The organism is Mucilaginibacter sp. (genome assembly GCF_039925265.1).
In the GTDB taxonomy this organism is placed as follows: Bacteria; Bacteroidota; Bacteroidia; order Sphingobacteriales; family Sphingobacteriaceae; genus Mucilaginibacter.
Map to the genome: position 1 here is coordinate 55,150 of NZ_JBDSZG010000026.1, position 57,671 is coordinate 112,820.

At 45.8% G+C, this 57,671-nt stretch carries 52 protein-coding genes (1 of these 52 running past the window's edge); 28 read left to right on the forward strand and 24 right to left on the reverse strand.

The genetic code is table 11. The features are described 5' to 3' along the window. The 3 genes from ABIX36_RS12350 to ABIX36_RS12360 form a co-directional block, all read left to right on the forward strand. Nucleotides 1-323: the 3' portion of a hypothetical protein gene (locus tag ABIX36_RS12350; RefSeq protein WP_348082470.1), read on the forward strand. Its footprint begins 178 nt before the window's first position; only the last 323 of its 501 coding nucleotides appear in the window; its start codon lies beyond the left edge, outside the window; its stop codon occupies nt 321-323. Between the two features lie 18 nt (nt 324-341). Continuing rightward, entirely contained in the window at nt 342-848 is a 507-nt protein-coding gene (locus tag ABIX36_RS12355) for a hypothetical protein (RefSeq protein WP_348082471.1), read from the forward strand. A 64-nt stretch (nt 849-912) separates the two neighbouring features. After that, nucleotides 913-2,526: an amidase gene (locus ABIX36_RS12360; protein ID WP_348082472.1), complete on the forward strand. Its 1,614-nt coding sequence runs from the start codon at nt 913-915 to the stop codon at nt 2,524-2,526. Between the two features lie 424 nt (nt 2,527-2,950). On the opposite strand, the gene ABIX36_RS12365 is transcribed toward ABIX36_RS12360, so the two are convergent. Further along, nucleotides 2,951-4,084 carry a DUF5009 domain-containing protein gene (locus ABIX36_RS12365; RefSeq protein WP_348082473.1) on the reverse strand — a complete coding sequence of 378 codons (1,134 nt, stop codon included), beginning with the start codon at nt 4,082-4,084 and terminating at the stop codon, nt 2,951-2,953. A 210-nt stretch (nt 4,085-4,294) separates the two neighbouring features. Here ABIX36_RS12365 and ABIX36_RS12370 point away from each other — a divergent pair, with 210 nt between their 5' ends. Further along, complete coding sequence (locus ABIX36_RS12370; protein WP_191191708.1) at nt 4,295-4,567, forward strand: hypothetical protein; 273 nt, start codon at nt 4,295-4,297, stop codon at nt 4,565-4,567. Then, nucleotides 4,564-5,325 carry an MBL fold metallo-hydrolase gene (locus ABIX36_RS12375; RefSeq protein ID WP_348082474.1) on the forward strand — a complete coding sequence of 254 codons (762 nt, stop codon included), beginning with the start codon at nt 4,564-4,566 and terminating at the stop codon, nt 5,323-5,325. The genes ABIX36_RS12370 and ABIX36_RS12375 overlap by 4 nt, the downstream gene beginning before the upstream one ends. 53 nt (nt 5,326-5,378) lie before the next feature. On the opposite strand, the gene ABIX36_RS12380 is transcribed toward ABIX36_RS12375, so the two are convergent. Both ABIX36_RS12380 and ABIX36_RS12385 read right to left on the reverse strand, forming a co-directional pair. Then, entirely contained in the window at nt 5,379-5,837 is a 459-nt protein-coding gene (locus ABIX36_RS12380) for a hypothetical protein (RefSeq protein ID WP_348082475.1), read from the reverse strand. A gap of 84 nt (nt 5,838-5,921) precedes the next feature. Continuing rightward, a complete protein-coding gene (locus ABIX36_RS12385; RefSeq protein WP_348082476.1) occupies nt 5,922-6,905 on the reverse strand; it encodes a glycoside hydrolase family 5 protein in 984 nt (327 codons plus the stop codon). 158 nt (nt 6,906-7,063) lie between these two features. On the opposite strand from ABIX36_RS12385, the gene ABIX36_RS12390 reads away from it, so the two are divergent. Both ABIX36_RS12390 and ABIX36_RS12395 read left to right on the forward strand, forming a co-directional pair. After that, nucleotides 7,064-8,350, forward strand: a complete 1,287-nt coding sequence (locus ABIX36_RS12390) for a DUF2851 family protein (RefSeq protein WP_348082477.1) — start codon at nt 7,064-7,066, stop codon at nt 8,348-8,350. Nucleotide 8,351: 1 nt separating this feature from the next. Then, on the forward strand, nt 8,352-8,573 hold the full coding sequence (locus ABIX36_RS12395; protein WP_191191704.1) for a PspC domain-containing protein: 222 nt from the start codon (nt 8,352-8,354) through the stop codon (nt 8,571-8,573). 37 nt (nt 8,574-8,610) lie between these two features. On the opposite strand, the gene ABIX36_RS12400 is transcribed toward ABIX36_RS12395, so the two are convergent. The 8 genes from ABIX36_RS12400 to ABIX36_RS12435 all read right to left on the reverse strand — a co-directional run bounded on the left by ABIX36_RS12400 (nt 8,611) and on the right by ABIX36_RS12435 (nt 17,108). After that, on the reverse strand, nt 8,611-9,444 hold the full coding sequence (locus ABIX36_RS12400) for a hypothetical protein (protein WP_348082478.1): 834 nt from the start codon (nt 9,442-9,444) through the stop codon (nt 8,611-8,613). Between the two features lie 51 nt (nt 9,445-9,495). After that, nucleotides 9,496-10,434 carry a DUF72 domain-containing protein gene (locus tag ABIX36_RS12405; protein ID WP_348082479.1) on the reverse strand — a complete coding sequence of 313 codons (939 nt, stop codon included), beginning with the start codon at nt 10,432-10,434 and terminating at the stop codon, nt 9,496-9,498. 86 nt (nt 10,435-10,520) lie between these two features. After that, complete coding sequence (locus tag ABIX36_RS12410) at nt 10,521-11,285, reverse strand: SDR family oxidoreductase (protein ID WP_348082480.1); 765 nt, start codon at nt 11,283-11,285, stop codon at nt 10,521-10,523. Nucleotides 11,286-11,422: 137 nt separating this feature from the next. Next, on the reverse strand, nt 11,423-11,815 hold the full coding sequence (locus ABIX36_RS12415; protein WP_348082481.1) for an AraC family transcriptional regulator: 393 nt from the start codon (nt 11,813-11,815) through the stop codon (nt 11,423-11,425). An 88-nt stretch (nt 11,816-11,903) separates the two neighbouring features. Next, nucleotides 11,904-12,782 (reverse strand): diiron oxygenase, encoded by an 879-nt coding sequence (locus ABIX36_RS12420; protein ID WP_348082482.1) that lies wholly within the window; start codon nt 12,780-12,782, stop codon nt 11,904-11,906. Between the two features lie 79 nt (nt 12,783-12,861). After that, entirely contained in the window at nt 12,862-13,530 is a 669-nt protein-coding gene (locus tag ABIX36_RS12425; RefSeq protein ID WP_348082483.1) for an outer membrane lipoprotein carrier protein LolA, read from the reverse strand. A gap of 77 nt (nt 13,531-13,607) precedes the next feature. Continuing rightward, entirely contained in the window at nt 13,608-16,181 is a 2,574-nt protein-coding gene (locus ABIX36_RS12430; protein ID WP_348082484.1) for a DNA translocase FtsK 4TM domain-containing protein, read from the reverse strand. Nucleotides 16,182-16,556: 375 nt separating this feature from the next. Next, entirely contained in the window at nt 16,557-17,108 is a 552-nt protein-coding gene (locus ABIX36_RS12435) for a hypothetical protein (protein ID WP_348082485.1), read from the reverse strand. A gap of 245 nt (nt 17,109-17,353) precedes the next feature. On the opposite strand from ABIX36_RS12435, the gene ABIX36_RS12440 reads away from it, so the two are divergent. Further along, complete coding sequence (locus tag ABIX36_RS12440; protein WP_348082486.1) at nt 17,354-18,676, forward strand: serine hydrolase domain-containing protein; 1,323 nt, start codon at nt 17,354-17,356, stop codon at nt 18,674-18,676. Between the two features lie 87 nt (nt 18,677-18,763). Here the strand turns inward: ABIX36_RS12440 and ABIX36_RS12445 are convergent, their stop codons facing one another. Together ABIX36_RS12445 and ABIX36_RS12450 are read right to left on the reverse strand one after the other, a co-directional pair. Then, on the reverse strand, nt 18,764-18,949 hold the full coding sequence (locus tag ABIX36_RS12445) for a hypothetical protein (RefSeq protein WP_348082487.1): 186 nt from the start codon (nt 18,947-18,949) through the stop codon (nt 18,764-18,766). 96 nt (nt 18,950-19,045) lie between these two features. Beyond that, on the reverse strand, nt 19,046-19,783 hold the full coding sequence (locus tag ABIX36_RS12450) for a DNA-formamidopyrimidine glycosylase family protein (RefSeq protein WP_348082488.1): 738 nt from the start codon (nt 19,781-19,783) through the stop codon (nt 19,046-19,048). Nucleotides 19,784-20,184: 401 nt separating this feature from the next. On the opposite strand from ABIX36_RS12450, the gene ABIX36_RS12455 reads away from it, so the two are divergent. Beyond that, nucleotides 20,185-20,523, forward strand: coding sequence for a hypothetical protein (locus ABIX36_RS12455; protein WP_348082489.1), 339 nt, complete (start codon nt 20,185-20,187; stop codon nt 20,521-20,523). Between the two features lie 48 nt (nt 20,524-20,571). On the opposite strand, the gene ABIX36_RS12460 is transcribed toward ABIX36_RS12455, so the two are convergent. The 3 genes from ABIX36_RS12460 to ABIX36_RS12470 all read right to left on the reverse strand — a co-directional run bounded on the left by ABIX36_RS12460 (nt 20,572) and on the right by ABIX36_RS12470 (nt 22,547). Continuing rightward, nucleotides 20,572-20,745 (reverse strand): hypothetical protein, encoded by a 174-nt coding sequence (locus tag ABIX36_RS12460; RefSeq protein ID WP_348082490.1) that lies wholly within the window; start codon nt 20,743-20,745, stop codon nt 20,572-20,574. A 66-nt stretch (nt 20,746-20,811) separates the two neighbouring features. Beyond that, nucleotides 20,812-21,669 (reverse strand): YitT family protein, encoded by an 858-nt coding sequence (locus ABIX36_RS12465; RefSeq protein WP_348082491.1) that lies wholly within the window; start codon nt 21,667-21,669, stop codon nt 20,812-20,814. Nucleotides 21,670-21,785: 116 nt separating this feature from the next. Then, nucleotides 21,786-22,547, reverse strand: coding sequence for an NUDIX domain-containing protein (locus tag ABIX36_RS12470; protein WP_348082492.1), 762 nt, complete (start codon nt 22,545-22,547; stop codon nt 21,786-21,788). Nucleotides 22,548-22,733: 186 nt separating this feature from the next. Between ABIX36_RS12470 and bglX the strand changes: the two genes are divergently transcribed. The 9 genes from bglX (at nt 22,734) to ABIX36_RS12515 (ending at nt 42,875) form a co-directional block, all read left to right on the forward strand. Continuing rightward, a complete protein-coding gene (bglX, locus tag ABIX36_RS12475) occupies nt 22,734-25,040 on the forward strand; it encodes a beta-glucosidase BglX (protein ID WP_348082493.1) in 2,307 nt (768 codons plus the stop codon). A 796-nt stretch (nt 25,041-25,836) separates the two neighbouring features. Then, nucleotides 25,837-29,031, forward strand: a complete 3,195-nt coding sequence (locus ABIX36_RS12480; RefSeq protein ID WP_348082494.1) for a TonB-dependent receptor — start codon at nt 25,837-25,839, stop codon at nt 29,029-29,031. 26 nt (nt 29,032-29,057) lie between these two features. Continuing rightward, nucleotides 29,058-30,875 (forward strand): RagB/SusD family nutrient uptake outer membrane protein, encoded by a 1,818-nt coding sequence (locus ABIX36_RS12485; protein ID WP_348082495.1) that lies wholly within the window; start codon nt 29,058-29,060, stop codon nt 30,873-30,875. A gap of 84 nt (nt 30,876-30,959) precedes the next feature. After that, a complete protein-coding gene (locus ABIX36_RS12490; RefSeq protein ID WP_348082496.1) occupies nt 30,960-34,532 on the forward strand; it encodes a VCBS repeat-containing protein in 3,573 nt (1,190 codons plus the stop codon). A gap of 18 nt (nt 34,533-34,550) precedes the next feature. After that, the gene (locus ABIX36_RS12495; protein WP_348082497.1) at nt 34,551-35,870 is read left to right on the forward strand and encodes a vanadium-dependent haloperoxidase; all 1,320 of its coding nucleotides are present in this window, start codon (nt 34,551-34,553) and stop codon (nt 35,868-35,870) included. Between the two features lie 30 nt (nt 35,871-35,900). Beyond that, nucleotides 35,901-37,445 (forward strand): VCBS repeat-containing protein, encoded by a 1,545-nt coding sequence (locus ABIX36_RS12500; RefSeq protein WP_348082498.1) that lies wholly within the window; start codon nt 35,901-35,903, stop codon nt 37,443-37,445. A 35-nt stretch (nt 37,446-37,480) separates the two neighbouring features. After that, nucleotides 37,481-39,028: a VCBS repeat-containing protein gene (locus tag ABIX36_RS12505; RefSeq protein WP_348082499.1), complete on the forward strand. Its 1,548-nt coding sequence runs from the start codon at nt 37,481-37,483 to the stop codon at nt 39,026-39,028. 484 nt (nt 39,029-39,512) lie between these two features. After that, nucleotides 39,513-42,302: a sugar-binding domain-containing protein gene (locus tag ABIX36_RS12510; protein WP_348082500.1), complete on the forward strand. Its 2,790-nt coding sequence runs from the start codon at nt 39,513-39,515 to the stop codon at nt 42,300-42,302. Between the two features lie 192 nt (nt 42,303-42,494). Beyond that, entirely contained in the window at nt 42,495-42,875 is a 381-nt protein-coding gene (locus ABIX36_RS12515; protein ID WP_348082501.1) for a hypothetical protein, read from the forward strand. Nucleotides 42,876-42,967: 92 nt separating this feature from the next. Here the strand turns inward: ABIX36_RS12515 and bla are convergent, their stop codons facing one another. Both bla and pgmB read right to left on the reverse strand, forming a co-directional pair. Further along, on the reverse strand, nt 42,968-43,693 hold the full coding sequence (gene bla, locus ABIX36_RS12520) for a subclass B1 metallo-beta-lactamase (RefSeq protein ID WP_348082502.1): 726 nt from the start codon (nt 43,691-43,693) through the stop codon (nt 42,968-42,970). Between the two features lie 56 nt (nt 43,694-43,749). Continuing rightward, a complete protein-coding gene (gene pgmB / locus ABIX36_RS12525; RefSeq protein ID WP_348082503.1) occupies nt 43,750-44,400 on the reverse strand; it encodes a beta-phosphoglucomutase in 651 nt (216 codons plus the stop codon). A gap of 112 nt (nt 44,401-44,512) precedes the next feature. On the opposite strand from pgmB, the gene ABIX36_RS12530 reads away from it, so the two are divergent. Then, a complete protein-coding gene (locus ABIX36_RS12530; protein ID WP_348082504.1) occupies nt 44,513-44,881 on the forward strand; it encodes a hypothetical protein in 369 nt (122 codons plus the stop codon). 122 nt (nt 44,882-45,003) lie between these two features. After that, nucleotides 45,004-45,534, forward strand: coding sequence for a ferritin (locus tag ABIX36_RS12535; protein ID WP_348082505.1), 531 nt, complete (start codon nt 45,004-45,006; stop codon nt 45,532-45,534). A 61-nt stretch (nt 45,535-45,595) separates the two neighbouring features. Here the strand turns inward: ABIX36_RS12535 and ABIX36_RS12540 are convergent, their stop codons facing one another. After that, nucleotides 45,596-45,844, reverse strand: a complete 249-nt coding sequence (locus ABIX36_RS12540) for a (2Fe-2S) ferredoxin domain-containing protein (protein WP_348082506.1) — start codon at nt 45,842-45,844, stop codon at nt 45,596-45,598. Nucleotides 45,845-45,940: 96 nt separating this feature from the next. Between ABIX36_RS12540 and ABIX36_RS12545 the strand changes: the two genes are divergently transcribed. From ABIX36_RS12545 to ABIX36_RS12570, 6 genes are all read left to right on the forward strand, one after another. Then, nucleotides 45,941-46,291 carry a VOC family protein gene (locus ABIX36_RS12545; RefSeq protein WP_348082507.1) on the forward strand — a complete coding sequence of 117 codons (351 nt, stop codon included), beginning with the start codon at nt 45,941-45,943 and terminating at the stop codon, nt 46,289-46,291. Between the two features lie 348 nt (nt 46,292-46,639). Further along, complete coding sequence (locus ABIX36_RS12550; protein ID WP_348082508.1) at nt 46,640-47,233, forward strand: thermonuclease family protein; 594 nt, start codon at nt 46,640-46,642, stop codon at nt 47,231-47,233. 253 nt (nt 47,234-47,486) lie between these two features. Then, nucleotides 47,487-49,913 (forward strand): penicillin acylase family protein, encoded by a 2,427-nt coding sequence (locus ABIX36_RS12555; RefSeq protein ID WP_348082509.1) that lies wholly within the window; start codon nt 47,487-47,489, stop codon nt 49,911-49,913. Nucleotides 49,914-49,916: 3 nt separating this feature from the next. After that, nucleotides 49,917-50,252: a hypothetical protein gene (locus ABIX36_RS12560; protein ID WP_348082510.1), complete on the forward strand. Its 336-nt coding sequence runs from the start codon at nt 49,917-49,919 to the stop codon at nt 50,250-50,252. A gap of 11 nt (nt 50,253-50,263) precedes the next feature. Then, nucleotides 50,264-50,485, forward strand: a complete 222-nt coding sequence (locus ABIX36_RS12565) for a hypothetical protein (RefSeq protein WP_348082511.1) — start codon at nt 50,264-50,266, stop codon at nt 50,483-50,485. Next, the gene (locus ABIX36_RS12570) at nt 50,478-51,356 is read left to right on the forward strand and encodes an adenylate/guanylate cyclase domain-containing protein (protein WP_348082512.1); all 879 of its coding nucleotides are present in this window, start codon (nt 50,478-50,480) and stop codon (nt 51,354-51,356) included. Before ABIX36_RS12565 ends, ABIX36_RS12570 begins: the two co-directional genes overlap by 8 nt. Before the next feature lie 77 nt (nt 51,357-51,433). On the opposite strand, the gene ABIX36_RS12575 is transcribed toward ABIX36_RS12570, so the two are convergent. Next, the gene (locus ABIX36_RS12575; RefSeq protein ID WP_348082513.1) at nt 51,434-52,108 is read right to left on the reverse strand and encodes a lipid-binding SYLF domain-containing protein; all 675 of its coding nucleotides are present in this window, start codon (nt 52,106-52,108) and stop codon (nt 51,434-51,436) included. 183 nt (nt 52,109-52,291) lie between these two features. Between ABIX36_RS12575 and ABIX36_RS12580 the strand changes: the two genes are divergently transcribed. Then, nucleotides 52,292-53,278: an acyl transferase gene (locus tag ABIX36_RS12580; protein WP_348082514.1), complete on the forward strand. Its 987-nt coding sequence runs from the start codon at nt 52,292-52,294 to the stop codon at nt 53,276-53,278. 60 nt (nt 53,279-53,338) lie between these two features. Beyond that, nucleotides 53,339-54,022 carry a PH domain-containing protein gene (locus ABIX36_RS12585; protein WP_348082515.1) on the forward strand — a complete coding sequence of 228 codons (684 nt, stop codon included), beginning with the start codon at nt 53,339-53,341 and terminating at the stop codon, nt 54,020-54,022. A 36-nt stretch (nt 54,023-54,058) separates the two neighbouring features. On the opposite strand, the gene ABIX36_RS12590 is transcribed toward ABIX36_RS12585, so the two are convergent. The 4 genes from ABIX36_RS12590 to ABIX36_RS12605 all read right to left on the reverse strand — a co-directional run bounded on the left by ABIX36_RS12590 (nt 54,059) and on the right by ABIX36_RS12605 (nt 57,575). Further along, on the reverse strand, nt 54,059-54,514 hold the full coding sequence (locus ABIX36_RS12590; protein WP_348082516.1) for an RES family NAD+ phosphorylase: 456 nt from the start codon (nt 54,512-54,514) through the stop codon (nt 54,059-54,061). Continuing rightward, a complete protein-coding gene (locus ABIX36_RS12595; RefSeq protein ID WP_348082517.1) occupies nt 54,515-55,024 on the reverse strand; it encodes an antitoxin Xre-like helix-turn-helix domain-containing protein in 510 nt (169 codons plus the stop codon). It abuts the gene before it with no gap. A 16-nt stretch (nt 55,025-55,040) separates the two neighbouring features. Beyond that, the gene (tyrS, locus tag ABIX36_RS12600; RefSeq protein WP_348082518.1) at nt 55,041-56,324 is read right to left on the reverse strand and encodes a tyrosine--tRNA ligase; all 1,284 of its coding nucleotides are present in this window, start codon (nt 56,322-56,324) and stop codon (nt 55,041-55,043) included. A gap of 102 nt (nt 56,325-56,426) precedes the next feature. Further along, nucleotides 56,427-57,575: an acyltransferase gene (locus ABIX36_RS12605; RefSeq protein ID WP_348082519.1), complete on the reverse strand. Its 1,149-nt coding sequence runs from the start codon at nt 57,573-57,575 to the stop codon at nt 56,427-56,429. Nucleotides 57,576-57,671: the final 96 nt, after the last annotated feature.

Consider the following 57,671-nt stretch of genomic DNA (forward strand, 5'->3'; position numbering starts at 1 on the left):
ATAAATTACTGCAATTGATGACAAACGGCATGAAGCAGATGAAAGCCCAGGGGATAACATTCCAGAGCGCGACTATTGGCTCGCCTGGTAAATTTTACAAGGCCGGTACAGAGATCCATTGCCTTGTGCCAGAAAATGTTACCATGAAGGTTGGTGCAAACACTCTCCATTCGCAGAGTAACCTGCTGGCTGTAAGCAGTGATAAAGGCAAAAATTGGACATTTATAGATCTGAACAAAAACACTATAGCGCAGATACCAAAAATGTTCCCCAACTTTAATAAGGATCTGAAGATCCCCGAGCCTAAGCAAATGGGCATGTAGTCCAGGTATTTGATGATCATGAAATTTGTTCGCGTCCTTTTTTTGCTTCTTCTTCCGTTTGGCCTCCATGCGCAGGATATCGCTACGATAAAACGCCAGGCGGGCTTGTTCGCGCACGCTACATTTAAGGGCGATGTTGCTGTAATTATAGCAGGCACTTATCCCAAACTCATCGAACTTTCGGGCGGTAAAGAGCAAATGCAGCAGCTGATAACCGAAAGGATGGAAGAGCTGAAAAAGCAGGGCATTACCAGTTTTGAAGGTACGGTAGGTACGCCCGGTGAAATTTACAAAGCCGGTACGCAGCTGCATTGCCTTATCCCCGAGGAGATCATCCTTAAAACTGCTGTGGGGCGTTATCGTGCCCGTTCGTACCTGCTTGGCGTGAGCGATGATAAGGGCGAAAGCTGGACGTTCTTAGACGTGGGCAATATGCCTGCCGATGTGCTGCGCCGTTTACTGCCCAATTTTAACGAGGAATTGAAGATTCCCGCGCCGGTAAAACCCGAATTTCTGGCGAATTAATTATGCTTGCTTAAACGCTTATTATTTTTCTTAAATTGGGATGCATTTCACAACATCCCTCAACATGCAACGAAGAAACTTTTTAAAAACAGGCACCTTAGCCGGCTTAACCTTAACCACCCTGAGCGCTGTTTCCTGCTCGCAACCATCTGCAGATCCAAAAACGGATAGCACAACCTCGTCCGCAGATGATTTTGAGCTAAACGAAGTAACCATAGATGAACTGCAAAAGAAAATGCAGGATGGTACCTACACCTCCCGCTCCATTACCGAATTGTATTTAAAAAGAATTGAAGCAATAGACAAAGGCGGCCCCAAGCTAAATTCCATTATAGAATTGAATAAAAGTGCCCTGGACATGGCCGACGCGCTGGATAAAGAGCGAAAAGCAGGCGTGATCCATGGGCCGCTGCATGGCATTCCTGTTTTAATAAAGGATAACATCGATACGGGCGATACCATGCACACTACAGCGGGTTCGCTGGCACTGGCCGACCATTTTGCCAAACAGGATGCTTTCATCGTACACAAACTGCGCCAGGCAGGCGCCGTAATATTAGGCAAAACCAACTTGAGTGAATGGGCTAACTTCCGCTCATCGCGCTCCACCAGTGGCTGGAGTTGCCGTGGCTTGCAAACAAAAAACCCCTACGTATTGGATAGGGGCCCAAGCGGTTCAAGCGCAGGCTCGGGCTCTGCTGCGTCGGCTAATTTATGTGCAGTTGCCATTGGTACCGAAACAGATGGTTCGGTGGTATCACCTTCTTCAGTTGCAGGCCTCGTGGGTATTAAGCCAACAGTAGGCCTGTTAAGCCGGAGCGGGATTATCCCCATCTCGATAACCCAGGACACCGCAGGACCCATGGCGCGTACCGTGCGAGATGCCGCAATCTTATTAGGTGCATTAACCGGTGCCGACCCTAACGACAGCTATACCCTAAAAGCCAAACCCGAAAAAGATTATACCAAATTTCTGGATGCGAACGGCTTAAAAGGCAAGCGCATCGGTTTCGAAAAAATAGAGCACGCCAACGATGGTACGCTTAATTTAATAAAAGAGGCTATCGAAACCCTCAAAAAACAGGGTGCGGAAGTGATTGAAGTAGAGGTATCCAAAGCGCTGAAACCAGCCGATGGCGCGGAGTTCCAGGTATTGCTGTACGAGTTTAAGGATGGATTGAATAAATATCTCAGCACCGCTGGTGCCGGCGTAAAAAACCTGGCCGATGTAATTGCTTTCAACAAAACCAACGAGGGTAAAGCAATGCCTTTTTTTAAACAGGAAACCCTGATAGAAGCGCAGGGGAAAGGCGATCTGACATCCAAAGAATATACCGATGCGCTGGCTAAATCAACCGGTGTAAGCCGTAAAGCGATTGATACCATCATGGCAGAAAATAAGCTGGATGCCATTTGCGGCCCTACCAACGGTTTCGCCAGCTGCATAGATCTGATCAACGGTGATTATGATAACGGTTTCTCCTTCTCTACCCCGGCGGCTATGGCGGGTTACCCCCATATTACCGTACCCATGGGGGCCTGGCACGATCTGCCGATGGGGCTATCCTTCTTCAGCACCGCCTGGAAAGAAGGAGAACTGTTAACGCTGGCCTATGCTTACGAACAGGCCTCCAAAAAGCGTAAAAAGCCGGAGTTTAAAGAGAATTTGTTTGGGTAATCTCTCTTGTCCCTGTTTTAAGCAGTAATAGCCCAAGATTGAAAAGACGGGTAATTCATAAAACGTTCCGCTGGAACGTAAAAGGTTTTTCGGCACTTTCTACCCATAAAACATCCCGAAGGGATGAAGAAAAATAAAATCGTTCCGGAGGAACGGCTTATCGGTAGAAAAAGAAACGGCAATTTTTACGTTCCAGCGGAACGTTTTATGGAATCTGCCCATTGATGGGCTATCATTTTCAAAAAGGGGTTACTGTGCTCCTTCTTTCTTTCTCCGTCCATCAATTCCCGCCAGGTGGTTAAAATAAAGCCTTTTCCTTTTAAATGGGCTTTAAGCTTTGGGTGGCACCGCTTTTTCACCCCCTCTGCTCCGCAAAGAAGTGAAAAGTAGCGTCATTGGTTGAGTCAAATCGACGAATCCCGTCCTAAACCCTGATATATATCTTCCTGCTATCCAAAATCTTCCCAACGACCCAGCAAATAAGCATGTAGCTAATGGCAAACAATAGCGAGCCTATGGCACCGGGCGCTATTGTTTGGTAAACCGAGTGATTTATCCAGTCGAAAAAGCTTACTTTCCCTACCGGGATTATCCAAAAAGCAATGATGAGGATCTCCGAGAGGATGTAAATAGCCAACGGATTTTTACCCACGGTGGTGAAAAAGGAGGTCCAGTTAAGGGCGTTCCATTTAAGCACTTCAACAAGGTAGATGAGCGAGGAGATGATCACCATATCCAGCCCAACGGTAAGCAGCGTGAACGGGCTCGACCATAATTTTTTGCCTATCGGGAAGTTCATGTTCCACGCAAGGGCGATGAAAAGGAAGAGGCAGCCAACCAGCAGCAGCTTAGCGATGGATTCGTAGCTTTTGCCCTTCTCCTGTATAAATTTACCGGCGTAATAACCGCATATCACGTTTACAATAGCAGGCAGGGTGCTCAGGATCCCCTCCGGGTCGAAGGCCACACGTTCGCCGTGGTAAAGGTGCCCATCACCTAAAATAAATTTATCAAGGTAGGTGCCCGCGTTGGTCAGCATACTGTAAGGGGCAACCGGGTCGCCAAACAGCAACAGCAAAACCTGGTAGCCCACCAGCAGCAATACGCTGATGATAATAACCGCCCTTTTTGATTTGATGAAGTAAACGATAAGCGAGGCAAACAGATAGCAGAGCGCGATGCGTTGCAGTACACCCATCACGCGTGTTCCGCTGAAAGGCCTGAATGTCCATACGCCATCAATCCGGTCGAAAAAGGGGAACCAGTACATGAGGTAACCCAGCAGGAAAATGATGAATGCGCGTTTAAAGATCTTACCCAAAACAGAGCTGGTGCTCATTTGTGCGAATTTGGCCGAGGTAAAGCTCATGGCGTTGCCCACCGCGAACAGGAAGGATGGGAAAACCAGGTCTGTAGGGGTAAAACCGAACCAGGCGGCGTGCTCCAGCGGGGCAAAGGGTGCCGCGCCGCTGCCGGGTGTATTTACAATGATCATAAAACAAATGGTCATTCCGCGAAACACGTCCAGCGAAAGAAACCTGTCGGGCTTTTGGCTCATAATTCAATAAAAGGTTTAAAACTTGTCAGGGGAAACAATGGTACAATATATAAATAATTCGATACTAAAAATAGTACTGCTTATTTCGTTTCTAAAACTATATAAAAGTTTTTAAAATATTTTAAGAAGATGGTTTTTATCTTGCACAATAGTGAAAAAACATGCCGGTAATTATTCATCTAACCGGTAATTATTCTATTTTTGAATGCCATGCTTACGATGACCAACCACACGCTGGAGAAACTGGAACTGCTGTTAAAAACAGCCGGTTACCGCGTGCGTTACGAGAAAGGCAACTTTAAAACCGGGGCCTGCCTGCTGCTAAGCAGCCGTATGGTAATGGTGAACAAGTTTGCCAACCTGGAGAGTAAGATAGCGGCCATTGCCGACCTGGCTCGCACCCTCGAAATAGACCAACACCTGCTCGATGAGAAACAGGCTGCATTTTTGCATCAACTAAAACAAACAACACTGCAGCTGTGACCATAACATTTTTAGGAACCGGAACATCGCAGGGCGTGCCTGTAATAGCCTGCGATTGCGAAGTATGCACCTCTGCCGACGCGCGCGATAAGCGCCTGCGCACCTCCATTTTAATTGAAAGCCCGGGTAAAACCGTAGTGATAGATTCGGGGCCCGATTTTAGGTACCAGATGCTGCGCGCCGGTGTAAAGCACCTGGATGCTATTGTTTTTACGCACGAGCATAAAGATCATGTGGCCGGGATGGATGATATCCGCGCGTTTAATTACAAACAGCAGGGCGCTGTAGATATTTATGCCGATGCCCGCGTACAACTGGCCCTTCGCCGTGAGTTCCCCTATATTTTTGATGATAAAGGATACCCCGGTATCCCGCAGATAGACCTGCATAGTATCGATCTGAATCCTTTTGATATCGGCAGTATCCATTTTACCCCCATTGAGGTGATGCATTACAAACTACCTGTACTGGGTTTCCGGATAAATGATTTTACCTATATCACCGATGCCAAAACGGTGACGGAAACCGAAAAGCAAAAGATCCGCGGCAGCAAAATATTAGTGATAAACGCCCTGCAAAAACAAACCCACATTTCGCACTTTACGCTGGAAGAGGCTATTGCTTTCGCGAAAGATATCGGTGCCGAAACCACCTATTTTACCCACATCAGCCACCGGCTGGGCAAACACGCGGTAATTGCCGAAGAATTGCCTGCAGGTATCAAGCTGGCCTACGATGGCCTGAAGTTGGAAATTTAAGTTCTCCCTCAAAATCGCATCTTTAAAACATAGCGACAAGCATTAGCGCCATTTTAATACAGCTCGATATAACTCACCTGGTTAATAGTGCCGCTATAAGCTTTTTGGTGGCCTTTAAGTAATACATCTACCTGGCCTCGAATAGTTACCATGCGGTTATTCATGTGGGCGGCACTGCCATCCTCTGATGCAAAAAAGCCTTGCTGGGTTCCTTTTAAATAAAGGGGACAATCCTGCGTAAAATTCACCCAAAGGGTCCGGCTGTTGCCATGGTCGGCAAACAGGCTGTCGTTTACCAGCGCCGACAGGTTTTTACCTTCAATGTATTTGCCATATACCTCTACGTACTGTTTATCGTAGTACTTAATACTATCAACCAGGTTGGTGTAGCTTACTTTTTTAAAGGTTATCCCCGCGCTGCAATCGCTGGTGTAAAGCTTTTTGCTATGTGCACAGCCGGAGTACAGCCACATAGCCGAAATTATTACCCATAAAGCATTTACTTTACCCATTTGCCGGCCTTCAAATCAATGGTCTACAAGTTAGGTAAACGGGTGATGACAAATGGTTTATTTAGTGTAATAAATTAGTGATGTTTATTTATTCAACTCCCGCAGTAACTTCCTGATGTAAAAGCCCGCATCCGTCAGTTGTTCATCCCTCCAGCCTCCGTTTGGAGGTGCGCCGGGCTCTAAAATAGCGGTGGTTTCGTCTTTATCGGTCAGGTTCCAGTTGGCCCAGCTTAGCTGGTTTGCCGCCATCCAGTTTACCCACAGCTTTGTTTTCGTTTTGCTGAACTGCCCGTTACCGTTGGCTTCGCCAACGCCCCATTCGGTTATCATCAATGGCAGGCCGAGTTTAATGGCTTTATCACCCTTTGCCCGTAGCCTGTCCTGGTGGCCTTTATCTGAAGCATAAAAATGGAAGGAATAGGCGATATTGCTGAAGCCGGTCACCGGGTTGGCAGCGGCGATATCTACGTCCTGGTCCCAATGCGGGCTGCCTACAATGATGAGGTTTTTAGCATCGTACTTCCTGATCTCGGAGATCACCTGCAGCGCGTAGTTTTTCACCGTGTCCCAGCCAATCCTTTCGGGCTCGTTCCATATTTCATAAATAACATTGGGTACGCCGCTGTATTTTTTGGCCATCTCTGCAAAAAAAGCCTTGGCTTCGGGGGTATGCAGGTGGCTGTTATGGTCGTGCCAGTCTATCAGTACATAAATGCCGTTTTTAATGGCCTGGTTTACAACGGTTATCATCAGCTGCTTTTGCAGGGCTGGTTCCTGCAGGTAACCGTGCCGGGGCTGCACACCCATTGCCGGGCGGATGATGGAAACCTTAAAATCCCTGGCCAGCCAATCAACCACCGCTGGGTTATAATACTTCTTACCCGCCCATAAGCTCCAGGAAAGGCTGATACCCCTTAGCTGCGGCGGAACACCATTTTTATTTACAATTTTACTACCCTTAACGCTTAAAGCACCGTTAACAGCAACTGGTGAACCGGCTGGTTGGCCGATGGCTACGGATAAAACGCTGAGCGTTATCAGAAGCAACAAAACAGATTTCTTCATCATCAGAACAATGTAGGGCAAATGCGCCGCGTAACCTCATGATTGTAATAAATTCATAAGAGTATGCTGAAAATTTAATACACGCTAAAATTAGTTTGCCAATTAATTTAGCAAAAATTGTATATTGAACCGTCTTTAAAAATAACCTGCAACCCGATACCATGCTTTTCACCGAAGACTTTTTGCATTACGTATGGAAGTTCCGCCTGTTCGACAGGCTGAACCTGCGCACAACCGATGGCGAAGAGCTGGAAATTTATTCGGTAGGCCTGCACAACACGCACGCGGGGCCCGACTTTCAGAACGCACGCATCCGCATTGGCGAAACTACCTGGGCGGGCAATGCCGAGCTGCATTTAAGCTCGGCCGACTGGCAGCGCCACGGACATACAGATGATAACGCTTACGACAATGTGATACTGCACGTGGTGTATAACGATGACGCGCCCGTAACGCTGCCGAGCGGCCGCCGTGTACCTACACTGGTGTTGAAGGATCGTATCAGCGCCGACCTGTACCAGCGCTATCACAACCTTGTTTTCGGTAACCAAACCATTATCCCCTGCGAGGCCGGTATTGGCAGGATAGACCCGCTAACGATGCAAAACTGGCTTACCCGCGTGCTGGTGGAGCGCCTGGAAAAACGCGCCGAAGCCGTGAACGCCGCTCTTGCTAATAACCGGGGCGATTGGGAGGAAACGTTTTATCAATATCTGGCCGCTAACTTTGGCTTTAAAACTAATGCGCTACCTTTCGAGTTGCTGGCGAAATCGCTTCCGCAGAATATCCTCGCGAAGCATAAAAATAACCCGTTGCAAATTGAAGCCCTGCTATTTGGGCAGGCCGGCTTTTTGGAAGGTGAATTGGTGGATGACTACCCGCGCAACTTAAAAAAGGAGTACCATTACCTGCGGAAAAAGCTCGGCCTTGTGCCGATAGAGAACCACCTTTGGAAATTCCTGCGGATGAGGCCACAAAACTTCCCTACTATCCGGCTGGCGCAATTTGCGGCGTTGGTGGTGCAAAGCAACCACCTGTTCTCGAAGATACTGGAGGTGAAGGAGGTGAAGCAGCTGCGGGCACTGTTTGCCGATATTAAGGTGAATGATTATTGGGAAAACCATTATCGGTTTGATAAGGACTCTCCGTCTTCAGCCAAACATTTCGGGCAGGCATCGGTAGATACTATACTGCTGAATACGGTAGCTTTATTCCTGTTTAGTTATGGCAAGCACATGCAAACAACCTACTTTACCAGCCGTGCTTTAAAACTTTTAGAAAATATACCTGCTGAAAATAACCATGTTACGGCAGATTTTGCTAACTTAGGGGTGAATATTTTTACAGCGTTCGAGTCGCAGGCATTGCTGGAACTAAAAAATAATTACTGCGATTATAAGAAATGCCTGCAATGCGGCGTTGGAATTAAAATACTAAAACCCGGCTGATATGCTACAACGGATCATCACCTTTTTTGAGCGCTACTCCTTCGGGGTGTGCACTTACCTGGGCGAGCGTTTCAACGTTTCCATCGCCAAAATAAGATTGTTCTTCATCTACTCGTCTTTCCTGGCGGTAGGTTTCCCGCTCATATTTTACTTCTTCGCAGGTATCGTACTGGATTTTCGCAACTATATCAAACGCAGCAGAACGCGCGCTGTGGATATGTGATGTTACAGCTATAGCCTGATATTTTCTTTCGGGTGATTTACTTTATAGCGTATTCGTAGGTAATTGTGTGTTTAAAACCGGTATCATCGGTATACCAGGCACTCTTAGGGAAATCTGCACCGTTATAAGTGAAATTCAATTGAACACCGCCGCTAAATTTTAGCGATAATCTATTGTTAATGGTGTTTGTGGGGAAATTGTTTATAAAGCAGGTATAGTGCGGATTTATGCCTATTACATTCTTGAACGGATTGTTTTTATTATCGTAAGAAACAGGGTAAGCATAAGCCGGATCAAAGAGGGTTGGTGCACCAAAATACACTGTTTGCCCAAGCGCGTTATAAGAACACATACCCAAGTCGCCTAAAAATATGATTTGATTGGTTGCCGTTAACGATACCGGCCACATATATGCGGCTTTTCCATCGTCTGTAGTAGCAGGATAACCCTTTGTCGGCGTTGTTATATCATTATTATAGGAATATAATTTCACCTCGCCGGCTGCGCCATTTACTGTAAAATAAGCTGATTTTACTACTCTGTTTTGATCATCATAAGTATATCTGTAACTTTCATAAACACCCTGTAACGAATCTCTGGACCGATACTCGGCTAAGCGTTTTTTGTCGTCATAAACAAACTCTTCAACATTGGTACGGCTGTAACCTATTTTGGTAGTTATGCGGCTGACAAAATAACGCTCGGGGGCAAAAGTTTCCTCGGGCGTTACTGGTATAACGGGAGTTACCGGCGTAATAGGTGTTACTGGGGTAACGGGCGTAACCGGAGTAACCGTGCCTCCTTTTGAGCAGGATTGTACAGTTAGAAATACAATAAAAAGCAGCTGTAATAAGGAATAGGTTTTTTTCATGAGAGGCGAATATACCTGTTGATAATCAATGTAAGGCTGCCGATATTTTTTTTATTTAAACAAACCCTCGTCCTTGCTAATAAAAGTTGGTCTCATTAAATTCGTGCCCAATCGCTGGTTCAGTTTATCTATCACGTAATCGCAAAGTTCGGGGCTGTAGCGTTCATCGTGCTGGTGCATAAAAAACCAAACGGACTGCAGGCCAAGTTCTTTCCACTGCATAATACGGTCCACCCATTCATCGCAACGCGCGTAATCGGTAGGGTGCAGGCTGTTGCCTACAAAGCGGATAAAAGCGTGTGGCGTGGGTAGCATCATGTGCAGGCAATCGCGGCGACCGCTGGCATCTGTCAATATACTGCCGATATTAAGGCGCTTAAACAGGCTGAAAACGGCTTCCTTATTGGCTGGTACGGAGAACCATTCCTTATGCCTTAATTCCACAAATACGGGTACGTCGGTAGGCAGGCTTTCTAAATAAGCGGTAAGCTCGGGCAGGCTTTTGGGTGTGTAATTATCGCTCAACTGCAAAAACAGCGGACCAAGCTTATCGCCGAAAGCCATAACACCTTCGTAGTAACTGGTGGTTATATCTTCGGCGTTTTTTAAGCGGCGGATGTGGCTGATGCTCTGCGAGAATTTGGGGCAGAACTTAAAATCGGGATTAGCGTCGGCTTTTTCTTTCCATTTGCTGATGGTGGCCGGGCCGTATGTTTGGTAGAAGGTGGCGTTAAGTTCGATGCAGTTAAAGTGCTTTACGTACTCGTCCAAAAAGTTAGCGTCCTTGGTTTTTGGCGGGTAAATTTTGCCTACCCATTCTTTACGCCCCCATTTGGCGCAACCGGCGCGTACCTGCAATGGCCCGGTAGTATTTGCCGACTGCAGGGTTTCCACCGTAAAATCCGGATCGGGCGGAAGGCTGAAATCTACAAAATTGAGTTCTTCGTCGGTTACGCGGCCAAATTCCATATTGCTATAAATTTTTGGCAAGATAAGGCTTACCGGCAGGTTTAAAAAATAAAAGAGGAACGATTATCTCGTTCCTCTTGCCAAATTCAATGGTATTTAAGCATCCGTTACAAAAACATACCGCCCGAAGCTTCTATCCTTTGCGCGTTTATCCAGCGGGCATCTTCCGAGCACAGGAAGGCGATCACGCCGCCAATATCGTCCGGCTGACCGGGGCGACCCAATGCCGTGATGGAGGATATAAAATCGTGCATGCCAGGGTGGCTGTCGAATGCTTTTTTGGTGAAATCAGTTTCGATAATGCCCGGCGCTACCAAATTGGCGGCAATGCCGCGGCTGCCCAGTTCTTTAGCCAGATATTTGGTAAATACCTCTATGGCGCCCTTCATGGATGCATAAGCCGCGTAACCCGGCGTAGCAAAGCGGGTAAGCCCGGTAGAAAGGTTGATGATGCGCCCGCCATTGGCTATGGTGTTGAGCAAGGTTTGGGTTAAAAAGTATACCCCTTTAAAGTGCACGTTGAACAGGTTGTCAAAATCTTCTTCCGTAGTTTTGGCGAACGGCGCGGCAGCATCAATACCAGCATTGTTGATCAGGAAATCGAAAGTGTCGCGATTCCACTTCTCGGTTAAAATGGCGGTTAGCGCTGTTTTAAATCCTTCGAATGACGATACGATGCCCGTATCCAATTGCAGGGCCGCAGCTTTAAGGCCAAGCGATTCAATTTCTGCTACCACTTCGTCGGCTTCCTCTTTTTTGCTGCGGTAGGTTATTATCACATCGTTACCTTTCGACGCCAGTTTTAACGCGGCGTTTTTACCAAGGCCCCTGCTTCCGCCTGTTATGAGTGCAATTTTGTTTGTGGGTTCCATTTCCTTTTTTGTTTTTAGATGATGATACAAAGGTGCAGCAAAAACCGACGCAAAAAATGGTGACTACTTCAGATAAAATGGTGACAGTTTTAGTATTATTAGGGGATTACACCGATTAATGATGATTACACTGATTTTTAACTTGCAGTTGCTCCCTCAAACACCTGCTCTTTATATTCCTTTGGCGTAACACCTTCAAAGCGTTTAAAGAACTTGGTGAAGTTGGATGGATCGAAAGTGAGTTTGTAGGCTATTTCTTTGATGGCGACGTTTTCCTGCAACATGCCTTTGGCGATCTCCATTATCCTTTTTTCGAAAAAAAAGCAGGGCGCTTTGCCGGTAGTGAGTTTAATGGTATTGCTTAAATGGGTAGGGTGTATGTGCAGTATCTCCGCAAAATCGCGGATCTCGAACATATCGGTACGCTTGTCCTGCATAATATCATCCAGGTGCTTATCAATCTCCGCCAAAAAATCAGCGGTGATCTCGTGCCGGCGGGCTAGTATTTTTTTGGGAATAACAGGCGGCATATTGGTATACAGTTACTTTATCAAAGTTAATGATAAAGCGTTTCATTTTTGCAAGGGGAAGGAATGATGAGAATGACGGCGAATCTAACTACACGTCAGCCTTTAACAACCAGCGCCATGCCCAGCGGGTGGCGGTATTAAAGCCGCCCCAGCTGTTTACAAATGCCATAATATCGCCAAGGCAATTTTGTGTGAATTTTAATTTGAAGTTTTTGGATGCCTGTTTAAATACCGCATCAGGGTTTTGCAGGCCTATACGTTCATAAATTTCCTTACGCACATACATGGTACGCACAAAGCAAATATTCATCAATATCACAAAACTGTAAAGGCTTTTTTTGATATATCCTGCGTTAGCCGTGTATTTTTCTAATAAACCCTTTGTAAAGTGGATATGCCTGCCCTCCTCGATGTTGTGCAACTCGAAAACCTTACGCAGCACCACGTAAATTTCTGGTGCACGGCGAGCCGAATTACCGTACATGTCGGTGATCAACTCTACCGAAAGACTGCCCATGAAGAGGTAATCGGCAGGCAGATATTTGGTGCTTATTGTACCCGAAAGTTTGTGCAGCATATTTTGTTTAAGCGGAAGCCCGTTTACGCGTGTTATCGTTTGCGCAAACATCTCCTGGTGGCGGTATTCCTCAATAATTTCGCGTATCAGGAACCGATGTTCCGGACTATCTGGTGGAAGTTCTAATAAGAACTTTGCCATAAAAACACAAAAAAGTGCCTCGCCCCAACCGTAAGAATACAGCACTTGTACCACCTCGTGACGGCCTAAATCAATTTTTTGTTGCCGTGTAAGTTTATCATAAAGTGGTAAGCCCTGCAGAGATGTCAGGAATTCGGGCAGATAGAGGTCGGTCTCCTTTGGCTCCTCTTTCCAGGGCACATAAGTTTCGGGCATCAGCGGGTGCTCTCTGCTTATTTTTACCAGCCTTTCTATTTCCTCTGCCCGCATAGTACGAAGATAGAACAAAAAAAATAGCGATGAATTTCATTTTCATCACTATTAGTAAATTCTTTGAACTTGTGCTTAACTACCTCAAATCTACCAGTTCCGCGCCGGGGTGCGCTTTTTTATCGTAGCTGAAAGTAGCATCGGTTAGTTTGGTAACCGGGGCAAACGTTTTTAGCGTGTAGGTATAACGGCTGCCGTTTTTATCAAATATCATAGCGCTATATAGCTGGTTTTTAACTTTATCCACCATCAACCTCACTTTAAAAAAGCTGGCTTTGCTGTCTTCGGGGGTAAGGTCTATTGCCTGGTAGGTTTTACCGCCGGCTTTTTGCAGGCCTGTGTAAATGTATTTATACCCCTTTTCGTACATGGTGAAGATCTTGGCCGGGTTAAAGCCTTCTTCGCTGTTATCGGCATCGGCTAACTGTACTTCATTGGCATCTTTGAGATAGGTCCACTGGCTTTTGCCATCGCTGATGATCTCCTGCGAAACAGATTTTCCTGTTTCGTAGATAGTTACCTTGTATTTATTGGTTTTCGACCGCGCGATGAGCGTACCCGTTTGCGTTTGTTTGATATTGGCCTGGGCATTATCTACCAGCAAAGTAAAGTCGGTTTTTACGGCATCGTAACTGCGGTATTGTTTGCTCAGCTTGTTTAATATCAGCTTGGCATCGTTGTCTTTCTGGGCAAAGGCACCTGTAAAAGTAAATGCCGATGCCAGTATCAATAGTGCTAATTTTCTCATTTTTGGCGTGTTTGTAAACTTCACAGCATTAACCGCTGGGGTTAATAATAGTTTAGAGTGATGTTATACAATTTAGTTTAATCGCGTGGTTTTTGCAGGCTTTCCAGGTGGCGTTCGAGGCTGTATTCATCGGGGTAAAGCACGTCGCGGGCCTTGCTGCCTTCAAACGGACCAACTATGCCGGCTGCTTCCAGCTGATCGATTATACGGCCGGCGCGGTTGTAACCCAATTTCATTTTACGCTGGATAAGCGAGGTGGACCCCTGCTGGTGCAGAACGATCAATCGGGCTGCTTCTTCAAACATCGGGTCGCGGTCATCCGGGTCGTATTCTTTGGAACTGCTGCCTGCTTCGCCTTCACCTACATATTCGGGTAGCATCATGGCCGAGGCATAACCGCGCTGGTTGCCAATGTAATCAGATATACGCTCTACCTCGGGCGTATCTACAAAGGCGCACTGCAGGCGTATCAAATCGCTGCCGGTGCTGAGGAGCATATCCCCGCGACCGATCAGCTGATCGGCACCGCCGGCATCTAATATGGTGCGCGAATCTATCTTAGATAATACCCTGAAAGCTAAACGGGCCGGGAAGTTGGCCTTAATAGTACCCGTAATTACGTTTACAGATGGGCGCTGCGTGGCAATTACCAGGTGGATGCCCACCGCACGGGCCAGCTGGGCAATACGCGCTATCGGCTGCTCTACTTCTTTACCGGCGGTCATCATCAGGTCGGCAAACTCATCTATGATGAGCACAATGAAGGGCAGGTAACGGTGTTTCTCCGGATCGCTTATTTTGCGGTTTACGTATTTTGCGTTGTATTCTTTTAAGTTACGTACCTGTGCATCTTTCAGCAGGTCGTAGCGCTGGTCCATCTCAATACAAAGCGAATTGAGCGTATTCACCACCTTTTTTGTATCGGTGATAATAGCGTCCGCCTCATCGGGCAGTTTGGCCAAAAAGTGCCTTTCTATCTTGCGGAAGAGGGTGAGCTCTACTTTCTTTGGATCTACCAGTACAAACTTCAGTTCGGATGGGTGCTTTTTGTACAGCAGCGATACCAAAATAGCGTTGATACCTACCGATTTACCCTGTCCGGTAGCACCGGCAACCAGTAAGTGGGGCATCTTGGCCAAATCGGCAATAAACACTTCATTGCTAATGGTTTTACCCATGGCGATAGGCAGGTCCATGGTGTTCGTCTGCCACTTTTCGGTAGCCAAAACCGAGCGCATCGACACCATCTCCGGGTGCTGATTTGGCACCTCGATACCGATAGTACCCTTACCCGGCATCGGTGCGATGATACGGATCCCCAAAGCCGCGAGGCTCAGGGCGATATCATCCTCCAGATTCTTAATTTTAGAGATCCGCACACCCGGCGCGGGGATAATTTCGTACAGCGTAACCGTTGGGCCAATGGTGGCTTTTATCTTATCAATCTCAATATTATAGTGGTTCAGCGTTTCAACAATTTTGTTTTTGTTGGCCTCCAGTTCGTCGCTGTTTACGGGGATCTTGTTAGAACCATAGTTCTCCAGCAGGTCCAGCGTAGGATATTTGTAAGATGCAAGCTCCAGTTTATGGTCGTAGGTGCCAAACTGGTCTACCAATGATTGTGCTTTATCGTCGTCGCTTTTCTCAATGTTTAAAATAGGGGTAGGGCGCACCACGTCAATGGTCAGCGGGATTTCGTTATCCTCTTCCGGCTCGCTGGGCGTGTACGAGGTTGGCGTAAGCACCAAAGGCTCGTGTTTGGGTATATTTTGCTGCATCGGCTGCTGCCTTAGCGGCTCGGGCGCTACCGTGGTAACCACATCCTCATTTAATACATTATTCCTCGGGCGGTTACCTTTTGGCCATTCTACCGGCAGGGAAATATCTTCGTCTTCCATATCCACCGGCTCGGGCGAAACTTCATCAACCTCAACCGGGTTAGTCGTCCGGTTACGGGCGGGGAGTTTAAAATCGATATTATAGGCTATTACCAGCACGGTTAACCCGGCAAATGCCAGGATGCCGCCGGTGCCCGCATGGCCAACCTGCACACTTAATAGCCGGTTGCTCCAGTAACCAAACTCACCCTCCAAAAAGTGGGGGTAATCTATGATCATAGCGTGGATAAAACCAATGGTAACCGACAGGAATATCATAGTAAAAATGCTGTATGCCAGCATTTTAGTTATCGATAAAAGCTTTACCTTAAATACCAACCTAAAACCGATAACAAAGAAAATAAACACGAAAATAAACGATGCCACGCCAAACCATTGGTAAATAAACTGGTTGGCCAGCAGCGCGCCGAATATTCCCAGCCAGTTATCAACCGGGTTGGTAATGCCGCTTTCTATGAGTTCTTTGGAGGATTTGAACATGTTATGCCAGCCGCCGTTTGCTGCCGATACGTAACTTTGGTCCTGCTCCCAGGTGAACAGGTAGGAGGTGAACGCGATGAGGAAAAATACCGCGAGCACCAAAAAGAAAAGCCCCGCTATTTTTAAGATCCGGCCATCCTGCAGATCAAAAATGGGCAGGCGCTCTACCTGCTGTTTTATTGTTTTTGGCCTTTCGGCTTTAGCACCCGGCTTGCGCGGCACTTCTTCATCCTTAAAACTATTAGTCCTGAACTGGTTTCCTTTTACTGGCATCCTGCTTTCTCCGCACGTTTAATTGCAAATATAAAGTTATTAGAATTAATTCGTATTAACGGGATTGGGGAGATTTTTTTGATTGGGGAGATTTAGCGTGGAGTAGGGAGTGGTGAATGGTGAGCAGTGAGATGAAATAGCGAGCAGCCATGCTCCTCGTTGCCCTAAACAGGGTGTACCATTTTAAGTATGGTACAGAATGGTACAGCGTGGGACACTTTTGGTACATACCTCCTCTCATCCAGGCAAGTGTGGGCACTTGCCGCGGTGGTGTGTTTTTGTAACAGACGCAATATTGCGTCTCTACTGTGAATGGCATTAAAAAAGCCCCTCGCTATTAAGCAAAGGGCATGTCAATAAATTGCAGCTCAGGTTTTACAAACCAAATCCATAGGCTATGCGCAAGCCGAGTACGCCATAATTTTGGCCCTGGCCCGAAAAGCTTTCGTAACGCAAGCCAATATCCCATTTTTTGGAGGCGTAACCGATGGCCGGCGATGCGATCAGTTTAGAGTTCCCTCCGCCGTTATCAACTTCAAAGCCTGCACCAACCTCCGCACCCACATATAGGTTTGATGATACAAACGCCTTAATTCCGGCTTTAACCGGGATGATATCAAGGTCGTTTTGCATTCTTTCACCGGCACCCAAAACGCCCTGTGGCAGGTAAATTGGCTTGGTGAAAAAATGGTAAAATCCGGATGTAAAGGTTAGTGCCACGTTATCGGCAATGCCATACTGCAAGCGTGGTGTAAGGCCTATGCCAAAGTTTGCAGCATCGGTGAAACTGCCAACAGGTAAAAGCCCATCTACACCAATGCCGAAGCGTAATTTACTTTTTGAAATAGATTGGGCGCTGGCACTTGTGCCGATAAATAATGCTAACGCGACGAAGGTTGCCGCTACTAATTTTGTTACTGTTTTCATGAAAAGATTTAGCGTGTAAATATCGCATTAACGGCAAAAACAGCCATTCCCGTACAATGCCGGGGAGAAATTGTAAGTGTTATTTGTTATCTGCTTCATTTGCTTTAAGTTAAAATGTTATTGCGTTCGGGTTAATAAGGCTGCCTTGCCTGGCGGCGCTTTGCATTAAAGGGATATTTCTTAATTTTAGTAACATAACAAGGAATGCCTAATCCAACCAATATAATCCCCAAGTATTTAGCAAAATGATCAAAAAAATACCTACCTTTTTATTGCTGGCCTTAGCGCTTAGCCGTGCCGTTAACGCGCAAACCCTTAACAAACCCAAACTGGATAGCCTGCTGGATGTACTCGCCGCCAATAACAAAACCATGGGCAGCCTGGCCATATCAAAAGATGGTAAGCTGATTTACCAAAAATCGGTTGGCTACAGCTCGGTTGAGGCAAAAACGCCAGCTGATGCGCACACCAAATACCGTATCGGTTCCATTAGCAAAATATTTACCGGGGTGATTGTTTTTCAATTGATAGAGGAGGGTAAACTATCGCTTGATGCAACGCTGGATAAATTTTACCCGCAGATGCCCAACGCCGCTAAAATTACCGTTGCCCAAATGCTGAGCCACCACAGCGGCCTCTTCAATTTTACCAACGACCCGGGCGTGGTGGCTTACATGACCAGCCCGCAAACGCATGAGCAAATACTGGCCCGGATGGTTGCGCAAAAGCCATCTTTTGAGCCTGGTGCCAAATACCAGTACAGCAATACCAACTTTGTAATGCTGAGCTACATCATCGAAAAAATTACCGGCAAGACATACCTCGAAGAGGTGAAGAAACGCGTCATATCTAAAGCAGGTTTAAAGGATACATACTACGGCGGCAAGATTACGGTGGCTGATAACGAGGCGCAATCTTACAATTTTGCCGGCAGTTGGAAGCTGCTGCCCGAAACGGATATGAGCGTTCCATCGGGCGCGGGCGCCATGGTATCTACCCCGGCCGATCTGGATAAATTTATAGAGGCGCTGTTTGCCGGCAAGCTCATTAGCATGGCAAGTTTAGAGCAAATGAAACCGACTACCGAAAATTACGGCAAGGCCATGCATAAAACGCCTTTTAAAGATAAAACGGGCTATGGGCATGGTGGTGCTATAGATGGCTTCCTGTCTTCGCTGGAGTATTTTCCTGAAGACAAGCTCGCCATTTCGTACACCAAAAATGGTGGCAATTACTCCCCGGAAGAGGTAGTGACGGGTGCGCTCTCCATTTACTTTAATAAACCTTATACCATTCCAACTTTCGTAACTTTAAAGGCGGAAGGACTGGAAAAATATACCGGTGTATACGCCAGCCTGGCTTTGCCGCTTAAAATAACGGTAACTAAAGATGGGAACACACTTATTGCGCAGGCAACAGGGCAGGGCGCATTCCCGTTGGATGCAACAAGCACACCCGACAAGTTTGTTTTTGAACGCGCGGGCGTGGTGATGGAGTTTAAGCCAGCCGATGGCCAGTTCACCCTGAAACAGGGTGGAGGCGAGTTTGTATTTACTAAAGAGAAGTAGTGAGGGTGGGTAGTAAGTAGTGAGTAGTGAGTAGTGAGTGGTATATTGCGGCAAATGTACGCACTTGCCGCAATGATGCGCTGTACTTTACTCGAACTGTAGTTCCCATTTATCTTCGCCGGCGTCCACCACCCTGAAAATGGTTTTTTCTACCGATTTGTTACCATCTGCCGATTGCAGGGTAACGGTTTCGTGGTCGTGATACTCTTCGGATTTGGATACCATAATGGCGGTCATGCCTTCGGGGCTGCCTTGTATTGTTATCGTTCTCATATTGCTGGGGCTTTTAGTTGTTATGATAACAACGGGCCGGCAAATAAGTTTCTGTACAGCATTCCTATTAACTATTCACCATTCTCTATTCACCACTCACTCAAACTTCCGCATACACATCTCGCAATAATAACTGGTGCGGTGCGATCTCCCGGTATCTCGTTTAATGAATGGCACCTCGTCCCTCGGACAGATCTTTTTATCGTAAGCCTTCCAGTTTTTTTTAAGCTTACCGGTCTTCTTCTGCTCCAGAAATTCGAAGCTGTAATTAATAGACTCCGCTATCAGCTCTTTTACTTTTTTAACAGGGAGAGCGCTCACTAAACTTTCGGGATGGACACGAATACGGAACAGTACCTCGTTTTTGATGATGTTGCCCACGCCGGCAAAAAGGTTTTGGTCCATCAGCGCATCGCACACCAGCAGATGGGGGAGGGCTTTCATCTTTTTAACGGCGTTTTTGGCGTCCCAGTTGGTGCTCATTACGTCAGCGCTCCAATCGTAGATCTCGTCCAGCGGTTCGTCAATTAGCTTTAACTGGCTGGCGTAAAAATTCAGCTCGCCGCCGTTCTCAAATTGCAGGTGCAAGCGGGCGGGCTTTTCGGTATGTGAGTTGATGCGGTAGGAGCCAAACATCATCATGTGTACCCTCACCGTTAAATTTGGGAAGCATATTAAAAAGTGCTTGCCCCAGCTTTTAATATCGGTTACGGTTTGGTTTACCAGCAGCGCCGCATCTATAGCGCGGTTGTTGCAGCTTGCGGCAACAATTTTTTGCCCTTTAAACTGCATTGCTGCTTCTTTTAAAATAACAATAATTGGCCCTTCAGGCATAATATCATCAAGCTCCCTAATAGGGGAGTGTTTAAAGAAACAATTACGCGGCGGAAAGTTTTTTGCGGTTGTTACGTTTATAAAGGCTTTGCGGATTTTTGGTGGGGACACCAAAAATAGGGGAAGGGAGGGCGTGTTAACTCTGCAGCTTATTTTGCCTCAAGTGAAGAAGCAACCTCATCGAATATGTACTAACAATAATTAGTAGTTTTGGCTTTGGTTTTTCTATTGATGCAACGGTGAATATTGGAACTTCACATTATACTGGAGACGTAAGTAAACTGATCCAAGCATGCTGTCGACCCAGTCCGCCAAGGGTGATCATCCTGACGTCTGGATAAGCGGGGGCATAGCCACTGGGGGTAAGTAATACCTTTATCATTGGGGGAGTTATAAATAGTATGAAAGTTAACAAAAGCAAAGTAATTATTTACGGATTCGGTATTTTATTATTTGTTGTGATAGATCACTTTGCAGGTATTGACAATGGAAATAAATTCCGTCAATTCTACAACACCGATATATCTGGGCATATTAGCGAAATTAGCCCACATAAAGGAGCCGTTGATATCACGGTACGAGGTAAGACCTTCACATTTAGTCCGACTTTTGTTGACAATAAAACAGACTTTCAGTTTTTTGCAAAAGTTGGCGATAGTGTATTAAAAAGTGCCAAATCCGATACATTGAAACTTGTTCGCAATGGCAAAATATATCCATACACGTTCAGTAAATTATAGCCAATAACAAACTTGCATCATTTTGTTCCATTGGCCTAAAGGAGTGGGTCAGCCTGGCTCGAGTATGCCGCGTAGGCCAAGTATGGAGAGTACACCGGCAACCAGCTGTAATCCGTAAGCGGGCTCATTACCGGTATTTACACCTACGACGCCAACGGCAATGTATTGTTTGATGCCCGCAATGGTAAAACGAATACCTATAACCTGTTGAACTTGCCGCAAACGGTTAGCATGACGTTTGGCTCGCAAATCAAAAACTCCCCCTTCAGGGGGCTGGGGGGCTTACCCTTAATGTTTTTTCTTCTTCAGCAATCCACCGGTGGTATCATCCACGCTTTGCTGTACAATAAAGGCAGCCGGGTCTATCTTTAATATTTCGCGTTTAATAAGGGGGACTTCCAGGCGGGTTGCTACAGTGAAGATAATTTCGCGGGGCGAGTTGATATGACCATCCTTGCCGTAGCCGCTTTTGCCCTGGTAAACAGTAACGCCCCGGCCCAGGTTCTGGGTAATAGCCATCCTGATCTCTTCGCCTTTGGCGGATACTACCGTCATACCGGTGTATTGCTCCAAACCGTTTAGTATCAGGTCTATCATTTTAGATGCGGATAGGTAAGTAAGGATGGAGTAAAGCCCTTGTTCAACACCTAAAACAAAAATTGCCGCTATAAAAATGAATACGTTCAGTGTTAATATCACATCGCTTACCCGCACTATTTGTGTGCGCTTGCTTACCAGCACGGCGGCTATTTCGGTACCATCCAACACCGCTCCGCCACGAATGGCGAGCCCGATACCCGCGCCAATGAACACACCGCCAAAAACGGCCGTCAGCAACTTATCGGGCGTAACATCAGGGAATTTTACAAATGCCAGCACCAGGGCCAGGCCGCCAATAGCCAGCGCACTGCGCGTTGCAAAACCAAGGCCCAGTTTGCGGTACCCTAAAAACAGGAAGGGCAGGTTAATTACAAATATTAATATGGATAGGGGTAGGTGGGTAACATCTGCCAACAGGATGGAGATGCCGGTTACGCCCCCATCAATAAAATGGCTGGGCAGCAAAAAACCTTTAAGCCCCATCCCTGCGGATAGGATACCTAATATAACGAGGGTGACATCTACAATGTATGATCTGTATTTCATGGCATCGTAATGTAGCGAAAAGTTTGCGGTTTGCCGTTCCCTGGTTGCTGTAAATGGTGGTTTTTACCTAAATATTATACTTGGGTCCGTAAGGTAAACCGCTATCGGCTTGCCGACTACCAGCCGCTCTTTAAACCTTCTTTTAAAGCTGCCTGGTAGTTTTCCAGGTCGAAGGAGTATAAATAAGGCGCCTTATGTGCACCGCCTTTGCGGGTTTGGGGCAGCTTATTTAAAATACCAAAGCCAAGCATCCGGCGCTGAAAGTTACGCCTGTCAAGCTTTTTGCCAAGGATGGTTTCGTAAAGTTTTTGCAGTTCGGGCATGGTAAACTCCTTCGGCATCAGGTTGTAGCCGATGGGCTGGTAACTTAATTGTAGGCGAAGGGTATCCAGCGCGGTAGTAAATATCAGTTCATGATCGAGTAGGAAAGGGGGCAGGTCGTTAAGGTCGCGCCAGGTGCAGATCTCGCTGAATTCATCCGGTGTGGGGATAGCGTTAAAAAAATCTACCAGGGCATAATAGCCTATTGATATAAAGCGGTGCGCGAAGAAGTTTTTCTCTTTGGCTACCAGATCGGCATACATCTCGTTATGCTGGCGGTTCCGGTCGGGGGCGCCAAATACGTGGAACTGCTGCAGAAATACTTCGTCGATACCGGTACGGGTTGCCAATATGCGGTTGGCGGCCACATCAATAGGCTCCCTTTTTTGCACAAAGCCACCGGGCAGTTGCCAGCCGTCCTCGTTTTTGCTTTTCAGCATCAGCACCTTCATTTGCCCTTCATGAAAACCAAATACCACACAATCTATAGAAATGTGGTCGAGGTAGATCTCGATGGCTTCGGCAGAATATTCTTCCAGTTCTTCTTTAGTCAGCATTTATACTATTATACGAAAATACTTTGAATGTTTAAATTTAATATCTACAATTGTGTACCAATTACACCCATTGTTTGCATTTTTTTAACAACCAATTATAACCAATAAGTTTTATAAACTTTAATAATGGTAAAATTTACCCTGTTTATTGGTGTTGAAGTAAACATATAACCCAGTTTATTCAAAATGATAAGTTTTTTCACAAACAAACCTCTCTTTAAAATAGCTGCCGCCGCAATGTTGGTATTGCCGTTGGGCAACGCCGTGGCGCAAACCCAACCCGATGCCAAAATGAATGTATTTGTAAGCGGGCTGATGAAAAAAATGACCATTGACGAAAAGATAGGTCAGCTTAACCTGGTTACCAGTGGCATGGCCATTACCGGCTCGGTTACCAATAATGGTGTAGATAATGGTATAGCCAAGGGGCAAATAGGGGGGATATTTGGTTTATACGGCGTAGAAAATGTACGCAAAGCACAGGACCTGGCTGTGAAGAACAGCCGCCTGCATATACCTTTAATATTTGGACTGGACGTAATACACGGGCACCGCACTATTTTCCCGATACCGTTAGGAATGTCTGCAACGTGGGATCTGGATATTATTCAAAGATCTGCCCACATTGCGGCCAAAGAGGCAACAGCCGAAGGCCTTAACTGGGTGTTTTCGCCTATGGTGGATATTGCCCGCGACGCTCGTTGGGGTCGTATCTCTGAAGGCAGCGGGGAAGACCCCTGGTTGGGCGGCAAAATTGCCGGCGCTATGGTAAAAGGTTACCAGGGAACAAGCCTTAAAAATGCCGACGCGGTAATGGCCTGCGTAAAACACTTTGCCTTATACGGTGGCGCCGAAGCCGGCCGCGAATACAATACTGTTGATATGAGCCGCCTGCAAATGTACCAGGATTACCTGCCGCCGTACAGAGCCGCGGTTGATGTCGGCGCTGGTAGTATCATGAGTTCGTTTAATACGGTGGATGGGATCCCATCTACAGGTAATAAATGGTTGCTGACCGATCTGCTGCGCAAACAATGGGGCTTTAAAGGTTTTGTGGTGAGCGATTATACCTCGCTAAGCGAGATGAGCAACCACGGCCTTGGCGATCTGCCGCAGGTATCGGCCTTAGCGTTAAAAGCTGGGCTGGATATGGATATGGTGGCCGAAGGTTTTTTAAATACACTAAAAAAATCGTTACAGCAGGGCAAAGTAACACAGGCCGAAATAGACCTGGCCTGCCGCCGTGTGCTGGAAGCAAAATACAAGCTGGGTTTGTTTGATAATCCATACAAATCATTAAACGCCGAAAACGAAAAGAAAGACGTTTTTACCGAAGAAAACCGCAAGGCAGCACGTTTAGCTGCCGAACACTCTTTTGTATTGCTGAAGAATGCCAACCAGATACTGCCGCTAAAAAAATCGGGTGGAACAATAGCCGTTGTTGGCCCGCTGGCTGATAATAAACGCGATATGCTGGGCACCTGGGTTATTGCCGGCGAATGGCAGAAATCGGTAAGCGTATTAGAAGGTATAAAACACGTGGTTGGCGATAACGTAAAACTGGTTTACGCCAAAGGCGCCAATATTACGGATGATACCGAGTTTATGAAACGCCTGAACTTTGGCCCGGGCATGGTTAGCCTGGATAGCCGTTCGCCCGATGATATGATCGAGGAAGCTGTTAAAGCAGCAAAAAAGGCGGATATTGTTGTTGCCGTAGTAGGCGAGAGCCAGAGCATGAGCGGCGAATCATCGAGCAGGTCGGATATCGACGTGCCCGAGAGCCAAAAAAATATGCTGAAAGCGCTGGCAAAATTGGGCAAGCCTATGGTAATTGTATTGTTTAACGGCCGCCCGCTTACCTTAACCTGGGAAAATGAGAACGCCGCTGCTATATTAGATGTATGGGCACCGGGTACCGAAGCAGGCAACGCCATTGCCGAAGTACTGTTTGGCAACTACAACCCGTCTGGTAAACTTACAACAACCTTCCCGCGTACGGTTGGGCAGATACCTATATATTATAACCACAAAAATACAGGCCGCCCTTATAATGACGGGCCAACCAAATTCAAATCGAATTACCTGGATATTTCTAACGACCCGTTATTTCCGTTCGGTTATGGCTTAAGTTATACCAGTTTTGGCTATAGTGATGTAAAACTTAGTAAAACAAATTTAAAAGGTGCCGAAACTTTAACAGCAACGGTAACAGTAACCAACAAGGGTGCTTACGCAGGCGAAGAAGTGGTACAGCTTTACATCAGCGATCCGGTTGCGAGCATATCGCGTTCGGTTAAAGAATTGAAGGACTTTAAGAAGCTTAATTTGCAGGCAGGAGAGGCTAAAGAAGTAAGTTTTACCATTACGCCAGAGCAGCTTAAGTTTTACAACAGCCAGTTGAAATACGACTGGGAACCGGGTGAATTTATCATCCAGATAGGCACAAATTCGGCCGATACGCGCAGCGCTAAAGTACAGTGGAAAAAATAAACCCGTGCTGTAATTGTTAAATTACAGTTATACAAATGATAAGCTAATGTGCCGTAGGTTAATTCTAAGGCACATTTTTTTTATAAAACCTATAAAGTAAGGCTTTTATTGGCTGCCGTAATTTGCCGGGCTACCCCCACATATTACGGGCACTGGCGTTAACAGGTAATTAACAAAAAAATAATATAGTGGTAATCTATACTGCCCCGATGCTGGCCTGGCAAGTCGCCAAATCGCAAAAAAAATGTCCGAAAATGAAAATTTCATCCATCATTAAACAAAAACAGCATGTTTTATAATAAAAAACGCTTTATAACAACTTTTTTACATTGCTAAGTTTTTATAAAATAAGCGGTATTGTTAACATGTATTTAAAATAGTTTTTAAAATTTATAAATTATTGTGTGAAACTTCTTAAAAAATAAATAATTCATAATTCTATAATATTGGCTTGTGTAACCTATACACTCTATTTATATTAGATGCATTACCAATATAAACTTTTCCGTGCGAGGAAAAGCACAGATTTTCAGGAACAAAACACGTGTGCCAAACGAGTTACACCATTAATACAAATAGGAATAAAAATTTTAAGCAGGATAGTTTCGCTATATGATAAAACTTTTACATTTTTTTCTTTTTGAACACTTCATGTATAAAGGGAATCTCACCCCTTTCTCAAAAGGAACTTTGTTAAAGTTTTCCTATGCCACTGTCTACGGCAATTATTATCACCGCACTTAGGTATGAAATAAAATCTTAAATCAAATATATTAATCAACTAAATCTCAATCTCATGTTTAAAAGTTTACTCCTTAAAGGAAGAGTACTTTGCCTGCTATTATGCTGCATGGTATCTTCACTGGTAGTTACAGCCCAAACAAAACACACCGGCCGTGTTATCGGCAGCGATGACAAGCTGCCCGTAGTAGGTGCCACAGTGCGCGTTAAGGGTACCACTACCGGTACACAAACAGACGTTAACGGTCAATTTACACTAAGTGTAAGCGCCGGCAACGTTTTGGTTATTTCTTACCTTGGGTACACCACCCAGGAAGTAACCGTTGGCTCGAGCGACAACATTAGTGTTACGCTACAGGCCAGTAACAACACGCTGAACGAAGTAGTAGTAACAGGCTACACCTCTCAGCGTAAAAAGGACATCTCCGGCGCGGTTGCAACGGTAGATGTGGCCCAGGCCATTAAAGTTCCTGCAAGTAGTTCAGATCAATTACTGCAAGGCCAGGCATCAGGTGTTACTGTAGTTACCCAGGGTTCTCCGGGTGCAGGTGCACAAATTCTTGTTCGTGGTATCTCTAACTTTGCAAACTCTTCTCCATTGATCATTATTGATGGTGTGCAGGGTGGCGATTTAGGTAACGTTAACCCTAACGATATCGAGTCTATCTCTGTATTGAAGGATGCTGGTGCTGCTGCTATCTACGGTATTGCCGGCGGTAACGGTGTTGTTATCGTAACAACCAAAAAAGGCAAATCGGGTAAATCTACCGTTACCTATGATGGTTATTACGGTACACAAAGGCCTTTAGGCGGTAATCCATTCAACGTTTTAAACGCCAGGGATTACTTAACATTGGTAAAAAAGGTTGACCCAAAAAACAGTTTATTTTTGGCCGACGGAAGTGTTGCCGCTTATGGTGCACAAGGCCCGGGTGTAAAGGGTAATTTTGCAGCAGGTGCTGCACAGGTTGATCCTACCAAATACAGGTTTGATGTATTCAACCCAAACAATGATTATCTTATCCAAAAATACGATAACGACCAGGGTACCGATTGGTTTCACGCGGTATTCAAACCGGCGTCTATGCAGCAGCACACTATTAGTGCGCAGGGTGCAAATGATAAAAACGCTTACTACTTCTCTGCCGGTTATCTTAATCAGCAAGGTACGCTAACGAATACCTATTTCAAAAGAGCTACTACACGTATCAACACTACGTTCAATATCAAAGAACATTTCAGAGTAGGCGAAAATGCTTCCTTGTTTTATACGCTTTCTCCAAATGGCCAGGGTAATATCCCGGGCGGTAACCAGGGCGAAGGTAACTCGATATCTGAAGTTTACCGTATTCAACCGCAAATCCCTATCTACGATATTTCTGGCAAGCAATATGGTGGTACCTGGGCAGGCCCTACTTCGTTAGGTAACGCGGTTAACCCGGTAGCTACCCAAGACAGGCAAAAATACAATACCGTTAAGAACTGGAATATCCAGGGAACTGTATTTGCCGAAGCTGATTTCTTAAAGCATTTTACTGTACGCACAGCGTTTAGCGGTACTGTTAACAACCAGGAAAATTATTCCATTGGTTACAGGCCTTATGATAGCGGTGAAGGACACGGTGGTACAGAAAGTTTTAACGAAAATGCCAGTTATTATAATAATTACAACTGGAGTAATACTTTAGTTTATAACCAGATCTTTGGGAAACACAGTATTAATTTCTTAGCTGGTTATGAGCAAAGAGAAGAGTTTGGCCGCGGTGTTGGCGGTACTGTTGTGAGTTTACCGTCGCTTGATCCGGCATTCGTTACCTTATCTGGCGGTACAGGCGCGTTAACTGCTTACAGCTATAATGCACAGCCTATTACACACCAGTCTTTCTTTGGTAAATTAGACTATATTTATAACGATAAGTATATATTATCAGCTACTATCCGTCGCGACGGATCATCAAGATTTTCACCAGGGCACAACATAGGTTATTTCCCATCTGTTGCATTGGCTTGGCGTGTAACCCAGGAAGACTTTGCTAAAGGTATCAGCTGGTTAAACTCGTTAAAAATACGCGGTAGCTATGGTGTGGCCGGGTTTGATAATAACGTATCTCCATCAAATGCATTCTCATTATACAACCTTAATAAAGGTTCATCTTTCTATGATATCGGCGGTACAAGTAACAGCATCCAGCAAGGTTTCTTCAATGCAACCATTGGTAATGCTGCAACTACCTGGGAGCGTGATTATATTGCCAACGTAGGTTTTGATGCAACATTATTCAACAAGTTAGATCTATCAATTGAGTACTACCAAAAAAGATCTACAAACTTATTATTTGACCCTGCATTGCCTGCAACTACAGGTGGTGCCCGTCAACCTTTCATAAACACTGGTGAAGTGCGTAACAAAGGTATCGATGCATCATTAAATTATCGCGATAAGATCGGCAGCGATTTGGGTATCACTGTAGGGCTTCAGTTTACTTCATACAAAAACAAAGTTTACGATATACCAAATCCTTTACAGACAGTTGGTAGTCGTATCGGTACCATTGCTCGCCAGGCAGAAGGTCATCCTATCGGATCGTTCTACGGTTATGACGTAATTGGTTATTTCGCTTCTGCTGCCGATGTATCAGCTTCACCTACACAGGCTGATGCTGCTCCGGGCCGTTTCAAATATCGTGATGTTAATGGCGATAAGAAAATCAACGCGGATGATCGTACCTATTTTGGCGACCCGAACCCTGACTTTACTTATGGTTTAAACTTGGGCTTAAATTATAAAGGTTTTGATTTGAGCGCTAACTTCTACGGTTCTCAGGGTAACGACAACTTTAACTACACTAAGTACTGGACTAATTTCTACAGTTCACTAACCGGTAACAAAAGTAACGACCTTTTATTTAACTCGTGGACCCCAACTAACCTGAACCCTAAAGCTCCTATTGCGGAAGCTGCAAGTACATTCAGTAGTGCTGGTGTTGTTAACTCTTATTACCTCGAAAACGGTTCGTTCTTGAAACTACGCCAGGTACAAGTGGGTTATACTTTTAAAGGTGGCCTTAAACAAATCGGTGCTGATAAATTAAACGTATATATACAAGCTGTAAATCCATTCACAATTACAAAATACACCGGTCTTGATCCTGAATTGCAGGCTGTTACTGGCAACAGTAACGGTGTGGATTTTGGTAACTATCCAAGCTCCGAGCGTAAGTTCATCCTGGGTGTGCGTGTAACATTTTAATTAGAAAGAATTTAAAAGTTTTAAAGATGAAAAATTTAAGTAACAAAATGATTGTTGTGGGGTCCATAGCCACGCTTGCCTTCTCTATGTCGTGCAAGAAGTTTCTGGAGAAAACCCCCACAGGGTCGCTAAACCAGATAGTTTTAGCGAACAAAGCGGGCGTTGATGGTTTATTAATTGGCGCTTACGCACTGGCTGACGGTGTTTACAACGGCCAGGCAGGTGCTACCTGGTCTACCGGTACAGACAACTGGATCTACGGTAGTGTGGGTGGCGATGATGCGCACAAAGGTTCTACCCCGGGTGATCAGCCAAGCGCGGCGGACATTGAGGCTCGTACACAGAATGGTGTAAACGATTACCTTGACCCGAAATGGAGAATGAACTTTGCGGGGATACAGCGCGCAAATGATGTAATTCGCGAGATTCCTTTGGTGAAAGACGGATCGATGTCTGCGGCTAATATAGCCCAGGCAACAGCCGAAGCACGTTTTCTACGTGGATTCTATCATTTCGAATTAGCTAAATTATGGAGAAACGTTCCTTACGCTGACGAATCCATCACTTATGATGCCGGTAACTATAACGTTGGCAACCCGGGCCCTATATGGGATAAGATAGCTGCGGATTTTTCTGCTGCAGCAGCAGTATTGCCAGAAACACAGCCACAGGTTGGCCGTGCCAATAAATGGGCGGCTAAAGCTTTCCAGGCTAAAGCATTGATGTACGATCATAAATATGCCGAGGCGCTTACTATCTTAAAAGATGTAATTGCTAATGGTAAAACAGCTGGTGGTGCTAAGTATGCACTTGGTAAATACGCTGATAACTTCAACCCATCTAAAAAGAATGGCCCTGAAGGTGTATTCGTAGTACAAACTTCAGTTAAAGACGGCGCTAACGGCTTAAATGGTAATGCTGGTAGCACTCTAAACTTTGCCGCCGGCGGCCCGGCATCATGCTGCGGATTCTTCCAGCCATCGTTTAGCTTTGCTAACGCGTTTAAAACTGATGCGGTTACAGGTTTGCCATTGGTAGATACTTACAACGATACAGATTTGAAAAATGACCAGGGTATCAGCGAATCAGCTGCTTTCACTCCGGCAACTGAAACAATAGATTCACGTTTAGATTGGTCTGCCGGTCGTCGCGGTATCCCGTACCTTGACTGGGGAATTCACCCGGGAAAAGCCTGGGCTCGTGACCAGGATGACGGTGGCCCATACAGTCCTATCAAAAACGTTTACTACCAGGCAGCACAAGCTACTACCTCTGATACTTATGGTGGTTGGGCGGCTAACCAATCAACATCTAACAGCTACAATGCTATCCGTTTTGCCGATGTAATTTTATGGGCAGCAGAATGCGAAGTTGAAGTTGGTACGCTTGAAAATGCACGTACTTATGTAAATATGATCCGTACCCGTGCGGCTGATGCTACAGGTTGGGTACATACCTATGTTGATGCATCTAAACCTACAGGCGGTTTCACAAGCACTCCGGCAGCTAACTACAAAGTTGGATTGTACCCTGCAGGTTCGTTTACCGATAAAACGGTTGCACGTAAATATGTATTTTTCGAACGCAGGCTTGAACTGGGTATGGAAGGTCACCGTTTCTTCGATTTACAACGTTGGGATGCTATCACAGGCGGCCCAATGCCTGCGGGTTTCATGGGTGCTCAGATCAATTTTTATCTTGATCACGAGAACCATGTGCCTAACTTCCCTATTTTGCTGTTGAAACAAGCTAAATTTACCGTAGGTAAAAATGAGCTTTATCCTATTCCACAGGCTCAGATAGATATTACTGCAGGTAGCATCAAACAAAACCCAGGTTACTAATAGCCAAAGTTTTTTTATAAAGAGGAGAGGGTTTTTATCCTCTCCTCTTTTTTTATTATAATATATTCCCGTACTATTGACTTTATGAGACCTCTGAAATTTTTACTTCCGCTGCTGCTTTCTGTCGCGTTGTTCTCGTGCAAAAAAGCTACTCTTTTCCAAAAGATAGATTCCTCACATTCAGGCGTAAAATTCAACAACCTCATCGTTGAAAACGACTCGATAAACCCGCTGGATATGCTTAATATTTACAACGGAGGTGGTGTAGGCATTGGCGATTTTAATAACGATGGCAAACAGGATATTTATTTTATAGGCAACGCGGTATCAAACCGCCTGTATATAAATAAAGGCGAAATGCGGTTTGATGATGTTACCAAGGAGGCCGGTGTGGGCGGCAAAGGCGGCTGGGGCAGGGGTGTAGCGGTTGTTGACATAAATAACGACGGATTGCCGGATATTTATGTTTGCAATACGCTGTTGAACAGCCCCGTGAAGCGCATGAATCTGCTTTACATAAACCATGGTAACAACAGCAATGGCGTGCCGGTATTTAAGGAAGAGGCCAAAGCATACGGGCTTGATATTAACGTGCACTCTACCATGGCCTCGTTTTTTGATTGCGATAACGACGGCGATCTGGATATGTACCTCACCGTAAACGAAGCCCAGTCTACCGATAATACAAGTTCTTTTAGGTACCTGTCTACAGATGGCTCGGCTAAAAGCACCGGCAGGTTGTACCGCAATGACGCCAACCCCGGCCTTGGCCACCCGGTTTACACCAATGTATCTAAAGAAGCGGGTATTTTGATAGAGGGTTACGGCCATGCTACCAGCATTGTAGATATCAATCGCGATGGCTGGAAGGATATTTACGTAACTAACGATTTTTTACCAAATAACATCCTCTACATTAATAATCACGACGGTACGTTTACAGATCGTACTAAGGAATATTTTAAGCATACCGCCACCAGCGCCATGGGCCAGGATATACAGGATATTAATAACGATGGCCTGGCCGATGTTTTTGAACTGGATATGGACCCCGAAGACAACTATCGTAAAAAGATGTTTATGCCGGGTACCTCGTACCAGCTTTTCCAAAATTTTGATAGATACGGTTACCAATATCAATATAATCACAATACCCTGCAGTTGAACCAGGGCCCGCGCGTTGGGCAGAACGATTCCATTGGCGCGCCGGTATTTAGCGAGGTTGCTTTTTTAAGCGGGGTTGCCCAAACCGACTGGAGCTGGGGGCCTATGATAACCGATTTTGATAACGACGGCTTTCGCGATATTGTGGTAACAAACGGCTACCCGAGAGACGTTACCGACCACGATTTTATCACCTTCCGCAACGAATCGTACGCCATAGCTACCAAAAAGCAGGTGCTCGATCAGATCCCCGTTGTTAAAATTGCCAACTATGCTTTTCATAATGATGGCAAGCTTGGCTTTGAAGACGTAACCAAAAACTGGGGGATGGATATCGCGTCGTTCTCTAATGGCGCGGTTTATGCCGACCTGGATAACGACGGTGCCATGGATGTGGTGATCAATAATATTGACGATGAGGCTTTTTTATACCGCAATACATCGCGCGATAAGGACAAAGAAAATAACCATTACCTGCAGGTACAATTTAAAGGCAATCCTCAAAATAAAGATGGCATAGGTGCCTGGGCCGATATTTATTACGATAAAGGCAAACACCAGGTATACGAGAATACGCCGTTCAGGGGGTACTTATCAACCATTCAAAATATTGCCCACTTTGGTTTGGGGAATATAAAACAGCTTGATTCTGTTGTTATAAAATGGCAAAATGGCAAGCAGCAGGTACTTAAAAACGTAGAAACCGACCAGGTACTGAAAGTTGATATAACCAACGCTACGCAAAACTATAGTTTCGGACTGCCCGCCGTGAACAACACTTCGCTGTTTGCCGAAGTTACCCGGTCGCTTGGAGTTAACTATATTCATAAGTCCGAAGATTTTATTGATTTCAACGTACAGAAACTACTTCCGCATAAGCTCTCAGAATACGCCCCTGCGGTTGCCGTAGGCGATGTGGATGGCAACGGATTTGATGATATGGTTGTTGGCGGTACGTCGCAATTCCCGGCGCAGATGTTTTTGCAGCAGGCTACAGGCAAATTCGTACAGCGAAATTTACTGGACGCCGTTGCAACCGCCGATAGATATAAAGACGAAGGCCTGCTATTATTTGATGCCGATGGCGACAGCGACCTGGACCTGTACGCTGCCAGCGGCGGATACGAGGATAAATCGGGTTCAAAATCTTACCAGGACAGGGTTTACGCTAACGATGGCAAAGGGCATTTCATGCTTCAGCCGAACGCGTTGCCGGTGAATTTTACCAGCAAACTATGTGTAAAGGCGGTGGATTACAATAAGGATGGCTCTTTAGATCTGTTTGTATCGGGCAGGGTAGACCCCTGGAATTACCCTAAACCGGTATCAAGCTTCGTGCTGCGTAACGAGAGTAAAAATGGGCAGATAAAATTCACGGATGCCACACCATCGGCCGCAAAGGCCTTAACCAAAATTGGTTTGGTATGCGATGCCACTTTTAGCGATTATGATAATGATGGCTGGCCCGATCTGGTGATCACCGGCGAATGGATGCCGGTCACCTTCCTGAAAAATGACCACGGCGTATTTAAAAACGCTACCGAAACAAGCGGTATCTCCGATAAGCTTGGCTGGTGGAACACCATCGCCGGTGGCGATTTTGACCACGATGGCGATATAGATTATGTGGTGGGCAACACCGGTACAAACACCTTTTACAAGGCCAGCGACCAGTACCCTATGTACATTACCGCAAAAGATTTTGATAATAATGGCAGCTACGATGCCTTCCCATCATTGTTTTTAAAAGACCAGGAAGGGCAGATAAAGGAGTTTCCGGCGCATACGCGTGAGGATATTGTGAAGCAGATGATCAGTATGCGGGTCAGGTATCAGAATTATAAATCTTTCGCGGTTTCAACCATGGATTCGGTACTTACGCCAGCCATGCGTAAAGATGCTATTCGCTTAAAGGCCAACATTCTGCAATCGGTATACCTGCGGAACGATGGTGGCGGCAAATTTACAATGATGCTATTACCGGTTGAAGCGCAGATGTCCCAATTAAGCGGGATAGTGGTTGATGATTTTGACGGCGACGGCAACCTGGACCTGGCATTGAGTGGAAACGATTACGGCACCGAAGTGAGCACCGGCCGCTACGATGCCTTTAACGGCCTGATGCTGAAAGGCGACGGAAAAGGAGGCTTTAAACCGCTTACCATTATGCAAAGCGGCATTTATATTCCCGGCGACGGCAAAGCGTTGGTAAAATTACAAGGCGCAAATGGCAGGTACCTGCTTGCTGCAACTCAGTATAAGGATGCCATGAAAATTTTTGAACTGAAAAAGGAAATGCACACCGTTAAACTGCTGCCAATGGATATGTTTGCCACCATCAGGTACAAAAACGGGAAGGCCGCAAAACAAGAATTTTATAATGGGCAATCGTTCTTGTCACAGTCAGGTAGATTTTTTAATATTGACAGTTCAATGGCTGCTGTTACCATTACCGATAATGCTGGTCATAAAAGAGATATACCTGTTAAATAACCTATTGCCAATTAAATTATGAGATACTTTAAAGTATTAATTGCCGTTGCCTGTAGCCTTGCTATTATTAGTTGCGGCCAAAAGCCAAAGATCGCTCTTAAAAAGGATGCCGATGTATTGCACGAGAACGTAGACCAGTTAACCCAGGTAATTATATACGATGTTTTTACCCCGCCTGTCGCCGCGCGCATATACGGCTACACCTCGCTTGCAGCTTACGAGGCTATGCGCCACGCCGACACTAAGTACGCCTCAATTGTAAGCCAGCTTAAGGGTTTTAAATCCATGCCCGAGCCGCAAAAAGGACAGAAGTATAACTACGCGCTTGCAGCTACTAAAGCATTTTTTACGGTGGCCCATAAGGTCACCTTCTCTATAGATACCCTTAAAAAGTACGAGACCAAAGTTTTTGCCATGTACCAGGATAACCTGGATACCGCCACGTTCTCGCGCTCGGTAGATTTTGGGGAGAAAATAGGCAAGGCCATTTTGGCCCGGTCCGCTTTTGACAATTACCCGCAAACCCGTGGTAAACCGCGCTTTTTAGGCAGTACCGATAACGGCAAATGGCGCCCAACCGCACCCGATTATTTGGATGGCGTAGAATACTGCTGGGGAACCATGCACACTTTTGCTATAGATACCTCCACCCAGTTTAAATTGCCGCCTCCGCCTGCTTACAGCGACGACAAAACCAGCGAGTACTTCAAGCAAAATGTTGAAGTTTACGAGCAAAGCAAAAATCTTACCGCCGAGCAAATACAAATTGCACGCTTTTGGGATGATAACCCCTTTGTTATTCAGCATAACGGGCACATGATGTTTGTAAATAAAAAAATTACCCCGGGTGGCCACTGGATAGGTATTACCGCCATTGCCTGTAAAAAAACCAAGGCCGATGCGGTTAAAACGGCACAGGCTTATGCACTAACGTCGATAGCCTTGTTTGATGCCTTTATAGCCGGCTGGCAGGTAAAGTACGATACCAAATACATCAGGCCGGTTACCGTTATAAACGATAAGATAGACCAGAAATGGTTGCCAATGCTGCAAACGCCGCCGTTCCCTGAGTACCCGAGCGGGCACAGCGATATCAGCGCGGCTTCGGCAGTGATATTAACGCATCTTTTTGGCGATAATTTTGAATACGATGATACCAGCGATCTGCGTTACATAGGTATGCAGCGCCATTTCAAATCGTTCCTGAAGGCTTCAGACGAAACCTCCGTGAGCCGTTACTATGGCGGCATACATTACCTCAACAGTGTTAATGCCGGTGCTGCGCAGGGTAAGCAAATTGGCGAGTATATCTGGAATAAATTGAAATTGCAGAATTAAAAAGAGCAAGCGTTATTTTTAATATTGAAAATGAAAAGGACCTTTTTACTTACCTCCTGTATACTATCAGGGGTTGTAATATTATCAATAAGCACCATAATTAATGGCTGTAAAAGCACAACCGCTCCCGGCTATGCTTTAACGGGCGATACCCTGGCCGATGGTAAGGCGCTGGTGCAACGGCATTGCACCAAATGCCATGCGTTGGTACCGGTAAATGCGCTTACAAAAGATGTTTGGACAGTGCATTCGCTGCCCGGCATGGCAGCGTACTTCGCTATAAAAACCTACGGTATAGAGTATTATAAGGAGGATAAGGATACCAGCGGCATGTCGCTACAAAACTGGCAGGCCATTGTTTCGTACTACAAAAAATTTGCGCCCGATACCCTGGCTGCTGCCAAAGCACCTGTTCCCTTACTGAATGACTGGGCTGGTTTTACGCTTAAAAAAGCGGCACGCAGTAATGATATCTGCTTTACCACAATGGTGGCCGCTAACCCCAAAACCGGTAAAATTTATACCGGCGATCTGGTGTCTAATAACCTAACTGAGTGGGATAACCAGTATAAGATAGCCAATGCGTTGAAACTGCCATCTGCAGCCGTAAACCTTAACTTTTTGCCCGATTCGGCAGGTATTCCACAGGCCATCGTTTCGTGTATCGGTCGTTTAGATCCTGTGGATTTTCCCAACGGGAGAGCGTTTAAAGTAAACCTGTCCGGCAACTCACAATTAAACCTGGTGCAATCTGAATTAGCAAGGCCGGTACAAACCCTGAGTGCTGATTTTGATAAAGACGGGCAAAATGAAATTGTAGTTTGCGCGCCGGGGAATTTAAAGGGAGGCGTTTACGTGCTTAAGTTAGATGCCGCGAAGAAAAACTATAAACAAACCCCGATAACCGAGAGGCCGGGTGCCGCGCAGGCGGCAACAGGTGATTTCAATAACGACGGATGGGCCGATGTAATGGTTCTGTATGGCTCCGGCGATGAAGGCCTTGTGATGTATTTGAATAACAAAAAGGGTGGGTTTGACGCCTGGGAATTGCTGAAATTCCCTCCGGTGAACGGCTCTTCCAGTTTCCAGCTGGCTGATACCGATCATGATGGCGACCTCGACCTGATCTATACCAGTGGTTATAACTTCCGCGATTCTCGGATCCTGAAACCTTATCATGGCCTGTACATTTACAAAAATACCGGTAATTTTAACTTTAAGCAGGAGTGGTTTTACCCGATAAATGGGTGTACGAAAGCAATAGCTGCCGATTTTGATGGCGACGGCGATCTGGATATTGCTACCAGCGCCTTCTTTGCCGATATGAAGAACAAGCCCGCTGAGGAATTTATTTATTTTGAACAGGATAAGGCGATGCAATTTAAACCGCACGCTATACCGGTTAGCCAAAATGGCCGCTGGATGAGCATGGATGTGAGCGACATTAACCACGATGGCAAACCAGATATATTGCTGGCCAATTACGCCAGCGGGTTTTTATTTCAGCCTAATTTTACACCAAATTGGGACGAACACACGCCATTCATCGTGCTGGAGAACCATACCAAGAAATAGAACAAAAATCGCATACCTGCGGGGAGCGTGAATTGATGTTGAAGAAAAACAAGGTATCTGCTAATAAATTGGCCTTAAGTATAGCTGCGGTTGTTACCGCGGCTATACTTCTTTTTAATGGGTGTGACACCGCACCGCATGTAAATACCTCTGCCGAAAATATTGCTGACGGGAAAGCGCTTTCTGTTAAGTACTGCAAAAGCTGCCACCAATATCCCGACCCCTCTTTACTGGATAAGGCAACCTGGGAAACCGGCGTGATGCCGCAAATGGCCCTGAGGCTGGGTATACAGCAGGAGATGGGCCAGTATTATGTAGACCCGCGATCGGCAATGAGCCTGGCCGACTGGCAAAAACTGTGCGACTATTACAAAAGCGCTGCACCAAAGAAACTACTGGTCCCCAAACCTGACACCACTACAGATTGGGCCATTTTCTCACTGAAATTGCCGCTTGGAGTAAACCGCAAAGGTTCACCCGGCATGACCACCATGATAAAACTTAACCCTTTTGATAAGCTGCTTTACACAGCGGATGCAGGCAACAACCTGCTAACCTGGGATACAAAGCTCAAGTCTACACTGGTTGCGAAAGTTGAGTCGCCAGTTTCTGATGCGATTTTTTTTACGGCACCCGATGGAAAAAATACCGGTTTATTTACTGGCATCGGTGTGTTGCCGCCCAACGATCTTTTAAAAGGAACTTTAACGCAATTCAGTCTTGGCACAAAAAAGGCAGATACACTCTTGCTTGCCGATGACCTGCCCCGGCCGGTATTTACCGCCCCCGGAGATTTTAATAAAGATGGGCTTGCCGATTACATTGTTTGCGGCTATGGCAACACCGAAGGTGGCTTATTTTTGGTAGAACAGGAGGCCGATCATTCTTATAAAAAGAAGCTGATCAGGGCCGTTCCCGGCGCTATACAGGTGGAGGTTGGTGATTTTAACAACGATGGCTGGCCCGATGTAATATGCCTTTTTGCCCAGGGGGATGAAGGTGTATGGATGTTTTTGAATGACCATAAGGGCGGCTTTACCGAACAGAATTTAATGCGTTTCCCGCCCGTTTATGGCACTAATAGTTTCCAGTTGGTAGATGTAAACAAGGATGGCAAAAAAGATATCATTTACACCTGCGGCGACAATAACGATTATTCCAGCATATTAAAGCCTTACCATGGCGTATATGTTTTTACTAACCAGGGCAACTGGCGGTTTAAGCAAACGTATTTTTACCATATCAACGGAGCATCCAAGGTAATGTCGGCAGATTTTGATGGTGACGGCGACCTGGATATGGCGGTTATAGCTTTTTTTGCTGATTTTAAATACAGCCCTGCCGAAGGTTTTACCTATATGGAGCAAACTGCCCCCGGTAAATTTAAAGCCCACCAGGTGCCGGTTAATAAATATGGCCGCTGGATCTCTATGGAAGTAGCCGATATTGACCAGGATGGCGACCAGGACATCGTACTCGGTAATTTTTCTATCTACGCCGATAAGCTGATCAACCAAAAAGATTTTAAACCTAACTGGGATATGTATAACCCCATAATAGTGCTGGAGAATAAAAGTAAGTAGTGAGTGGAGAGAGTGGACTGTATAAAGTGTTGATTGAGCTAAAAAACACCATCACGTCATGCCGGAATTTTTTCGGCACCCACGTGCAAGGTAAACGATATGCACGGTAGCGACCTGTCGTGTAGGGTCCTGAAACAAGTTCAGGCCGATTTTTTATCCAACAAATTGTAAATCTATTGTGTTCTCTCATCGCTTAGTTATTGCGGTGAGGACACCGCAATGAGGTTTCCTTCTCCCCCCCAAGGCGGTGTCCCCAACGCCGTTTGCACACTTTTCGCGTTTGGGATTGGCGTGGATACCGGCCATGAGCCTAATACCTTGTGCGCGTATGAACCGCCTGGCCCGCAGGGAACCGCCCATATTTACCGCAGCTACCATGAACCATCAACTTCATCCTCCCCGCCCTAATAGTATAACTAAATGATAAATAAGTACACCTTTTTAGCTGGCGCGGAGTGTAGTTTTACCTCGCTAAATATTAAGAATGAAGAAACTTATTTATACCGCCGCTTTAGGTTTTATCATCAGTGCCTTGTTGTCGGCAAACTCAATGGCCCAGCAGGTAAAACAGGTGAAGCTGGTTAATTTCGATTTGCAATCCTCCTCGTTAATTAAAGAGACCGGGGCCGAGCTTTCGGCAACCAAATACCATTCGGGCGTATACTGGTTCCCGGTAAAAGTGCCTTCTACGGTGCTTACAGGCCTTGTTGCCAATAAAATTTATCCCGACCCATACCAGGGTTTAAATAATATGCTGATTCCCGATGCATCGGATCAGTTCAACAAAGAAAATAACCTGGAGCAGTACAGTCACCTGCCAAATGACCCCAATCCCTGGAAAAAGCCCTACTGGTACCGCACCACGTTTAAAGTGCCTGCGGCCGATAAAGGCAAATTTTTTCAGATGATATTTAAAGGGATCAACTACCGCGCGGCTGTATGGGTGAATGGTAAACAAATTGCTGATTCGACCCAAATGGCAGGCATGTTTGCCGAGCATAACCTGGATATCAGCACGGCCATCAACGCCGGCGGAGATAATGCCCTCGCGGTAAAAATATACCCGCTGGATTACCCGGGCTACCCATCAAAAGAACAATTGAAAGCCCTCGGCCCATTCTATGAGAACGGCGGCCCCACGGGTGATATCGGCAAAAACGTAACCATGCTATGCTCCGCAGGCTGGGATTGGATCCCGCCGGTACGCGACCGTAATATGGGCATCTGGCAACCGGTCTTCCTGCGCACCACGGGTGCGGTAACCATCGGTCGCCCAAAACTGGTAACCGATTTGCCTAAACTGCCCGATACCAGCGTTGCTAAGCTATCACTGAACCTGACATTATTAAACCATAGCGCAATCGCCAGTACCGGTAACCTTACAGTAAGCATTAAACCGGAAAATTTTACAGGTGCGGCGGTATCTTTTTCGCAAAGCTTTTCGGTGCCTGCTAATGGGGGCAAGTCTGTTGAATTGAATGCTGATAAAATAAGCCAGTTATTAATCCGCCAGCCAAAATTATGGTGGCCAAATGGCTATGGCAGGGCTAATTTATACCGCATCCGCCTGCAATACGGCAATGGGGCGGCAATTTCTGATGATACTACATTTGTGTTCGGTATCCGGACGGTAAGTTCTAAAGCCGATATGGTGAATGGCTTTGCGCGACGCAGTTTTTTTGTGAACGGCAAAAACGTGCACCTGGTAGGAGGAGCTTGGGTACCTGATATGATGGTGAACCGTGATTCGGCCCGGTACGATTACGAACTGCACCTTTGCCGCAATGCCAATGTGAATTTGGTGCGCATTTGGGGTGGCGGTATTACCCCGCCCGATGCTTTTTGGAACGCCGCCGATAAATACGGCCAGATGGTATGGTCGGATTTTTGGATCACCGGCGATACCCAGGGTGAGTTTAAAGGCTCGCCAGACTGGCCGCTGGAAGGCAACGTATTTATTAAGAACGTAGAGAGCACCATATATCGCGTGCGTAATCATCCGAGCTTATTAGTTTGGACGGGCGGCAACGAGGGCCACGCCCGTAAAGAACTATACGATGTGATGCGCAACGATATCATTACGCTGGATGGCACGCGGCCGTTCATCCCAAGCTCATCCGGTTTTGCTAAACTGCCCGCCGGCTGGAAAGCCTCCTGGCCGGATGATATGCCGCCGGGCGTGTACAGCGGTGGCCCTTACGAATGGAAGGACCCTAAAGATTATTACGCACTTGCCAATGCAGGTAAAGACTGGGTTTTTAAAGACGAAACCGGCCTGCCGTCGCAGCCGCCATATACTACACTGCCAAAGATTATCCCTAACCTGGTTTGGGATACTAAATTGCCTTTCCCGCTGAACGACAGCTGGGGTTACCACGATGCAGCTACAGGCGCGGGTAGGTACGATAAATACATCAACGAAATGGTGAAACGCTATGGCCAGCCCAATACCATTGTAAACTTCAGCGATAAAATGCAGCTGATGAACGATAACGGCTACCGCGGCATTTTTGAGGCTGACGGGCATAAGCTGAACGAAACAGGCGGCGTAATGCTTTGGAAACTGAACTCTGCCCTGCCAAGCGTTATCTGGCAGATCTACGATTGGTACCTGGAGCCAAATGCGGGTTACTACGCCATGCAAAACGCTTGTGAGCCACTGCACATCCAGTACAACTATGATAACGGTAGCGTGGCTATCATCAACCGGATGCACCATGCAACAGGAAGCCTAACCGCCACTGCTGATATATACGATGTAGATAGCAAACTTATCAAATCCGTCAAAGTAGCCAACGTAGGCATGTCCCAAACCGGTGTGCAGGAAGTAGCGCAATTGAAGGAGCTGCTTGCCGCCAATAGCGGTGTTAACTTTGTGGTGCTCAACCTGAAGAATACTGCGGGCAAGGTGCTTTCGCATAACGTTTACTGGCTATCGGCAACGGATGATTTTAACGCACTGAATACGCTGAAACCAGCTACGGTTATCGCTAAAGTTTTAAAAACAGAAAAAGGCGCGACCGAAAATAAATGGACGATTGCCTTCACTAACACATCTGATAAGATCGCCTTTTTTGTACGCCCGCAGTTGATGAAGAACGGCGAGGAAGTTATGCCAAGCTATTGGACGGGTAGCTACTTCTCGCTTGCCCCGCACGAAAGCTTTACCGTATCGGTAGGGGCACCCGCTGCCAAATTGGGCAGCACAACGCCAACCGTGCTTTTAGAAGGCTGGAACCTGCAAAAGCAGGTAATTACTTTGCAGGTTAAATAGTTTATATAGTAATTGGAAAATTGGTTAAAGCCGGGCAGTACGCTGCCCGGCTTTTTTATATTTCTAACTTTCGATAAATTTAATATGTTGATTATGTGTAATTTAAATTAATTATGACAATTTAAATAGTACCATGTATTGCATAATACCATGTAATGTTTATTTTTGTTATATAATTAAAATAAAAGCAAAATGAATATTTATAAAAAAATGCAAATAGCGGTGGTTGGTGTAGCACTTGCCTCAATAACAGCCGCTTGCCACTATGGCCGTGGCACCACCATTATCTCATCAGATGATAACGGCTCCACTAAACGCATAGAGTACGCTGGTAAGGTGGTTTTTAGTAAGGATAAAACGGGGATAGATTACATCTCCGAAGGCGGATATGTGAAGTTTGAGCGCAATGGCAAAACAATAGAAGCCGAAGGAACCAGCAAGGGCAAAATTATTTATGATTACGACGGCGGCCATGGTGCTACCGAATTGAACGCCGACGGAAAACAATTTTTAGCGGAGGCTGTGCAGGAGATAAGCCACCAGCAAGAGAAAGTAAAGGCAGAGAAGAAGTAGGGGTCGGTCATGAAAGGGATATACCTCGCTATATTATCTTCTTAACGCGTCATTGACGGTGTGTTGAGTAATGACTGAAACACTGACAACACCTATTTCACCACATCCATTGTATGGCTCAATTGCTCCACGCCGCCGGCCCAGCCCTGGTGGCCGGGGATAACATATTTCGCATGCCCGTACCGCTGCATCACGTTTTCTATAGCGGTGCTCCATTGTTTCATATTGGCATCGCCGGCATAGCCTTTGCTGTTGGTATCTAAGCTTTTGACCAGGCAGCCGCCCACCAATACCAGTTGCTGCGGAAACCATACCACAATATTATCGGAGCTGTGTCCTTCTCCGGGGAAAAAGGTTTTTAGACTCACGTTGCCAACAGTAAAGGTAGTATCGCTATCGAAAATGAACTCGGGCAATTTGCTTTTATGCTGTTTGGCCAGCGCGTAAGTTTGCTTACTGGTGTAAGTTTTAGCGCCGTTTTTCCGCAGCACATCAAAGCCTATAACGCGGTCGTCGTGAAAATGGGTGGCAATGCAAAGCACAATTTTTTTATGGAAATCCTTTTGGAGCCTATCTATCAGTTCCTGGGTTTGCACTTCGCTCCAGGGTGTATCAATCAAAATAATCCCTGTATCGGTCACCACAAACAAACTATTAGCCGGGAACGGCGGCTCATCCTTGCCCGGGTAGCCGTAAGAGGTAGCCACGTAGTAATTACCCGTTAACGGCGTAATCGTCATTTTTGGCAACGGCTCTTGCTGGGCGAAGACAACCGCTGATATCAACACAAAAAAAATAAAAAACGCAAACTTCTTCATCTCCAAATTTTTAACCCTTACAACTTTTTCAACCCTTCTAACTTCTCCTAACCTCCCTACAACTCTTCCAACATCTCCAGCGTAAACTTATCCAGTCCGCTCACTACCACATCCGCTTCGGTAAGCATTTTGGGCGTGCCAATGCCCACGGCTTTCATACCGGCGTTCAGCGCTGCTTCTATCCCGGCAACGGCATCTTCAAACACCACGCAGTCGGCAGGGGATACGCCCAGCGCTTCGGCTCCTTTTAAAAATACTTCGGGGTTGGGTTTCGCCTTGCTCACGCTGTTACCGTCAACAATGGCATCAAACAATTGGGTTAACTGTAGTTTGGCCAGTATAATAGGCGTGTTCTTACTTGCCGACCCAATGGCCGTTTTTATCCCGGCATCGCGACACGCTTGTACAAATTCGCGCGCACCGCTCAGGATCTCGTCCGGCGTCATTTGGTTTATCATATCGGTATACCATAGGTTTTTGCGGGTTGCCATTTCCTCTTTTTCGGCTTCGGTAGCGCCTGTAACCTGGCCCCAGCCTAATATCAATTCCAGCGATGCCATGCGGCTTACGCCTTTTAACTGCTCGTTTTGGTGCTCGGTAAAATCGAAGCCCATTTCATTTGCAAGGCGTTTCCATGCTTTATAATGGTAAACGGCGGTATCAACAATAACACCGTCGAGGTCGAATATGCAGGCTTTATATTTCATGTCAACATTACTAAGCCGCTAATTTAGTTGCTTGCTTGTTAATAATCATTATAAATAATTACTAACATTATTTGGATTAATTATAAATAATGCCAACATTTGTACCATAAACATGGTTACACAACTTCAAACGCAAGAGCTTTCTACCTGGACTAACGTATTCAGCACCAAACAGGGCGCTATTTACCAGTGCGATGAAGAGCGTTGCTGGTATGTAGATTTTGCCGGTAAGCTTGCCAAATTTGATTACCGCTGCCTGCTGAAGCTAAAGAAAGCGGTTTACCATGTTGATATTGAAGACCGCCTGCTTAACAGCGGTAAATCTCCGGATGTAGAGATCATCTTTATTTGCGCCTGCGACCATACGTACGTGCTCAACTTGCTGCAAATCATCGCCCTTAAAGAGATCCTGGAAGGCACCTTTGTGATGTTCCAGCTCAACAATATTATCCAGGATACACTGTACCGCCTGCCCTTATAGGTATTTAGACTGATTTCGAATTATCAATATTTTCTTTCTTGCCGGTTTTATAGCCGTATATTGTATTACTGCTTAAACAGGCACGTTTGTTGCGTTGGTTTAGTGGTCCTAAAATAATTAACATGAAAGATCTTATCCGTATCAAAAGCCTGATCTCTGCAGAAGTGGAGTCGCTTTTAAATCAGCAGGTAAAAAAAGAAGCATATTCTTCGTCGGTATATTTAGCTATGGCATCGTGGTGTAACCGCAACGGTTACGATTTTTCTTCGGAGTACTTTTTTAAACAGGCCGAAGAAGAGAGGCTGCACCAATTAAAATTCTACAAGTACATCCTGGATATGGGTGGCAACGCCATATCGCCAGATGTAACAGGCATCAAACAAGAATATAACTCTTTTCGCGAAGTGTTTGAAGAAGCATTAGACCAGGAGATCAGTGTTACCCAATCCATCAAAAATATTTACGCCCGGTGTTTAAAAGAGCAGGATTTTGTAACCAACGAATTCCTGAACTGGTTCCTGAAAGAGCAACGAGAAGAAGAATACAAAGCACGCCGCGCGCTGGAACTGTTTGAAGTTATTGGCGAAGAAGGTACCGGCAGGTGGCAAATAGATAAGCACGTTGGCGGTATTAAATACGACAGCGAAGCATAAGAAGCCTCATCCCAACCCTTCTCCTTTGGAGAAGGGTTGGGATGAGGCCCCGTGAACCTCCTCAGTCCCCCAACAATTTCAAAACTTCCTTTGGCGAATATTCTTTTAACCAGGTATTCCCCGGCGATATGGTACATACCGGTGCATAATCACACCGGTCTGTGCATTCTATCCTAAATACTTCAATATCATCTTTAGCGTGTTTGGCAAATTTATGGGCAAGTTTATACATGTCCTTTCCGCCGCGTTTTGCGCATTTGCTGCCGGTACATACAAATAAAACTTTATCGGGTACGGTAAACTTGCTCATCTTATCCTCCTTGGTGTCAAATAATTCAACACACAAATAACGCGTTTATTTTTTAATTGTATTTTAGGCTGCAATTATTACAAACCAGTTATTGTTATGCAATCAATAGAAATTATCTCCATCCCTGTTACTAACCAGCAGGTAGCCAAGGAGTTTTATTTAAAAATGGGTTTTAAGCTAATAGTGGAGAACCCCTTCCAGGGCGATAGCATGTGGATCCAGTTGGGCTTGCCCGGTGGCGGAACAACAATCACCCTGGTAAACTGGTTCCCTAATCTTAAACCCGGCAGCATAGCAGGCTACGTGATCAAATGCGCCGATTTGGATAGTGATATTAAAACCCTTACCGACAATGGCATAGTTGTAGGCCCTGCAGATAAAACTCCTTGGGGCCGTTTTGCAACCGTAAAAGATCCAGACGGAAACGCCTGGAGTTTGCATGGGTAATAATCTGAATCAGAATTTACAGAATTTTAGAATGAACAGAATTTATTGATAAGGCGTTACCAAAATTGGTAGTGCGTTTAGATTTGCAGTTTTTATCCTGAAAATTCTCGAATACAGAAAATCCTGAGTCAGACAAATTATGGCGTTGCCTATGGCCCGCGCTATCTGCTCATACTGCACAGGCATTAACCACGGGCCGGTATCCGCGCCTATCGCTAACGCAGGAACAGCTTAAATTAAATCTTCGCGCCTTTTGCGCTATAGTCAACCATACCACTCTGCGATTCGCTGTATTTTTTCTCTGTGTTCTCTGTGGCTAAAATCACGGCCAAGTTTTTAAATTCGCCCATGCCAAAAAAACTACTTGCCCTTTGCCTGTTCATCCTAACCTTCGCGAGCGCCTGTAACAACGACAAGAAAGAAGAAGCTTCCAACAAAGAATACATTTACCGCGTGGTAGGGGTTAAAGACGGTGATACCATGGTGTTGCTCTCGCCAGACCATCAGAACATTACCGTGCGCCTTGCTGAGATAGATTGCCCCGAAAAAAGCCAGGCATTTGGGCAGGCGGCGAAGAAATTTACGTCGGATCTATGCTTCGGCAAACAGGTAAAGCTCATTGGTACCACCAAGGATAGGTATGGCCGCACCGTAGGGCTGGTAGAACTGGCCGACGGCACCAACGTGAATTACAATATCGTGAAAAACGGCTACGCCTGGCAATACCGCGCCTACTCCAAAGATATGGCCCTCGCCCTGATAGAGCAGCGCGCCCGTGAGCAACGCCTCGGGCTGTGGCAGGATGCCAACCCAACGCCGCCATGGAATTTCCGTAAAGAGGCGAAAACCAACCGGGTACAAAACAAGGCACCAAAGACCAACAAGCCAAAGCGCCACTATAAAAAGCGTAAGCCAAAATATAGCGATGAGGTAGGGGGGTAGGGCGGATTACGGGTCGGCGAGTTCACTCACCCCGCATACGCTCCGCTGTCCGACCCTCTCTACTTCTTAAAGAGGGTTAAGAAAGCTATAAGAAAGATAAAAAGAACGATCCACCATGTCACCTCCTCTTTGCGTAGCAGAGGGGGGCGGGGGTGAGTAAACTCGCCGATTAACTATTTGCGTTGGATATTAATATGCCTTTAGCCTTTTCTTAACTTCAATTCCCTATCTTGCTTACCCATTCCCATCACTGATGAAGATAGTTAAAGCATTTTTTTCCTTAGCGATAACGCTGGCGCTTATTTGGGCGCTACAGACAAAATTTGGCGATATTCCGCCCATAGGTAAGTTTTTAAACCCAGCCACCGGTTTTTGGCAAAACGCCGAAAGTAAGAATATCAACGCTGCAGAACAGCTTAAATTAAAAGGCTTGCAGGGTGAGGTGACCGTAAAATACGACGAGAACCGCATCCCCCACATCTTTGCCGAAAACGAGCACGACCTGTATTACGCCCAGGGCTACATCACCGCCCGCGATCGCCTTTGGCAACTGGATATCCAAACCCGCAGCGCCTCTGGCAGACTGTCTGAGGTAGTTGGAGCCAAAGCACTTGATGTTGACCGTTACCACCGCCGAATGGGTATGGTTTACGGCGCCGAAAATACGCTGAAGGGCATGATGAAAGACCCGGTAATGCGGGCGGTAGTAAATGCCTATACCGAAGGCATCAATACCTACGTTCGCCAACTCTCTAAAAAAGATTACCCCATAGAGTTTAAACTGTTGGATTATGCGCCCGAGGAGTGGAAGCCTATTAATTGCGCCTTCCTGTTAAAGCTCATGTCGGAAACGCTGGCCGGCGGCACCAACGAGCTGTCCATGACCAATGTGCTGAACAAGTTCGGCGCGAAGGTTACTAACGATCTGTTCCCCGATTACCCCATGCACGAGAGCCCTATCATCCCGGTAGGTACCAAATGGGATTTTAAACCGCTACCCATACCCGCACCCCCAGCCGCTTTTAAAGCGCAGATGCTGACAGGGATGAAAATGAAGGATAGGGTGGAAGGCATTGGCAGTAATAACTGGGCCATTAGCGGCAGCAAAACCGCGTCGGGCTACCCCATTTTAGCTAACGACCCCCACCTCGATCTTACTTTCCCGTCCATCTGGTACCAAATGCAATTATCCGCCCCTGGCGTAAACGTTTACGGTGTAACGCTGCCGGGTGCGCCGTGTGTGGTTATCGGTTACAACAAAAAAATAAGCTGGGGCGTAACTAATGTGGATGCCGATATTTTGGATTGGTATCAACTGAAATTTAAAGACGAAAGCCGCAACGAATATTGGTACAACAACCAATGGAACAAGGTTACCTACCGGATAGAAAAAATCGCTATAAAAGGCCAGCCGGATCTCATCGATACGGTGCGCTACACCCGGTTTGGCCCCATGGTTTATGATAACGCGAAGATGGGCGAAGGGCACGACAACATCCCTATCGGCAACGCGCTTAAATGGATAGCGCACGATGAATCTAACGACATCAAAACCTTTTACCTGCTTAACCGCGGCAGCAATTATGCCGATTACCGCGAGGCCTTGAAGTTTTACAACGCCCCGGCCCAGAACTTTGTCTTCGCATCGGCAGATAATGATATCGCCATTACCCCGAATGGCCGGCTGCCTTTAAAGTATAAAGACCAGGGTAAATTCATCATCGATGGCAGCGACCCGGCTAACGACTGGCAAGGCTTTATCCCCTTTGAACAAAACCCAACGGTAAAGAACCCGCCGCGCGGCTTTGTAAGCTCAGCTAACCAAAGTTCTACCGATCCAACTTATCCGTACTACATCAACTGGCAATTTGCGCCATACGAACGTGGCAAGCGAATTAACGACCGCCTCGGCGCCATGCAAAAAGCCACCGCAGATAGTATGCGCGTTTTACAAACCGATACCTATAGCATCCGCGCGCAGGATATTTTGCCCACGATGCTTAAATACTTAGATGCCAGCAAACTGGATGAGAACCAGCTCGCCGCTCTCGAGATCCTTAAAAAATGGGACAAGTTTTTTGATGCCGATTCCGAAGGCGCATCGGTATTCGCCAACTGGTGGACCCGCTTTTACCGCGCCACCTGGAACGATAACTTTTCGGACAAACAAATGCCCCTCAACTGGCCGTCGATGGATAGAACAGAAGAACTATTGCTGAAAGAGCCCAATTCGGCTTGGTTCGATAACAAAAAAACACCCATGAAGGAAACCGCCACGGACGTACTGAGCCGAAGTTTTAATTTAGCGGTAGATGGGCTAATAAAAAAACACGGTAAACCCGGCAACTGGCAGTGGGGCAAAGTGAAAAAGTTTGAAGTGCGCCATTTGGCAAACATCCCCGGCTTTGGCTCAGGCAACTTCGCCAGTGGTGGGACAGGCTCTACCGTAAACGCGCTTACCGAAGGGCACGGCCCGTCATGGCGCATGGTGGTACAGCTTGGGCCACAGGTAAAAGGCTACGGCATTTTACCCGGCGGACAAAGCGGCAACCCCGGCAGCTTTTTTTATGATGACATGCTGCCTACCTGGAAGGATGGAAAGCTGAAAGAACTGCTGTACCTGCAATCGCCCGCGGAAAAATCGGCACGGATAAAAACAACCTTAACCCTTAGCAAATAAACTATGTTATTAGCACTCATACTATTGCTGGCCATAATAAGCGCATACATTTTACCTTGGTGGGCGGCTTGCATTTTGGCTTTTGGCGCTGCACTGCTTTTGGGCAAAACTTCCAAACAGGCATTTTGGTCGGGTTTTGCAGGCTTGGGATTGGCCTGGCTGGCATTGGCCCTGCTAAAAACATTCCCTAACGAAAATATACTGGCCACCCGTGTGGCGCAAATGTTTCAGCTGCCTCATTGGACGCTCGTGCTTTTAATTACCGTTTTAATCGGCGGCTTGGTTGGTGGCATGTCGGCGCTTTCGGGTTTGTTGGTGAAGAGGGTATTTGAGAAATAAGCCTGTTTCTTATGCCAACACTATCACCAAAAGCTAAAAGGAATATTTTTCGCGTCATCCCCTTTAGTATTATGTGGCTGGTATCCAGTCTTGTTTACACTTTGTTGGAAAAGGGTCTGCTTGGCGATCTCAATTATTATCCTTCCACAGGAAATCCGTACGCTTTTGCGAGGAATATTTATACAACACCGCTTGCCTCGCTCGTAACCGGTACCCCTGATGGGCGTGCTTGAGATTTTTTACTTCAACAGGTGGTTTATCAACAGGAGTTTTACCCAAAAGATCCTATATAAGTCTTTTATATACCTCGTTATCATTTTATTTTTTCTTATCATTCTCTTTATCGGAACGGCAGATGGGATGGCCGCCGCGGTAAGCCGAAAAGCGTTTTGGGGCTATGCATGGGCTTTTTTTACCAACTACTCCATGTTAAGCGTTACGATATACATTTGTTCCATTATTTTGGTTACCCAATTTTATACCGAGGTTAGTGATAGCATAGGTCACGCAGCCTTACGTAATTTCTTCTTAGGAAAATATCATCGCCCGGTTCAGGAGGAAAGGATCTTTATGTTTTTGGATATGCGCTCATCTACCACCATAGCGGAGAGCCTCGGCCACGTTAGATACTTTGAAATGCTGAAGGAATATTTCTCCGACCTGTCGGCACCCGTTATTGATCACTCCGGCGAAATTTACCAATACGCCGGCGATGAAATGATTATATCCTGGAGGCTGAAAAACAGCATAGAAAACAACAATTGTATACGGTGCTTTTTTTCGATGAAGGAAGCTATCGGTCGGCGCGCGACCAACTATGAAGACAAATTTGGATTATTACCTGGCTTTAAAGCCGGGTTGCATTGCGGAATGGTAACTACAGGGGAGATAGGCGTGTTGAAAAAAGAGATCATTTTCACCGGCGATGTACTGAATACCGCGGCCCGGATACAGGGCTTGTGTAATCAATTTGACGTGGATATTCTTATTTCCGGAGATCTGGTAAAAAAAATTGACTTTGAACCTATTTTTCAAATAAAATCTTTAGGTGAAAATATTTTAAAAGGCAGGGGCGAAAAAATGGAACTATTTACAGTGAGGTAATATTTATAAAAACCTATGCTAAACAAAAACGCCGCCGGGCTTTGGTCCGGCGGCGTTTTGTTTAAAAATATCGCTGCTTATTCAAAAGAATTCAACGTTGCTTTTAATTCGGCAATAGCAGGCTCTTTACTCGTAGCCCTATCAAATATAGATGCTGAAGTTACACCTTCGCCATAAAAATCGGCGTTGAGGCTTTTGTTAATGGCCAGGTTGGAGCCGTTAACGCTGATACCTGCAAACAAGCCTTTGCTGCGCGAGTAAGAGTAGATTTCGGCTTCCAGTTTATGATCTGTACTGGCGGTTGAGCTGCGGCCAACGGGGCCTGCTGCTGCCGATATATCACCACCAATGGTGAAATCGCCGTTTTTAACTTTGGTGAGTACACCTTTGTTTTTGAATACTAAAACCAAGTCGACAGATTGTACACCTATTTGTAAGCCAAAGCTGCCGCCGGTGAGGGTAACAAAAACAGGGTCGCTCCATTTGCCGCCTGGTAGTTTTACCATGGCAAGGCCTTGTCCGCGTTTACCGCCGATGCCGAAGCCCGCGTTGATGAGTTTAGGCACTATTACAATGCCTTCATACTCTTTCAGCAAGTCGCTGGGGATGCTTTCCTTCATCTGGCCGAAAGCTTTTAAAACGTTGGTTGCCTGGTGTATTTTTTCCAGGCCTTTTTCGGTAGAAGTGGCGGATGCCAGTATGAAAAATGCGCTTAACAAAAGCGGCAATTTTAAAAATTTAATGAGTTTCATGATGGGTCTGAATGAGTGTAAATTATCGTGTTGTTTTTGTAAATAAACTCCAAAACGGAATATTTGTTACACAAAAGGCCTATTATTTGATGGCCTGCGTGTCACGTTTTCCAATTTGCGCGCTTCATCCGCACATCTGAAATCTGCACATCTTATACACATCTTCCGTATCTTTGCGGCAGCATGATAAAGCCGGGCAAAGAAAAAATATTCGCCATCAATAGCAAAGCAGAATTTGAGGAAACCGCGCTGCAGGTATTCCAATACCAGGCGGCAAATTGCGCGGTTTACAAAGCTTTTATTGAAGGGTTGAAGATGAGTCCGGCCCTTATCGCCTCTATTGAGCAGATACCGTTTATGCCGGTTGAGTTCTTTAAATCGCATAAGGTAGTGACGGGTGAGAGCGATGCAGAGGTTGTATTCACCAGTTCGGGTACCACCGGTATGGTTACCAGCAGCCATACAGTTACCGATGTAAGCTGGTATGTACAAAGTTTCCGCAAGGCCTTCGAGTTATTTTATGGCGATATAAAAGGCTATACGGTGCTGGCTCTACTGCCCGCGTACCTGGAGCGGGAAGGATCATCGCTTATTTACATGGCACAGGATCTCATCACCAAATCGGTAAACCCCGATAGCGGGTTCTTTTTGTATAATCATGAAGAACTTTTCGGTATCCTACAGAAGCAAAAAGATTCGGGCAAGCCAACCCTGCTGATAGGTGTAACCTTTGCCTTGCTCGATTTTGTGGAGCAATATCAAATATGTTTTCCCGAATTGGTTGTGATGGAAACCGGAGGCATGAAAGGCCGCCGAAAGGAAATGATCCGCGAGGAATTGCACAGCACGCTTTGCGCGGATTTCGGTGTAGATGCTATCCACTCGGAGTACGGGATGACGGAACTGCTCTCGCAGGCCTACTCAAACGGAGAGGGGATATTCAACTGCCCGCCCTGGATGAACATCATCACCCGCGATACCAACGACCCATTCACGCTGGTGGGTACCGGGAAAACCGGCGGCGTAAACATCATCGACCTGGCTAATATCAATTCCTGCTCGTTCATTGCCACGCAGGATCTTGGTAAAGTTTATGAAGACGGTTCTTTTGAAATTTTGGGGCGTTTTGATAATTCTGATATCCGCGGGTGTAATTTATTGATAGCATAAACTTATATTTACAGCAGGCATAATTTTACTATTTTTGCCCGCGATCCTAATATCAGAAACATGATAGAGAAATTTTTAAAGGAAGAACAAGATCCCAAAGCGGTTGAACGCATTTACGGCCGCCTGGTAGACCTACTTACCACCGGCGAGGAAATACTATACATTGCGGTTCAGAAAAAACCGATAGTGAACCTGTTCCCTGACTGTATTGCTTTAACCAACAAGCGCATCCTGTTTTTTACCCCGGCAAACCTTGGGCTATCTATCAAATTTGTTGATTTTGTGTGGAAGGATATTGTGGATGTTTACACCAAAGAAGAAATTATAGGGGCCGTTTTTAGCGTAAAAACCACTAACGGTGCCGAAATGGGGGTTGATTATCTGCCCAAAATACAAGCACGTAAACTATACCAATACGCCCAGGAGCGTAAAGAGGCCGAGCGTGAAGCCCGCCGCCTGCGCGATCTGGAAGAAAAACGCGCCGAATCGGGATCAATGCAGATAGGCCATGCCAATGAGGTTGCCTTTCAGCCAGCTCCGCCTGTAGTACAACCACCGGTTGCTGTAGTAGCCCCGCTTCCAACTCCGCCGCCTGCACCCGTTGCAGCGCCTGTAGTACAGGAAGAACCTAAGAAAGATGAATTGACCGAGAAATTGAAAAGGCTGAAAATGCTTTTCGAGAATGGGTTGATATCTCAGGAAGAGTATAACGCTAAGAAATTGGATCTGCTGAGCGACTTCTAAATCGTTCAGTAGTTCATTGGTATTTGCATAGGGTGCTTAATGTATTAAGCGCTCATCGAAACTGAACGGCTTCGTTCGTAATACCTTTACACTTTTTATTTCCGGGTGATCGGGGTTTAGGAGGTAGTTAAACTCTTGTTCCACTATAGATGAGGGTGCCTTCAATAATAAATGTTTGCCGCCTTTTATAAACTTATTGCCTATTAGTTTGATTGTGGCAGGGGGAGAGACATCTTTCCAATTTTTCGGCAGGGTGGCTGTGTTTATTTCGTGGATGCCGTTATCCGGTACTTCAATTTCGGCAATGCAAAAATCTTGTGGGATAAGCAATGGTTGCAGGTGTACCAATACTTCCAGCATTGCCAACGCCCGCGAAGATGCCAGGTAAACCATGGCATGTCCTTTACTATTCCAGCGGCCCCCGTATAAACGCGCGCCGACTCCATCAAGGCTATTAATATATTTACAGGCAGAAATACGGTAAAGTATCATTTAAGCAAAAATACCATGCTCGATGCGCCCCAATTCGTTAAAAACCATATCGAAACCGGCAGAGGTATCTAAAAAACTAACCGGCGCTTCACCATTAAATACCAGGCTTGGCGCTTTTACCCAAAGCTTAAATTTATCTAAGGAACCAAAAACTTCCTCGCCACGGGTGTACAAACGGGCAAGCTCTACGGCTTTTTCGGCATACTCTGTTTTGATAATGGCATCGTCCTCGTACCGTTGTAAAGTACGCTCGGAGATATGCAGAATGTTGGCTAACTCCTGTATGCTTAAAGATATCTTTTTGGCTAAGGCAAGCAAGGCTTTTTTGGGGAAGCCTTGCCTGGCCAGTTTTACCATGTCAAAATCAGAAGAAAATGCAGCAGCACCGCCAAATAAATTATATAGCGGCATCCCTTGGCTGCGAGTGATGTATGCAACCATCGGCTCTTTAAACTCGTTTTTTACTTCGTCTTTCATCTTGTACGACATTTGTACAAATATAAATACCATATGTCGTTTTTGCAAGCTATTCCACAATAATTAAAAAATAATTCCTTTTGCCTTTTTGTACCACTAAGTATTTGTTATTGATGAGGTTGCCTGCGTTGTACACATCATCTGGTGTGCCAACTTTTTCTTTGTTGATAGCAACACCACCACCCTGTACCATCTTTTTAGCTTCGCCTTTTGATGGGAATACGGTTGTCTTGGCCGCAAGCAGATCGGTTACTGGTATGCCTGCCTCCAACTCCGCCTTATCAACGGTAAAATTGGGTACGCCGCTAAATATGGCCAGTACCTCTTCATCGTTTAGTTCGCTTAAAAACTCGATACCTGTATTGCCGAATAAAAACTCGGTTGATTTAATGGCTTTGATGTATTCTGCTTCGCCATGTACACGCAAAGTGATATCCTGGGCCAGTGCTTTTTGCAAAGTGCGCAGGTGAGGGGCGGCAGTATGCTCGGCCTCCATTGCCTCAATAGTTGTTTTATCAAAGAGCGTAAATATCCTGATATAAGTTTTAGCGTCGTCGTCGCTGGTGTTTAACCAAAACTGGTAAAATTTATAAGGCGATGTTTTTACTGCGTCCAGCCAGATGTTGCCACCTTCTGATTTTCCGAATTTTGTCCCGTCGGATTTTTTGATGAGTTGCGTGGTTAGCGCAAACGCTTCGCCACGGCCTTTGCGGCGCACCAGTTCGGTACCGGTAACAATATTGCCCCACTGGTCGCTGCCACCCATTTGCAGGGCGCAGTTACGGTTTTTCCACAGGTAATAAAAATCGTAACCCTGTACCAGTTGGTACGAAAACTCGGTAAACGACATACCCGTATCGCCGTTGATACGGTTCTTTACCGAATCTTTAGCCATCATATAATTAACGGTGATGTGCTTGCCTACATCGCGGATAAAATCCAGAAAGTTATACTCTTTAAACCAATCGAAGTTATTCACCATTTCGGCGCTGTTGGTGTCGTTGCTAAAATCCAGGAAACGTTCCAACTGACCTTTAATGCCGTTAAGATTATGTTGCAGGTCTTCTTCGTTCAGTAAGTTGCGCTCCGCCGATTTACCGGATGGGTCGCCAACCATGCCGGTGGCTCCACCAACCAAAGCAAACGGTTTATGGCCTGCACGCTGGAAGTGTATAAGTGTCATGATCTGGGCAAGGCTGCCCACATGCAGCGAATCTGCGGTTGGGTCGAAACCGATATAGCCCGATACCATCCCTTTATTCAACAGCTCTTCAGTTCCGGGCATAATATCGTGCAACATGCCTCTCCAGCGTAGTTCTTCTACAAAATTCATTTTTTAATATTGAGGCAGCAAATATAGAAGAATATTTACAGCCGCAATCGGCGGTTTGCCTATAAAAACCAATGAATGGTGATATCGCGGCTAAGCCGGCGCCTATTTGCCTGATGCGGAATTGCGGTTTAAAAACCGCCTGGCCTGGTTTACCAGTCCTTGTTCTACATATCTGTTGAAAATTGCAGCCAGCGGTATGCAGAGCCCAAATCCTATTATTAATATTACTGCGGCCGGCAATTGATTACGAAGGGCGAAGTATAGAAAACCTAATACCGGCGAGTGTACAAGGTACAAGCTATAAGATATTTTTCCAAAAAATAGCGGTACAGGGCGCTCGAGTAAACTTTTGGTGTTATTAATGCTTATGGCAGCAACAATAAAATAAAAGGAGGCCAACGCAATTATCAAATCCTCTATTAAAAAGCGGGATCTCATCAATAGGGGGATATAAATGCTGTTGGCGATTGCACTGGTGAACATGTGCGCATAAGTGTAAAACAATACCGCTATTATGGTAATGATAACTTTTTTCGCCTTGTTTAAAGATTGGAACCATGCCACCAGCGCCGACTGATTTTTAGCGATATAGCCACCAGCTAAAAACATATAAATGTAATAGGGGGTAGCAAAGTAGCCGTTGCAATCCTCGTATTTAAAGTAAGTGCAGAGCATCAGCAGGCCGGCTGATACCAGTGTAATTATAATTAAGGTACCCACCATTTTAGCCGGCCTTAAGTTTAAAATCCATAGTAGCGGGGGGAATAGTATCGCGAAGCGCATTTCATGTACTAACGACCATATAACAGGGTTTAAAACACTGGTGTTGAAATTGCCTACAAGTAATATATGGCCAATAATACGTTCGGGAGTTAGGGGTAATTGCCATAATTGGCTCATGAACAAATTATTTGGCTGCCCCGGCTCAACTATCTGCATAAGAATTAAGGCTAAGGCTATTGATGCTATGTAGGGGATATACAACCTGAAGTAACGCAGTAATAAAAACTTACCGTAACTAATTTTTTCTGTTAAACTGTACTGGTAAACCAAAACATAGCCACTAAGCATAAAGAAGAATATTACAGCTTCGTGCCCGGCCCGTGTTATATAAAACGGTGTGTTATCTATCAGCTTGGCAAAGTAAAAACCGCCGGTGCCGTGCCCAAATACTACCGATAGAGCCGCAAACCCCCTTAACGAGTCCAGTGTTTTTATTCTGCGGTGGCTAGGGTTATTGTTTGCGGGCATGTGTTAATCAGAAGCAATTATATCATTAATTAATTACACATTTACAGCTAATAATGGTTTTACGCTATCAAAACCGTTAGGCTTTTAAAATAATTG

Excerpts from the sequence above, each read along its gene's own strand:
- ABIX36_RS12550 (WP_348082508.1), top strand. The coding sequence starts at position 46,640 with ATGCCAAAAAAACTACTTGCCCTTTGCCTGTTCATCCTAACCTTCGCG.
- ABIX36_RS12605 (WP_348082519.1), bottom strand. The coding sequence starts at position 57,575 with ATGCCCGCAAACAATAACCCTAGCCACCGCAGAATAAAAACACTGGAC.
- ABIX36_RS12435 (WP_348082485.1), bottom strand. The coding sequence starts at position 17,108 with ATGAAAACAGTAACAAAATTAGTAGCGGCAACCTTCGTCGCGTTAGCA.
- tyrS (WP_348082518.1), bottom strand. The coding sequence starts at position 56,324 with ATGAATTTTGTAGAAGAACTACGCTGGAGAGGCATGTTGCACGATATT.
- ABIX36_RS12535 (WP_348082505.1), top strand. The coding sequence starts at position 45,004 with ATGAAAGATCTTATCCGTATCAAAAGCCTGATCTCTGCAGAAGTGGAG.
- ABIX36_RS12470 (WP_348082492.1), bottom strand. The coding sequence starts at position 22,547 with ATGCTGACTAAAGAAGAACTGGAAGAATATTCTGCCGAAGCCATCGAG.
- ABIX36_RS12485 (WP_348082495.1), top strand. The coding sequence starts at position 29,058 with ATGAAAAATTTAAGTAACAAAATGATTGTTGTGGGGTCCATAGCCACG.
- pgmB (WP_348082503.1), bottom strand. The coding sequence starts at position 44,400 with ATGAAATATAAAGCCTGCATATTCGACCTCGACGGTGTTATTGTTGAT.
- ABIX36_RS12355 (WP_348082471.1), top strand. The coding sequence starts at position 342 with ATGAAATTTGTTCGCGTCCTTTTTTTGCTTCTTCTTCCGTTTGGCCTC.
- ABIX36_RS12440 (WP_348082486.1), top strand. The coding sequence starts at position 17,354 with ATGATCAAAAAAATACCTACCTTTTTATTGCTGGCCTTAGCGCTTAGC.
- ABIX36_RS12585 (WP_348082515.1), top strand. The coding sequence starts at position 53,339 with ATGATAGAGAAATTTTTAAAGGAAGAACAAGATCCCAAAGCGGTTGAA.
- ABIX36_RS12560 (WP_348082510.1), top strand. The coding sequence starts at position 49,917 with ATGTTATTAGCACTCATACTATTGCTGGCCATAATAAGCGCATACATT.
- ABIX36_RS12580 (WP_348082514.1), top strand. The coding sequence starts at position 52,292 with ATGATAAAGCCGGGCAAAGAAAAAATATTCGCCATCAATAGCAAAGCA.
- ABIX36_RS12410 (WP_348082480.1), bottom strand. The coding sequence starts at position 11,285 with ATGGAACCCACAAACAAAATTGCACTCATAACAGGCGGAAGCAGGGGC.
- ABIX36_RS12465 (WP_348082491.1), bottom strand. The coding sequence starts at position 21,669 with ATGAAATACAGATCATACATTGTAGATGTCACCCTCGTTATATTAGGT.
- ABIX36_RS12510 (WP_348082500.1), top strand. The coding sequence starts at position 39,513 with ATGAAGAAACTTATTTATACCGCCGCTTTAGGTTTTATCATCAGTGCC.
- ABIX36_RS12455 (WP_348082489.1), top strand. The coding sequence starts at position 20,185 with ATGAAAGTTAACAAAAGCAAAGTAATTATTTACGGATTCGGTATTTTA.
- ABIX36_RS12370 (WP_191191708.1), top strand. The coding sequence starts at position 4,295 with ATGCTTACGATGACCAACCACACGCTGGAGAAACTGGAACTGCTGTTA.
- ABIX36_RS12385 (WP_348082476.1), bottom strand. The coding sequence starts at position 6,905 with ATGATGAAGAAATCTGTTTTGTTGCTTCTGATAACGCTCAGCGTTTTA.
- ABIX36_RS12415 (WP_348082481.1), bottom strand. The coding sequence starts at position 11,815 with ATGCCGCCTGTTATTCCCAAAAAAATACTAGCCCGCCGGCACGAGATC.
- ABIX36_RS12425 (WP_348082483.1), bottom strand. The coding sequence starts at position 13,530 with ATGAGAAAATTAGCACTATTGATACTGGCATCGGCATTTACTTTTACA.
- ABIX36_RS12490 (WP_348082496.1), top strand. The coding sequence starts at position 30,960 with ATGAGACCTCTGAAATTTTTACTTCCGCTGCTGCTTTCTGTCGCGTTG.
- ABIX36_RS12505 (WP_348082499.1), top strand. The coding sequence starts at position 37,481 with ATGTTGAAGAAAAACAAGGTATCTGCTAATAAATTGGCCTTAAGTATA.
- ABIX36_RS12480 (WP_348082494.1), top strand. The coding sequence starts at position 25,837 with ATGTTTAAAAGTTTACTCCTTAAAGGAAGAGTACTTTGCCTGCTATTA.
- ABIX36_RS12530 (WP_348082504.1), top strand. The coding sequence starts at position 44,513 with ATGGTTACACAACTTCAAACGCAAGAGCTTTCTACCTGGACTAACGTA.
- bglX (WP_348082493.1), top strand. The coding sequence starts at position 22,734 with ATGATAAGTTTTTTCACAAACAAACCTCTCTTTAAAATAGCTGCCGCC.
- ABIX36_RS12420 (WP_348082482.1), bottom strand. The coding sequence starts at position 12,782 with ATGCGGGCAGAGGAAATAGAAAGGCTGGTAAAAATAAGCAGAGAGCAC.
- ABIX36_RS12575 (WP_348082513.1), bottom strand. The coding sequence starts at position 52,108 with ATGAAACTCATTAAATTTTTAAAATTGCCGCTTTTGTTAAGCGCATTT.
- ABIX36_RS12365 (WP_348082473.1), bottom strand. The coding sequence starts at position 4,084 with ATGAGCCAAAAGCCCGACAGGTTTCTTTCGCTGGACGTGTTTCGCGGA.
- ABIX36_RS12360 (WP_348082472.1), top strand. The coding sequence starts at position 913 with ATGCAACGAAGAAACTTTTTAAAAACAGGCACCTTAGCCGGCTTAACC.
- ABIX36_RS12500 (WP_348082498.1), top strand. The coding sequence starts at position 35,901 with ATGAAAAGGACCTTTTTACTTACCTCCTGTATACTATCAGGGGTTGTA.
- ABIX36_RS12445 (WP_348082487.1), bottom strand. The coding sequence starts at position 18,949 with ATGAGAACGATAACAATACAAGGCAGCCCCGAAGGCATGACCGCCATT.
- ABIX36_RS12565 (WP_348082511.1), top strand. The coding sequence starts at position 50,264 with ATGCCAACACTATCACCAAAAGCTAAAAGGAATATTTTTCGCGTCATC.
- ABIX36_RS12390 (WP_348082477.1), top strand. The coding sequence starts at position 7,064 with ATGCTTTTCACCGAAGACTTTTTGCATTACGTATGGAAGTTCCGCCTG.
- ABIX36_RS12395 (WP_191191704.1), top strand. The coding sequence starts at position 8,352 with ATGCTACAACGGATCATCACCTTTTTTGAGCGCTACTCCTTCGGGGTG.
- ABIX36_RS12515 (WP_348082501.1), top strand. The coding sequence starts at position 42,495 with ATGAATATTTATAAAAAAATGCAAATAGCGGTGGTTGGTGTAGCACTT.
- ABIX36_RS12380 (WP_348082475.1), bottom strand. The coding sequence starts at position 5,837 with ATGGGTAAAGTAAATGCTTTATGGGTAATAATTTCGGCTATGTGGCTG.
- ABIX36_RS12590 (WP_348082516.1), bottom strand. The coding sequence starts at position 54,514 with ATGATACTTTACCGTATTTCTGCCTGTAAATATATTAATAGCCTTGAT.
- ABIX36_RS12545 (WP_348082507.1), top strand. The coding sequence starts at position 45,941 with ATGCAATCAATAGAAATTATCTCCATCCCTGTTACTAACCAGCAGGTA.
- ABIX36_RS12595 (WP_348082517.1), bottom strand. The coding sequence starts at position 55,024 with ATGGTATTTATATTTGTACAAATGTCGTACAAGATGAAAGACGAAGTA.
- bla (WP_348082502.1), bottom strand. The coding sequence starts at position 43,693 with ATGAAGAAGTTTGCGTTTTTTATTTTTTTTGTGTTGATATCAGCGGTT.
- ABIX36_RS12400 (WP_348082478.1), bottom strand. The coding sequence starts at position 9,444 with ATGAAAAAAACCTATTCCTTATTACAGCTGCTTTTTATTGTATTTCTA.
- ABIX36_RS12495 (WP_348082497.1), top strand. The coding sequence starts at position 34,551 with ATGAGATACTTTAAAGTATTAATTGCCGTTGCCTGTAGCCTTGCTATT.
- ABIX36_RS12555 (WP_348082509.1), top strand. The coding sequence starts at position 47,487 with ATGAAGATAGTTAAAGCATTTTTTTCCTTAGCGATAACGCTGGCGCTT.
- ABIX36_RS12450 (WP_348082488.1), bottom strand. The coding sequence starts at position 19,783 with ATGCCTGAAGGGCCAATTATTGTTATTTTAAAAGAAGCAGCAATGCAG.
- ABIX36_RS12430 (WP_348082484.1), bottom strand. The coding sequence starts at position 16,181 with ATGCCAGTAAAAGGAAACCAGTTCAGGACTAATAGTTTTAAGGATGAA.
- ABIX36_RS12540 (WP_348082506.1), bottom strand. The coding sequence starts at position 45,844 with ATGAGCAAGTTTACCGTACCCGATAAAGTTTTATTTGTATGTACCGGC.